The sequence below is a fragment of the Thalassomonas sp. RHCl1 genome, from assembly GCF_947387555.1.
Classification (GTDB): domain Bacteria; phylum Pseudomonadota; class Gammaproteobacteria; order Enterobacterales; family Alteromonadaceae; genus Thalassomonas.
Genome location: NZ_CANDNZ010000001.1, coordinates 629,901 through 687,571 on the forward strand (window position 1 = coordinate 629,901; position 57,671 = coordinate 687,571).

A 57,671-nucleotide genomic window follows, 5' to 3' on the forward strand; every position below is an offset into this window, starting at 1 on the left:
ATTGTTCAAATGCTGTTATCCCCAGATTTAAGTCAACCAGGAGTTGTTGCCAGTTTTCTGCTTTTTTACTGACGGCAAAATAAAGGTGGTTGTATTGCAGTGAAGGTAAGACATTGGTGGTTTTCTGTAAAATCAGCTCTTTGTCCTGTTGGGATAAGCTTGAGTGTTTTATCGTGTGACGCAAGACTAAAGGGTCGCCTATGATCAGGTTCACCCGTTTGGCGGCCAGCATTTTCATTAACTGCAAATCATCGACGGTTTCAATAATATCGAATAAGCCGGCATCCATCATGGCGTCGAATTCAGGGGTATTTTGATAACCCCTTACTACGCCTATTTTTTCGCCGATCAGGTTTTTTAATTTACCCTGGAACTTGTCTTGTTCAGCCTTACGTTTTAAAAAGCTGATTTCGCCGCCCGGATATGGTTTGCTGAGCTCAAGCAGATCTCGCCTGCTTGTGCCTTTGATATTGTCTGAGGGTGCGTTGTTTTCAATAAAATATTCGGGAAATAAAATATCCATGGCGCCAAGCTCAACCAGCCTGACCGCCCGCGCCCAGGGATAAAAGTGGACATTGACCTGATAACCTTTTTGCACCAGTAAAGCCACGGCGTACTGAAATACCCAGCCTTTGTTGCACAGGTTCTCCCCTATATAGGGGGGCCATTGTAAAGTGGCTAAATGAACCGTTTTCTTTGACCGGGCGTTAAAGCGGTAACCGTCGGTTGTTATTTCTCCCGTGATATTGACCACTGCGCCGTCTTCAACATAGCTGACAAGTGGCGGAGGGAGGTTTTCCTCTGCCAAAACTGCAAATTGAGATGTGCCAAGCACTAGGGTAATAATCAATAACAGAGGAATTAATGACAAATAGAGAACCTGCTTAGCTAAGTTATCTTGATATCATAGTAAAGAAAAAGGACAAAGAATTAAAATAAATAATCTACACCAGCCGTTTTCCGGCATTGCGGTTATTTACCCTGTATCGTTTTTGCAGGGGGAAAGTGGATAAGTTAAGATGCAGGATATCTTTATTACTCTGGTGCAAAGCCTTGAATAACTACAAATTATTACCGGCATTAATTTCTTTGTTGCAAACCCGGAACCTGACCGAGTCGGCAAAAGCCTTACATGTGACTCAGTCGGCCATGAGTAAAACCTTAAGTCAGATCCGCTTGGCTTTTCATGACAATATCCTGATCCGGGAAGCAAATCAGTTTGTGCTGACCAGGCGGGGGGAAGAGCTTAAGCAGCAATTACCGTTATTACTGCAACAACTCGATGAACTTTATCGGCCGGCAGTGATGGACTTTGCCCAATGCCAGCGTAATTTCTCACTGGCTTCCAGTGATTATGTCGCCCAGTTTATCCTGCCCGGTATTTTTAAAACCCTGGCATCACAGGCTCCTAATGCTTCGGTTGAATACCAGTTATGGCAAAAGGACTGGTTAAGCCAGTTATCGCAGCGTCCGCTTGATTTGGTTTCCACCATTACCGAAACCATTCCGGAAAATCTATACGGGAAAAAAATGGCGGAAGACAGCCTGGTGATGTTGATGAGCCGAAGTTATGCCGGTAAAAATAAATTAACCACGCTTGATGATTATGTGGCTGCCAGGCATATCATCATCACCGGGGGAGGGGATAAGGATAGTCCGGTTGATTTGGCGTTACTTGCCCTGGGCAAACAAAGAAAAATATATGCCAAGGTGCCTTTCTTTCAGTCGGCGATTGAATTGCTGCTTACCACAGATACTGTGTTGACTATACCTTTGCATATTGCCGCCGATTTCGTCGGCCTTTACGATTTACAGCTGGCGGCTTTGCCGTTTGAAAGTAAAGCTCACCAGTATTATTTGTTATGGCATGCCAGGCATCATCAGGATCCCGAGCATAAGTGGTTTCGGGAATTATGTTATCCGCTGTTGAAAAACCATCTGTTAAAAACCAAAGCACAGGGTATGAAATTACTTCATGGTAACTAGGATAAACTTTGATTTTATTTCATGGCTTGGGCGGATTACACTAGTGATTAATTATCAGGTGTAACACTTATACGCCGCCAACAGCATCAACAAGGGGATTTTAATGGAGTTTACTGCCTGGCTTTCTTTAGCCGCAATTTGTTTAATGGGGGCCATGTCTCCCGGGCCTAGCCTGGCGATGGTATTAAAGCATACCGTATCTGGTGGCCGGGTAAACGGCATGATCACGGCAGTCGCACACGGTGTCGGCGTGGCTTTATATGCGGTATTTACTGTGATGGGGCTGGCGCTTATTATCAAACAGACCCCCTGGTTATTTGAATTGATCCGTTATGCCGGCGCTGCTTATCTGGTATGGCAGGCCATTAAAGCGTTAACGGCTAATTCATCATCCGCCAAGCTTGATTATCAGCAAACTCGGGTGACAAAAATGCAAAGCGCCAATGAAGGCTTTATGATCGCTTTTTTAAACCCTAAGCTGGCAATATTCTTTCTTGCTTTATTCAGCCAGTTTATTGATGTTAATGCCAACCTGGTGCAGAAGATCATCATGGTGGCTACCGTCGGCGGCATAGACGGCCTGTGGTATGTGCTTATTGCCCTGATCCTGTCCCAGTCGGCGCTGCTGACTAAGCTGAAAAATAACGTTAATGTTGTTGAGAAAATTACCGGGGTTGCCTTTTTACTGGTGGCGGCACGGATTGTTTTATAAGGTATTGCAGTAAGGAGCTGTTATAAGAGAGTGTAACAAGGAAGTGTAAAAGAGGAGTTGTCGCGGTTAAGCAGCTAACCGCGACATTATATCAGTGAAGCTTATTTGCTTAAGCTTTCCCCAAGGTGAGGTCTGATATCTTTTAAAATTTCTTTTAATAATCGGGTGCTACTGGCAACGATATTGCCTGACTGCATATGGTTGTGGCCACCGGTAAAATCAGTCACCAGGCCGCCGGCTTCAATCACCAATAATTCACCTGCTGCGGTATCCCAAGGTTTTAAACCGATCTCAAAGAAACCGTCAACCCGGCCGGAAGCAACATAAGCCAAATCTAATGCGGCTGAACCTGCGCGGCGCATATCCGAGGTTTTAACGAATAAGGTCTTAACGATATTAAAGTAAGCATCGATATGTTGCTTCTTCTTGAACGGGAAACCTGTGGCTAAAATAGCACCGGTTAATTCTTTCGGTTGTTTTACCCGGATACGGAAGCCGTTTAACTGGGCGCCTTTACCACGGCTGGCAGTAAATAAGTCGCCGCGGATAGGATCAAAAACAACCGCCTGATCCAGTTTACCTTTTACTTTTAAGGCAATAGAGACGGCAAAATGAGGAATGCCTTTTACAAAGTTGGTGGTACCATCAAGCGGGTCGATGATCCACTGGTAGTCATCATCTTCACCTTTTAACACGCCAGCTTCTTCACTGATAATCGTGTGTTTCGGATAAGACTTACGAATTGTCTCGATGATCGCCTGTTCTGCAGCAACATCAACATTTGTTACTACATCGTTTGTGCCTTTTAATTCGACTTCAACTTTATCGTGTTGTTCAAACGCACGAGAAATTACCTTGCCAGCGGCACGTGAAGCGCGCACAGCAATATTAAGCATTGGATGCATATTTTGACTACCCTAATTTTGTAAAAGAACGTGCTTGAAAACCATCGCTGAAAATCAAGCGGCGCGCAGTATAACAAAGATACAGTGACAGATCGAGTTATTTACCTTTTTTAGCCGGTTTAAGTTGTTGCTTTGTCCGCCAGCATTAACTTAGCTCTCTGAATATAAGAGAATTAATGGTTAAATATTTTCAGGTTTTGCCTGCTTATAAATAATTAAACTATTAAAGATTGAATAACCATAGCCTAAATGATGCAAAGATGTGTTTTTTTAACAGCATTGCCGGCAACTTTTGTGGTAGAATTACCGCCATTTTTTTAGTTAGACGTCCAGAATAGCAATCATGTCAGGTACCCAAGAAACTTCTTTATCAGGCTCTTTATCAGGTTCTTTATTAGATAAGGTCCGCATTGTTTTAGTTAATACATCAGATTGCCGGAATATCGGCTCTGCCGCCCGGGCAATGAAAACCATGGGATTATCCCAGTTGATCCTGGTGGATCCTCTGGAAATGCCCAATGGTCAGGCCCAGGCGCTGGCGGCTGGTGCGACCGATGTCTTGGCCAATGCCAAAGTTGTCAGTACTTTGGAAGAAGCCATCAATGATTGCGGCCTGGTAGTCGGTACCAGTGCCCGTTCACGTACTTTGCCCTGGCCTATGCTGGATCCTCGCGGTTGTGGTGAAAAACTTATCAGTGAAGCGAATGAATATCCGGTGGCTTTGGTTTTTGGTCGCGAGAGCAGCGGTTTAACCAATGACGAATTGCAATTGTGTCATTTCCATGTGCAAATTCCGGCAAACCCAGAGTACAGCTCGTTGAACCTGGCGATGGCAGTACAAACGTTAAGTTATGAAGTACGCATGAGTTTCCTGGCGCAAGAGCAGCAAGCTTATGCCGGTGCTAGCAGCGAAGATGATGAAGTTTACCCTGTGGTGGAAGAAACCGAGCGTTTATACCAGCACTTTGAACAGGCACTGACGGCCACCGGTTTTATTGTACCCAGTCACCCGGGACTGGTAATGACCAAGCTGCGCCGGTTATTTAACCGGGCGCGTCCGGATATGAAAGAAGTAAAAATGTTACGGGGCATGTTGGCATCGGTTGAACGTGCCGCCAAAGAAAATAAGTAAGGAATTATTATGTTTAGCCGTATCAAAGAAGATATTAATAGTGTCTTTGATCGTGATCCTGCAGCGCGTACTGTATTTGAGGTACTGACTAATTACCCGGGCATGCATGCTATCTGGGGCCACCGTTTGGCAAAATTTTTCTGGAAGAAAAATTTCAAATGGCTCGCCAGAAGTATTTCTACCTTTGTCCGCTGGTTAACCGGGGTGGAAATACATCCGGGGGCGACCTTGGGAAAACGATTTTTTATTGATCACGGCATGGGCATAGTTATTGGTGAAACCGCTGAAATTGGCGACGACTGCACTCTGTATCATGGCGTGACCTTAGGGGGCACCAGCTGGAAAGCGGGTAAACGTCACCCGACCTTAGGTAATAATGTGGTTATCGGTGCCGGTGCCAAGGTATTGGGGCCGCTGAATATCGGTGAAAATGCCCGTATCGGCTCAAATGCCGTGGTGGTTAAAGATGTTCCTGAAGGGGCTACTGTGGTCGGTATACCGGGGCGCGTGGTTAAAGATACCAATGGCAACGCCGATCCCAGTGAAGAAAAACGTGCCGAAGTGGCGAAAAAATATGGTTTTGATGCTTATGCGGTATCAACCAATAATCCGGATCCAGTGGCAAAAGCCATAGGCAGAATGCTTGATCATATGCACCTGATGGACAATAAAGTTATTTCTTTATGTAAAGAAGTTAATGACTTGGGTGGTAATGTTTGCGGCGAAGCCCTGCCTGAACTTAGGGTGGGCGAGTTCGATGAAGACGAGAAAGCCGCCGCCAAACGGCGTGAACAAGCGGTAGAGTCATTTGATCCCGGGATTTAACTGAAATTGCTGTTATTCTCTTCTATAATACCTGAGTATTTTACTCGGGTATTGTTTGACACTTAGCTGGCCTCATGTAAAATACTTGAGTAAAAGAGTCAGGTATTTATTTGACTAATTTACTGGGTTATGTAAAATTGCGCGGCTATTTATCCTTAGCCTTAATAAAAGCAGTATTAAAGGGCAGACAATGAAACTGACTTCAAAAGGGCGTTATGCCGTAACAGCAATGCTTGACGTGGCTATTCATGCGGTTTCAGGTCCGGTGCCTTTAGCTGATATTTCCGAGCGGCAAGGGATCTCCCTGTCGTATCTGGAGCAATTATTCTCCCGCTTACGTAAAAGTGGTTTAGTTACCAGCGTAAGAGGTCCCGGCGGCGGATACCGTCTGGGAAAATGTTCGGCGCAAATTGCCGTAGCGCACATTATCAGTGCTGTCGATGAAAGTGTTGATGCCACTAAATGTTTGGGACAGGGAAATTGCCAGGGCGGCAGCCAGTGTTTAACCCATAGTTTATGGGCTGACTTGAGTCAGCGCATAGAAGATTTTTTACAAAGCATTTCTTTAGCCGAACTTATCGAGCAAAGAGATGTGAAATCAGTGTCGAAACGACAAGACAGTGAGCATAAAAAAACTGCTGCTAACTCTTCGTTAGAAACATTGATCACAACCAGAAATATTATTCACGACTGGCAATAGCCAGGGTGCCTATTAAAAGTTGGAGTACGTTAGCCCATGAAGCTTCCTATTTATTTTGATTACTCAGCCACTACTCCGGTAGATAAGCGTGTTGCAGAAAAAATGATGCAATATCTGACCACAGACGGGATTTATGGTAATCCGGCGTCACGCTCGCATAAGTTTGGCTGGCAGGCGGAAGAAGCGGTAGATATTGCCCGCAATCAGGTTGCTGATTTGATCAATGCCGATCCGCGTGAAATTGTTTTTACTTCCGGGGCAACCGAATCCAATAACCTGGCGATTAAAGGGGCGGCTAACTTCTACGGTAAAAAAGGTAAGCATATCATTACCTGTAAAACCGAGCATAAAGCCGTGTTAGATACCTGTCGTGAAATGGAGCGTCAGGGATTTGAAGTCACTTACCTGGATCCGGAAAGCAATGGCTTGCTTGATTTAAACAAGCTTAGTGAAGCCATGCGTGACGACACGGTTTTAGTGAGCATTATGCATGTAAACAATGAAATTGGTGTGATCCAGGATATTGCCGAGATCGGTGAGATGTGCCGTGCCCGTAAAATCGTGTTCCATGTCGATGCCGCGCAAAGTGCCGGTAAACTGCCGATTGATCTGCAGCACCTGAAAGTGGATTTAATGTCCTTTTCCGCCCATAAAATTTATGGTCCTAAAGGCATGGGCGCCTTATATGTTCGCCGTAAGCCGCGTATCCGCTTAGAAGCGCAAATGCACGGCGGCGGACACGAGCGCGGTATGCGTTCAGGCACCTTGCCAACCCATCAGATTGTCGGTATGGGTGAAGCGTTCAGAATCGCCAAGGAAGAAATGGAGCAAGACTTTGCCCATGTTACCGCGATGCGTGACCGTTTATGGAAAGGCATCAGCTCTATGGAGCAGGTCTTTATTAACGGCGACCCAGACAAACGTTATACTGGTAATTTAAATGTCAGCTTCAACTTTGTTGAAGGTGAGTCATTAATTATGGCGTTAAAAGATTTAGCGGTTTCTTCAGGCTCAGCTTGTACCTCGGCCAGTTTAGAGCCTTCTTATGTGTTACGTGCACTGGGCTTAAACGATGAAATGGCGCATAGCTCTATTCGCTTTAGTTTTGGCCGTTTCACCACGGAAGAAGAAGTCGATTATGCCATCGAGTTGATTCAAAAATCGATTGGCCACCTGCGTGATATGTCACCGCTTTGGGAAATGTTCAAAGACGGTATTGATTTAGATTCTATTGAATGGGCGGCTCACTAGAGTACTCAGGAGAAATATTATGGCTTATAGCGAAAAAGTAATTGATCATTATGAAAATCCACGCAACGTAGGTTCGATGGATAAAAGCGACCCTCAGGTAGCTACCGGTATGGTGGGTGCGCCTGCTTGTGGTGACGTGATGAAATTACAGTTAAAAATATCTGACAGCGGCATTATCGAAGATGCCAAGTTTAAAACTTACGGTTGTGGCTCTGCCATCGCCTCTAGCTCTTTGGTTACCGAATGGGTAAAAGGTAAATCTGTCGACGAAGCCGCGGAAATTAAAAATACCGCCATCGCCGAAGAGTTAGCTTTACCTCCGGTAAAAATTCATTGCTCTATCCTGGCGGAAGATGCGATCAAAGCGGCTCTGGAAGATTATCGTAGCAAGCACGGCGAATAAGGCGGAAGTTAACCATGTCAGTTACCATGACGCCAGCGGCGTCCGAACGGGTAAAAAGCTTTCTGGCAAACCGGGGCAAAGGCCTGGGTCTGCGTTTGGGCATTAAAACCACCGGCTGTTCGGGCCTGGCTTATGTGCTCGAATTTGTCGATGATCTTAATGAAGATGATCAGATGTTTACCATAGATGATGTCAATGTCATTATCGACGGTAAAAGCCTGGTTTATCTTGACGGTATTGAGCTGGATTTTGTTAAAGAAGGCTTAAACGAAGGCTTTAAATTCACCAACCCGAATGCCAAAGGCGAATGTGGTTGCGGTGAAAGCTTTAATGTTTAGCTAATACCTGGTTCTGCCGGCTGTGCTGTCTTTTTGAGACGGCGCAGCTTTGTTTTATATTTGTTGTATAAAGGCGGCTTTAAGCCGTTTTTATATGAATTCACGGGGTTGTTTTGAATTACTTTCAGCTTTTTGGCCTGGATAGCGGTTTTGAGGTCGATACTCTTAAACTCAGCGAATTATATCAGGCACTACAAAAGTCGGTTCACCCGGATCGTTTCGCCCATGCCTCCACTCAGGAGCAGGCCATGGCGGTACAAAAGTCAGCCATGATCAATGATGCCTATCAGATCTTAAAAAATCCCCTGCAACGCGCTGAATATCTGCTGAAAATACGCGGTACTGAAATGCCTTCGGAGCAGAGTTCATTTCGCGATACCGGCTTTTTAATGCAGCAAATGGAACTGAGGGAACTGATCGCCGAGGTGAAATTCTCCGATGATCCCGAAAGCGCCTATAGCGATGCCGAGCAGACGCTTAATAGCCAATATCAGCAGTTGTTTGACCAGTTGAAACAGCAGCTGGCACAAGATAACAGCGAGTCTGATACACTCGCCTGTGATAACCTGCGCAAATTAAAATTTTATCAGAAACTTCATCTGGAGCTCGATCGTCTCGAAGAGCAGATATTTGAAGATTAAACTTTTCTTTTTCTTATAAAGGAAATCGTTCCAACCATGGCCTTATTACAAATTGCTGAGCCCGGACAGAGCACAGTACCTCACGAGCACAGACTCGCTGCCGGCATTGACTTAGGGACAACTAACTCTTTAGTTGCCAGCGTCAAAAGCGGTTTAACCGAAACCTTAGCCGATGAAAATGGCGATGATATCCTGCCATCAGTGGTCAGCTACCAGGCTCAGGAAATCCTGGTGGGCAAGGCGGCAGAAGCTTTTGCCGTCAGTGATGCCGAAAATACTATTGTTTCGGCCAAACGCCTGATCGGCCGTTCTTTAGAGGATATACGGGGCAAATATCCGTCCCTGCCTTATAGTTTTAGCGGTGATGAAAATCATCCCGATATCCAGACTCGCCAAGGCACGGTAAACCCGGTGCAGGTATCGTCAGAAATATTAAAAAACTTGTCGCAGCGTGCCGAAAAAGCCCTCGGCGGGGAGTTAACCGGTGTGGTGATCACAGTACCCGCCTACTTTGACGATGCCCAAAGACAAAGCACTAAAGACGCCGCTAAGCTTGCCGGATTAAATGTCTTACGTCTGCTAAACGAGCCGACGGCCGCTGCCGTGGCCTACGGTCTTGATAGCGGCCAGGAAGGGGTGATAGCGGTTTACGACCTTGGCGGCGGTACCTTTGATATTTCCATTTTAAGGTTAAACAAAGGGGTGTTTGAAGTTCTGGCTACCGGCGGGGATTCGGCCCTGGGCGGTGATGACTTTGATGTCAGCCTGGTTGATCACCTTATTGCAGAGGCTGGACTGGCACGTCCGCTGTCTGCTTCCATGGAGCGCCAGCTATTGCAACAGGCGCGCTTTGCCAAAGAGCAGTTAAGCGCACAGGATACGGTGGAAATCAGTCTTTCACTTGATGATGAAAACACCTGGAATACCCAGCTGAGCAAAGCGACGTTTGAACAGCTTATTTCATCTTTGGTGGCAAAAACCTTAAGGGCTTGTAAGCGCAGCTTAAAAGATGCCGGTATCAGCGTGGATGAGGTTCATGAAGTGGTCATGGTTGGCGGCTCTACCCGGGTGCCTCTGGTCCGCAGTGAAGTGGAAAAATATTTCCAGCGCACGCCGCTGACCTCGATAGACCCCGATAAGGTGGTTGCCATGGGCGCAGCCATTCAGGCAGACGTATTGGCGGGCAACAAACCCGACAGCGATATGTTATTGCTTGATGTTATTCCTTTGTCGCTGGGACTGGAAACCATGGGCGGCCTGGTGGAAAAAGTGATCCCGAGAAATACCACTATCCCTGTGGCCAAAGCACAGGAGTTCACCACCTTTAAAGACGGACAGACGGCGATGGCCATCCATGTCTTGCAGGGGGAGCGTGAACTGGTGGATGCCTGTCGCTCGCTGGCGCGTTTCGAATTAAGAGGCATCCCGGCGATGACCGCGGGCGCCGCCCATATCCGGGTCACCTTTAGAGTTGATGCCGATGGCCTGTTACATGTTTCGGCGATGGAGAAATCCACCGGGGTTGAAGCCAGTATCGAAGTCAAACCTTCATTTGGTCTGGACGACAGCCAAATTGCCAATATGATCAAAGATTCCATGAGTCATGCCAAGGAAGACATAGAGGCGCGGATGCTCAAAGAGCAGCAGGTTGAAGCCAAGCGGGTGATAGAGTCGGTACAGTCGGCCCTGCTGGAAGACGGCAAATTGCTTAGCGATGAAGAGCGCCAGCTGATTGATGCCAATATTAAAGATTTACATGAAATCAGCCAAAAAACAGATGTTGCCGATATTGAAGCGGCAATTGAGAAATTAAATCAGAGTACCGCGACTTTTGCAGAACGCCGCATGGATGCTTCCATACGCACTGCATTAGCCGGTCATTCGGTAGACGAGGTTTAAATTATGCCTAAGATTATTTTTCTTCCACATGAAGAATTATGCCCTGACGGGGCCGTGGTTGAAGCTAAGACGGGTGACAGCGTGTTAAACACCGCCCTGGAAAACGATATCGGTATTGAGCACGCCTGTGAGAAGGTCTGCGCCTGTACTACTTGCCATGTCATTATCCGTGAAGGTTTTGACTCTTTAGAAGAAAGCGATGAACTTGAAGATGACTTGCTGGATAAAGCCTGGGGCTTGGAGCCTGAATCCCGTTTAGGCTGCCAGGCAATCGTCGCCGATGAAGACTTAGTGGTGGAAATTCCCAAATATACCATCAATATGGTGTCTGAAAACCATTAAAATGAGTTAGGCGACAATTTAGAAAGGGTGATAATACTTGATGTTATTACCCTTTTTTAATGTCTGTAGTTTTTAAAGTCAAAACAGTTAAATCGTTTGTAGAGGTTAAGTGAATATTTTTCAAAGTAGACACTATACAAAAGACACTAATCAAGAAAGTTCACTTGACAATGGCAACTAACAAGAAAGAACTAGTATGGATTTATAACATTATGTCTTCGGCTTTTTCACCATTTTTAAATGGAAGTATTGTTTAAAAAACGGTTTTAAGTTGAGTCGTGGTGTAGTTAACTTTTTCACAAAGTTTAACATTGAAAGAGCAGAATGTCCTAAGAGCTTGACAGCATATAAACCCATTATATAATTGTATAAAAAACAACCGCTCTAAACATTTTGGGGTATTGACCAATAGGCGAGTAAAGTGTTGCTACCAATGGAGTGAGCAATGACTGAAGAATCGACCCTAACTTCTGAAACAACCAAACCCAATAATACAAAAAATAGCGCCAGTAAAAAGCAAGCCGTAGTCGTAATTCATGGCATGGGTGAGCAACGCCCTATGGCAACAATACGTGAATTTGTACACCATGTATGGAAAATAGATCCAGCTATTGAGAAGCAACACTTTTGGAATAAACCAAGTTCTGTGAGTGAATCGTTTGAACAACGCAGGCTTACCACCAACAGTCCGAAGATAAAAACTAAGAATAAAAAAGTACAACGAGTAGATTTTTATGAATATTATTGGGCTCATCACACCGTTAATACCAAATGGGAACATTTTATCGGCTGGTTTACTACTCTTCTTTGGTGCCCTCGCAGTAAATATGAGCGGCACGAAAATACACTTCGCCGCTTATGGCTTGTATTATGGGGGGGAGTTTTAGCAGCATTATTAAGTGTAGTTATCTGGAGTTGCGGCGTTGAATATATAGCTACAAATTGTGAAGGATTGACGGCCACTTTGTTAAAAGCACTCATTTCAGGAGTCGAATTAGCTGTTCTGTTTGGTCTAAATAAACTCAAGTGTTTTGCCACAAAATATTTTGGTGATGTTGCCCGTTACGTTAAGGCTCAACCCGCTAATATCCATATTAGACAGCAAATTCGTCAAGGCGGCATAGAATTACTCGAAAGAATTCATCAAACAGGGGATTATGAACGCATAGTTTTAGTAGGACATAGTTTGGGCTCGATCATAGCTTACGACATAATCAACCATTTATGGGCGCGGCACAACAAGTTTAAATACACCAAAGGCAGTAAAACACATACCTCTCCTTTATCTCAGAAATCACAGGAATTAATTGAGGCACTTGAAGGCTTATCCAAAGACTGTGGTACTGATGAGTTTGATAAAGAAAGCTATAGAGAAAAACAGTTTGCTTTGTTTAACTCTCTCAAAGAATCAGGTAAAAACAATTGGCTGATTTCTGACTTTATTACATTAGGCAGTCCGCTTACTTATGCAGACATTCTGCTATTTGATAGCAATAAAGAATTTATCAAGCGTAAGCTAGATAGAGAATACCCGACTTCTCCCCCCATACCAGAGAACAAGTACTGGACTTATCAGGTAAATGATCAGAAATACTTACACCATGGCGCCGTTTTTGCGCCAGTCAGGTGGACTAATATTTATATGACCTATGAATGTTTGATCAAAGGCGACCTAATATCAGGTCCCGTCAGCAGTAATTTTAGCTATTCAGAACTAAATATTGATAAGTCCACCCTAAGTCCACCTAAAAATAACGAACACACACCCATTAAAGAAATTAAAATTTCTTATGAATATGTTAAGGACGGGTTTACCCATACTGAATACTGGAAGTCGACTATAGCTGACGATAAGCATTTAAAAGCATTACGTAGCGCCTTACAACTCTATTAGTTAGTGTACTAAATAACAGGAAGATAGTAATGACAATAGTAAAAACAAAAATTAAGCCCCGCCTATTATTGACCAGTATAGCAAGTGTTGTTTTTCTTGTAAGTTGCTCAGTTGCTCCTGAACATCACGTAAGAACAGGTGAAGATCCAAGATATCAAGATACCGATGTTGCATTTCGAACTACTTATTACTTTAGAGTCTTTGACTATTGCCAGTCATCAAATGAACCTACTGCGCAGCACTACCCTAAAACAAGCGGCTTATATCGATTTAAAATGACAGGTAAATCCAGTACATTTAAAAATAAAGTAAAATTTGAATCAGGTATATTAAAGAGTTGGGAACTAGATCCTCTTGGCGCATCAGTTCTTTATGACAAGGAGATAGGTAGGCACAGGTTTGTCTCAGAAAATGAAACTCAAAATGAAGCTAAACAAAAGAAGGCATGGCAAGATTATAAAGAACTTCAAAAAGAGTATCTTGCGTTATCGGGCGACAATAAGAATTCACAAGAACTTGACCTTAATAACAACTTAACCGCTGCACTGAATGCTACAATAAATCCCACTTCTGCCATCGATAATGGTAGTTTAACCTCTAATATGGATATGGCTTTTGCAAAAAATAAAACTGAAGTACTGGATAAACTAAATGAAAATTTAATAACTACAATCAAAACTGCAATTACGCAAAAGCAAACAGAGCTGCTTAGCGAAAATTCACAAAAAGCACAGGATACATTAAATTCCGTAAGCAGGTTATGGCTTTTAAATAGCATCAAAACCAAATTAAAACACAATATTAATACAAAGGTAAACAGCACCAGCCTACCAGAAAACATCTTTGACAATAAAGATAATGCTAAAGAAGCTTGGGATAATATGATTAAAAGCTTAACCACTAAGGTTAAGTTTGGAGATGCAGAAAAACACCTGCATACCGCAGAGCTTATAGAAAAATATAAAGCAATAAATAGCCTGGGTAATATTCAAACAGAAACTGTCACTATCGACAATAAAGATAAACTAATTGCTCAACTACTTGCAGAAGGCTATTACTCACAACTTAACAACATGGCTCTTAAGCACTTGACAGGTGAGTTCGAAAGTTTATTTATCGAGCTAAACAATCAATTTAAACTAAAAGAAATCAATGGTGAAGAAAAAACAACGCCTATCAATGATGAGATTAGAACAAAAATAAAAGAACAACTCACACTAGAAATTGAATCACTGTTTGCATTTAGCAGTATGCTTGCTACTAGAGCCGAAAATACTCCTCTAGACGTAAACTTTGAAGCATTGCCTGAAGCTACTGGCGTTTACGCCAAAATAAATAAAAAAAATATTGCTAAACAATTAGAAGAATCTACAAAAATATTAATAGCTAGTGCAGTTCAACATGTGCACTATCCTGAGTCTGGGCCATTATCGGCGACACTAACGTCACTTAAAAATGCCATGAATAACAAACTTGCCATTGCTACGGGCACATCAGTAATGAGCAATGCATCTGGTGACACCAAAATACTATCACAGAATGAAGAAATCAGATGTGGTAAAGCAAATAAAAGAAAAGGCTTTCAAATACTTGGTCCTGAAGGATGGCGTACCTTTAATCAAGACGAACGCCTTGTTATGGCAATGTATTCCGATAACTCTCCTATTACCAATGTTTTAAAAGAGTTATCACAACAAGTACTCAATGCACACCAATCAAATGAACCGAATCTATTGCCTATCGTTAAAGCGGAGTTACGACTGAGTAAGGCACAGCAGCAACTCACTACTGAAAAAAATAATTTACTTACCGCCAAACCTGAGGAAAAACTCAACGCATTATGCGAACTTGTAGACAAAGTTACAGAAAAACTACAAACAGAAAACGAAAGCACGCCAATTAAGCTGTCAAATTGCAAGGGAGATTAAGGATGAAAAAGTTATATCAAATTATTTTATTAAGTCTTCTCTTCATTACTAAAGTCAGTGCTGATGGCTCTATGCGTATCGAAGTTGAAGTATACAATGGCCCTTTAAGTAAAAGCATAGAAGTACAAAAAACAGAATTAGTTAGCACAGTAAATATAACCTCACATGTATTGGGCAACTTAACCAGAGCCATACATATCAGCCAATGCCGATTAGGCTGCTTCGGCTCTAAGGTAGAGTTAGACGATGATAAAAGTACGGGAGATACATTTGAGCGTTGCTCAAAAGATACGGTAAACTCAAATTTCCCCTATAGCAGTAGAACAGATATTGATGAAAAGTTAAAAAATCTGGCTGTGTCGGATATGTTTCCAAGCGAAACAAGAAAACTCCTACCTGAAATTTTTCCAATAAAAAACTACAAGCAGCTATCGCCTCACAGAAGTGGAACTAAGTACGCAGAGTTAAACCGAGATTATTACGAAAAAAATGGCATGACCCAGTTTTACTGGACGAAAGACATGGCCGCTATCCCAACAAAAAATAATGATGCCAAACACCAAGTATGCCCTCTGCTTAGCGATGTAAAGTTTAATACCTTACACGTCTTAAACTATATTAAACGGACTGGTATCGTGGGTTGCCGTGAGGATTTAGTCGAAAACGTATCGAATAATGGTCAAATGAATAAAGAGTCAATGGAATGTTTAACGCAAATAGCCAATGTCGGCAAGCTGCTCTCTGAGGGGGCTGAACATTGGGCGGCAACGCAAGTTGCTGTTATGCCTACCTCTAAACGAACCCGCATTTCTATTGCAAGAGCAGCCGTTACAGCAGCTGAACTTGGCAACGAATTAACCGCAAGAGCTGACGCTATAATCAAACAAGAGAAAGGAGCGGACTTAGCCGAGCTTTTACCTACAAGTGTTTTTTTACGCGATTCAGAAGGAACAGATTACCTAAACATGTTCGAGTGGTTAAATGCAACACCAAGAAAAAACAGGCAATGGTCAACTCAAAGCCGAACTCGTATGATTGAACGACTCATTAATGATAACAATTGGTCAAAAATAAATACCGCATTTGCTCAAGGGAAAGGCAAAGTCAATATGGTCTTCGCAAAAGATGATATAGGTAACTGGAATCTTAAAAATTACGACAACGATCCATCAGAAATGCTTGACGCTTATAAAATTATCGGCACTAATTTGTTTACCAGTGCAGCAAAATTAGCAAAAAAAATGACTTCTGTTGACAACGTTATTGACAATATTGCTGGCGTACAACAGTCAGTACAACAAGGCCAAAACCTAGTCTTTGGAGCTAATGCAAATATTGATGACAATATTGCTAACACCATGGAGTCACGTATAAAGCAGCGCATAGAATCAACGTATAGAGAATATGAAGGTCAAATAAAGCTGCTTAATACAAAAATTACAGAGCTAGAAGATTTACTCAAAACAAAGCAAAAACAAATAGATAATACTGATAAAAAGTTCAGCGATATAGATAAAGAATTTACTGCTAAGAAAAGCAAAATAACTAAATTAGAAATTAAATTAGAAGAGTCGCAGGAAAAATATAAAACGGCAAACGAACAAGTTAATACTCAACAACCTACAAATGAGCAATATGATACATTTGTCACTGCCAGTAATGACTTGGCAAATATTCAAGCCGAGTTAAGCATTGCAAAAACAGAGCTTGCAAACTTTGAAGAACAAAACAAAGCCAGTATCGAAGAACAGCAAAAATTAATTGCTGAAGTCACAACTATAAAAACTGAATTAACAGCCAAACAAGACAAGCTTGTACAGTTACCGAATCAAGCCGTTTTAGTTATCGAAGAAATACTCAATAACTATCATTCAAGTTTAACCGCGCTGCAAGAGAGTATGGTGGAGAATTTAGCTCCAAATAAAAGTTAGCATATCACCAATATGGTGTCTGAAAACGATTAACAAGTAGTTAGGCTATAATTTAAAGAGAAAGGGTAATAATATTTGATGTTATTACCCTTTTTTTTAAAAGCAGCGATATGGATGAAATCGAAACCTTAGTAAATAAGTTATATAAAACTCAGTCATCCAGGCTGCTTGCGGTACTGACACGTATTTTTGGTCCCCATAACTTATCTTTGGCTGAAGACGTGCTTCAGGAAGCTTTCAGTAAGGCTTTAATCCATTGGCGGAAGAAGTCATTACCGGATAATCCGCAAGCCTGGCTGATGCGCACGGCAAAAAACCAGGCACTCGATGTTATCAGGTCAAACAAAACTCGGTTGAAGTTTTCTGAAGAGTTATCGTTTTATCTGTCCAGTGAATGGACCTTGGACAATACCCTGGAGCAGGAATTTCAGGAAGAGAAAATAAAAGATGATCAGTTGCGTATGATTTTTATGTGCTGTCATGAAGATATCAAGCCGGAAAACCGCCTGCCTTTTATTTTAAAAACCTTATGTGGCTTCAGTATTCCTGCCGTCGCCAGGGCGTTAGTTTTGCCGGTAGCGACCGTGAAAAAGCGTTTATTGCGCACCCGTGAAAAATTAAAGAGCCATAGCTTTACCTTTCCCGAGCCGGAAAAATTAGCCCAGGCCATGGATACTGTGCATACCGTTTTATATTTATTTTTTAATGAAGGCTTTCACAGCTCTGACGGCAAACAAGCGATCAATATTGACTTTTGTCATGAAGCTATCGCTTTAGTCAATTTACTGGCTGACGAAGCTGATATGGTTAATCAGGATACCTTAGGTTTGCTGGCTCTGATGCATTTCCATCTTGCCCGGGCCGAATCTCGTCTGGATGTCGATGGAAATAATATTTCTATTGATTTACAAGACAGGAGCCTGTGGGAGCAAAAACGCATTGCCCTTGCCAGTGGAATTTTATCTGCGGCATCTGCTGTCAGGGGCGGTGCTTCAGGCCGCTTTCTTATCGAAGCTCAAATTGCCCGTGAGCATTGCCTGTGCACTGACTTTAGTGAGACTGACTGGCCGGTGATTATTCGTTATTATCAGCAACTGATTGACATCACAGCTTCTCCTGTCGCCGAACTTAATCAGGCGGTTGCTATCGGTTATGCGGGCGACCTTAGTCAGGCGATAGAAAAGGTAGAAAAGCTGCAGCAGAACAAAATATTAAAACATTCGCACCTGCCGCCGGCGATACTGGCACATTTTAATGCCAAGGCGGGGAATGCCCAACAAGCCTATATCTTTGCTGAGCAGTCGATAAGTTTAGGCGGCACGCCACATGAGCAGCAACTAATGATGGCTCAGGTGGAGCGCCTGTTAAATGAAAGTAGCCAGTAAACGCTACTCGCCGATTTCCATCACTTCCCTGATTTCTATCGTGATATCCGGATAGTTGAAAATCGGGCATTCTTTGGCAAGGGCGATGGCTTCGGTTATATCCCCGGCTTTAACTATGGAGTAACCTGAAACCAGTTCTTTGATTTCGGCAGTGGAAAGGTCGGTGACAACGCCGTCTTTGGTTAATGTCTTGCCACAGTAGTGCAGCGGCGAACCTCCGGAAACTAACTGGTCTTTTTGTTGCAGCATGCCCATCCAGGCACCCCAGCGCTCCATAGAAGCGGCCATTTCTTCCTGACTGGTGTTTTCCAGCCACTTAGGATCACCGCCTTTGTATATCAGCATAAAATCTTTCATTCTTTATCTCCTTTGTAAGTTTAATTATCGATAAATTGCTACCGATACCCTGATGACGGATGAAGAAGAAAAAAGGAGACAATTATTACAATAAATTTTTTATTGGCTAAAAATGGCTGGGGTAGCAAAGTCTTTTTACACAGGAGTTATTGTTCTGTTGAAGGTATTAATGCCCTGTGTTGCCTATAGGAACCGGCTACTGCTCAGGTCCGGGGCGCAATAGCCGGTTTTATTCGTTAAGAAGTAGTTGCCTGACTGGGAGAGGCCAGGCTTGGCGTTATCCTTAGTCCGTCTTGATTAACAGTCACAGTGAGCTTTTGTCCTACGGTGAAACCGGCCTGAGTGAGCCACTTGCCTCTTAAGACGATATAAGGTTCAAGCACTACAGGCACATAGTTAAGGCCAACTCCGCGGGTTTTAGCGGCGGTCTCACAGATGGTTTCCAATACCGTAAGTTGGCGTGAGGCGGGATATTTTACTTTTGCCGAGCCTGGCTCTGGCGTATGATTAAAATCAGCCATGATGAACTCCTTTAAAGTTCTTTATGGTTAGCAATCTCTGGGTGTGTTGTCACTCAGGGATTGCGGCTATTGTTACGGCGCTTTACGGGCGCGAATGGATAAAAATACTGGTGAAGGGGCCCTCCTTTGTTGCTCAGAGGCACCTTTAATGAAAGACCAACTTACTGGATAAAGCAACAGTAAGTTGGTTGTTTTTTAGATTAATACCTGCAATAAACGAGGCTGGATATGTTATTTGTGAGTAATGGCAGGCCAGCACTGATAGCGGCCTGATTTCTGTGTTTAACTTCGGTTAAAAATGGGAGGGTTACCACCTGATAAAAGTGAGATTTTTTGTTTAAGGAAACGGGTAAGCGCTGAAGTATGGCAGTGGCGGGTGAAATCCCCGGCTTATGTAAAAACCGTGTTGGTTCTTGTTTAATTAAATCATCGGTTATCTCTTGTGGTTATAAGCTTTACTCTTCGTGTAAAGGGCTCTTATTTTGGGCCTTAGTCATCTTGATATCGACATCATGTAAGGCATAGAGCCTGTTTTTGATATTTACTTGTACATCATTGGCTTACATTTTTATGCTGCTATGGTCCCAACTCAACTGGTGGCCAATTCATGGGTTTTTTTCTAATTCTTTAACATTCAATACGATCAAGCGCTTTAATGGCATGCAGCTCATTCGCCATAGCAGTTAATTACACGGCATATCTGTTAAATGATGTGGTATATAACAGCGATTGCTACAGGCAGTATTTCAGGTTTGGTGAAAGATTTATTTGCCCGTCTTTATATTAGCGAAAAACAAAAAAGCAACAGGGCTTTATTACCAGCAATAAAGCTCAGAAGTTTAGTCAATTTTTATGCCAATAAGACACCCGCAGCTACCCCGGATGGGGAGGTCTTAATTCCGGAAAATTATAGTATAAAGGATGAGTTAATGATGGCGACAGACCTGAATCAAAGCGGTGAAAGTCAATATTAATACCGGATTTAAGAACATAACGATAATTTACGTCACACAAGGGGAAATAATGAAATTCAAATACGTAAAATCAACTGCTGCGGCATTAGCATTGATACTGAGCAATATTGCCAATGCCGGTATTATTGTGCATACAGATGATTATATTGATGACACCAGCAGAGCTCACTTTAACGGATTTGAGTCAATGGTGATTGATAGTAGTGGACTTTTTACCGGGATCAATGGCCCTTATGTAGAAGATTTAATTCAGGTGGAGCAAATCAATGGCGAAAGTGGAGCTTATGGCGGGATTTGGGCAAACCATGACTGGGCCGGAGCGCAGGGGGATAGCAGCTGGTACCCTAGTGGTGGAGACTACGGTTATACCTCAATAACCTTAAGCGATAGCTCTGATTTTGGCAGTGTCGGTTTCAATTTTGGTACCGGTGGTGTTTCCACCACGGAAATATTATTTGAGATCTATAATGACGGGTTATTAATCTTAAAAGGCAGCTCTGCCTTGTTCAAAGATTCGATAAATTACCTGGGTTTTAGTGGCGACAGCTTCGATGAAATCAGGGTAAAAGATAATTTTGGCGGTGCAAACTTTTATTCCGGCCGGCAAACCTTAGCTATTGATAATATTGAAATTGCCGGGAACCTGGCTGATGTACCTGAACCTTCTTCCCTTGCTATATTTGCATTAGGCGTTATGGGGTTATTGTCACGCAGAGCCATAAAACAATAAAATTGCAGTACAGCGTTCCACAGGGCTGATTTTTCTCGTTTAAATTGAGCATTTTTTGCCTTCCGTTGTTGTTTAACATAACAGGTGGTGTCTGCTAATCATAGTTTTCATTTAACCATCGATTGTTGGAAAAGGGGATAGCCTTTGATGTGAGTGCCCCTTTTTATCTCCCTGGCGCGATATTATTTCCACGACATTTATTGTCATGCTGTTTTATTTCGCAATAGCGTTGCTTTCTCAGGGGGAACGAAGCGGATTCCAAGGGTGAAAAATAGCTTAAAGTCAATAAGATAAGCTGGTGTCATGGAGTAATTCATGACGGATATGGTATAGGGGCTGAATTGTGCTAATTTTAGGTTAAGTCAGTGCGTATGTTATCGGGCAGCAATGAGAAACAAGGGCTTCACCTTTATATTGAGCGTTGCCGGTATGTGCTGTTCTATGCTTGTTGCCGGGCAGCAAAACACCGTTGATTTGGATAATAAATCCCTTTATTCATTATCGCTGGCACAGTTAATGGACATTAAGGTGACCACGGCCTCGAAGTTTGAAGAATCATTACACGACGCCCATGCCAGCGTATCCATTATCACCAGTGCGCAAATCGAGCAGTTTGGCGGACAAAATTTATATGAAATCCTTGAAAGGATTGTCTCCGTTAACAGTAACTTTGGCGTCTTGACCAGTATCAGTACCAGGGGCAGCAGACCCTGGATTTCCCTTTCTCAGCATTTAGGCCTGATTAACGGCCGCCCGTTTGGCAACATGAGCGGCGCCCATAGTTTATATACTTCCATGCCCCTTAGTGCTGTCGAGCGGATTGAATATATCAGGGGACCGGGCTCGGTACTTTATGGCAGTAATGCCTACCAGGGGGTGTTTAATATTATTACTAAAAAAGCCAGGCGGGATGGCTGGCAGGCCTTGCAGAAATTAACCCTCGGCAGTTTTGATACTAAATTACTCGACGGCAGTTACCAGTACCGGCAGGATAACTTTGAGTTTGCTTTGAATATCTTATTCAATGATACCGGGGGCTGGTATGCAAAAATGTTTGATCCGGTTCAGTTGCAGACATATAGCCGAAAAGCCTTCCAGGAAGAGCAAACCTTTCATGTGCAGTTGGCGTATAAAGACCTGTCCTTCAGTTACTACGATAGCCGGCAAGAGCGCTTTGGCAATTACTGGGACGCGCCTGAGGAAAATTATATTCCCTGGTCAAAAGTGCATCCGGCACAATTTTTTAACCTGAGCTATCACCATGAATTTAATAAACACTGGCGCCTGGAAAGCCATATCACTCATATCGAAAAAACCATGGAGTGGAGCAGCGACGGCGTAGCCGATGAGTTCGTCAGGATCAAATCCCCGTTTAGCCTGAGTTTGTATGAAGTTAATGTCTTTGCCGAGCTGGCAAACAGTGCCAGCCTTATATCGGGGTTAAGCTATGAAAAGCGGAAGATCTTTGATGCAGCGACCATTCCCGACAGCAGCGAGGATTATGCCAGCCTCTATTTTCAATTTCAGCAACCATTTTACCATGCTTTTTCCTACAGCATTGCCGGTCAATATGTGACCTCACTTGATCTGCTGGGAGGGGCAGGCAATAAGTCAGATTTTGTGCCCAGGTTTGGTTTATTGTATGACTTTGATGATAAGTGGGCGGTGAAATTCTTATATGGCCAGGCTTATCGTCAGCCGACTGCCGGGGAGCGCTCTATTGAAACCCCGGGGATACAAATGGGCAGCCCGGATCTCGACTCGGAGACAATTACCACCAAAGAAGTACAGCTATTTTACCGCGGGATAGACAGGTTGTTTACCCTGACTTACTACCACAGTGAAGAAAAGGATCTGATTTCACTGGTGCCGACCGGCGATCCTGCCTTTCCCCTGGCAAATAAAAATCAGGGACGCATGACTTCCCGGGGAGTCGAGCTGGAATTTAAATATGAAATCGATAATAACTGGTATCTGGAGTTTGCCGGGGCATGGCAAACAAATAAAGACGGCAACGGCGTTAACAATACCAACCTTGCCCCAAACTATTCATGGAAGCTGGGTTTAGGTTATAACCTCAATACCTGGTCTTTCGGTTTGTACAACCTGCATTATTCCAATTACCACGATTCGATTCTCTTTGATGCTAACCGCGAACTGGTCAACCCGCCTGCCGAAGGTTTTGACTGGCTTACCTTAAAGGCGAGCAAGGAGCTGGCGCTATTTAACAACGGCTCCGCTTTGCGCTTGTCTTTGGAGCTGAAAAATATCCTGGATCAAGAGGTTTACCAGCCTAACGATACCCCGGTTTTTTACCCTATCAATACCTTGCCCGGCCGTGAGAGCAGCAGCGCATTTTTGAGCCTGAGTTATCAATATTAACCCGGTATAAATACCGGGCGTAGAAAGTAACTCAATAGCAGATGCTTGTGCTGATAAGGTTATCTTCTTTGGTAGCCTTATACGTAATCCGGTGCATCTAAAGTTTTGCCGTGCATGCTGCCGGTAATTGCGGCAACATAGGCTTTGGCGGTATCTTGTGCCGACAGGCCGCCGTCGGTATCCATGCCCATCATCGCCATGGTCTCTTTGACAAATATCGGGGCAACGACATTAAAACGTATATTATCAAGCTCCAGTGCCGCCGCTTTTACATAGCTTTCCAGTGCGCCGTTCGCCATGCTGATAACAGCGCTGCCCGGCATAGGCTCGCGTGATAATACCCCGGAAGTCAAAGTGACTGAGCCGCCTTCGTTAAGATATTCTTTGCCTAAACGTATCAGGTTGATTTGCCCCATTAGTTTATTGTTAAGGGCAAGTTCATAGTCGGCATTGGTTAACTCGGTCAGCGGGGCAAAGTTTGCTAAACCTGCGCTGGAGACAATGGCGTCAACTTTGCCAACCTGTTCAAGCAGGGCGCTGATAGATGCCTGATTGCCGATATCGACAGTAAAACCTTCGCCGGAATAATTGGCGGCGATAACTTCATGCTCCGAGCTAAGGGCTTTGCTGATTGCCTGGCCGATAGTACCGCTGGCGCCGATTAATAAAATTTTCATATTTTTCTCCAAGTAAGAGGATTGTTTAACTTGAAATCAGTTTATTTAATCACTCTAATAAGAAAAATAACCTAAATGTGAAATGATTATTCTCATGAAGAGAAAGATAGATCTGTTAAAGGCGATGAAAACCTTTGTGCTGGTATTAGAAAAAGGCAGTTTCAGTGCGGCGTCACGCGAGTTAAATATAGTGGCCTCGGCAATCAGCAGGCAGGTTTCTGATTTGGAAGAGCATTTTTCCTGTCAGCTGTTATATCGCACCACCCGGGCAATGCAGTTAACGGCCGAGGGGCGCTACTACCTGGAACAGTTTAAAGATGTGCTCGCCCGTATGGAGAATCTTGAAGATCTTAGCCACCAGAGGCAGCAAAAAGTGGCGGGCAATATCAGGATTTCTGCTCCCCGTGGCTCAGCGGGTTTAGGTTTTTTAAAAGCCGCCAGTGACTTTATGAAGTTACATCCACAAGTAAAAATCTCCTGGTTGTTTGTCAATCGCTTCGTCAATATGGTGGAAGAAGGCGTAGATCTTGCCATCCGGGTAGGGGAGTTGGCTGATTCGAGCTTTATTGCCCGGCGCTATGGCCAGGTGAAGGTGAATTTTGTCGCCAGTGAGCAGTATTTAAAAAATCGGGGCAGCCCGGGGTATCCGAAAGAGCTGCAACAGCATCAATGCATTGTTGACAGTTCCAACCGCCTGCCCGGGCGCTGGCGCTACCGGGAAGGCGGTAAAGAAGAGCTGGTTGCGGTCCACGCCTTTGTCGAGGCTAATGACGGCGATATCGTTGCCCGCCTGGCGGCAGACGGGCATGGTATTGCCTATCTGCCGAGCTTTTTAACCCAAGACTACCTGGATGCGGGCCAGCTGGTGCCCGTACTGCAAGACTATGCATTTGATGCTGCGCCTGTTTCCCTGGTATATCCGGCGAACCGCCTGATGAACCCCGCCTTAAATGCCCTGGTCAGTTATTTGCTCGAACATAAACCGGTTTAACCGCTTGCGGCAATTTATCTGTGTTGCTGTCTGCTTTATCAGCCCTTTTTACGCCGATATCGCTAAAGATGCTCAACACCACAGGTACGGCTATCAGGGTTATCGCAGTAGCAAATAACTCGCCATAGGCCAGAGAAACCGCAGCAGGGATCAGGTATTGCGCCTGCTCTGAGGTTTCAAACAGCAGCGGCATTAATCCGGCGACCGTGGTGACTGTGGTCAGGAAAATGGCGCGAAAACGGCTGGATCCTGCGGCAATCAGTGCCTCTCTGGCAGGCATGCCCTGCTCAAGCATCTGGTTATAGCGGGTCAGCATCACCAGGGAGTCATTAACCACTATCCCTGCCAGGGCGAGCATACCGAAAAATGACAACAGACTGATTTCGATCCCTGCGATCAGGTGCCCTATGGCGGCACCGGCGAAACCAAAGGGGATCACGCTCATGATCACCAGGGGTTGCCAGTAGCTTTTTAGCGGTACCGCCAATAAGGCGTATATCAATACCAGGGTGAGGATGAGCGCTTTTACCAGGCCCGAGCGGATTTCGCCTTCTTCTTCCAATTCCCCGGCACCGGCTATTTCAATACCGGCAAATTGTTGCTCCAGTTGCTGCTGTACCCCGGATTTAATATGGTTCAACACTTCCATGGCATTGACCTGGCTTTTATCTATATTGGCAGAGATCAGGGTCGAACGTTTGCCGTTACGGCGCCATAGTACTGCCGGGGTATATTTAGACTCCAGCTCTGCCACGGCAATCAGCGGCACCCAGTTCCCATTTGCACTCTGGATACGGCTGAATCTTAAGGCATCGACGGAATTGCGTGCCTGGTCGTCAAATTTAACCTTAACCTTGACTTCATTGCTGCCGCGCTGCAGCCTTTGTACTTCCAGGCCGCCATAGCCGTCGCCTATCTGGCTGGCAACCATAGCTGTGGTGAGGCCAAGCGCCCTGGCGCCGGGTTTTAGCCTGATAAAGATTTCGGCTGCACCGCCTTTTAGATCATCGCGCACGTCATTGACGCCGTTAATGCTCCTTAATGACTGGCTGATTTGCGCCACCGCCTGCTCAAGTTCATCCTGGTAGGGGGAGGAAACACGAATGGCAAAACCGCCGCCGGTTGACTCCGAGCCGGTGAAATTAAGCAGATCTGTGCCTTCGAGCTGGCCGGTTAACGCCCGCCAGCGGTTGACTATTTCCACCGTACCGGCTCCCCGCTGTGCCTCGGGCAGTAGCTCGGCATATATTTCCATCGAGCTGCTGTCGTTAATCGCCGTCATCACCCGGGCGATGGGGGGGAGGGCTAAATCATATTCCGCCATTAATTGCTGGTTAAGCACATCCGCCTGTTGCTCGATAATAGCGGCATTTTTTACCGTCAAGCGATAGGGGCTGCGTTGATCCATTTCCATGGAGACAGTGATCAGGCTGCCGGGAATATCCGGGAAAAATGCGGTTTTAATGCTGCCGTTGCTGATCATGCCGATAGCAAACAGCGCAAAGGTGAAAAAGCCGATCAAAGTGGCATAACGGTAATGCAACAGCTTGGCCAGCAGCGGTTTATATAAGCTGAGGTTGACATAATCCAGCCCTTGGTTGAACCGGTTTTGCAGGCGGTGCCATAACCGGGCAATGATATGTTCGCCACCGTTTTGTACCGACACCTGGGCTAAATGGGCGGGCAGGATAAGTTTGCTTTCCACCAGGGAAAACAGCAGGGCGATAATCACAACACCGGCGAAACTTGCCAGTACCTTGCCCAGGGCATTGTCAATCAGCAGCATGGGATAAAAAGCGGCGATTGTGGTCATCACCCCGAATACCGTGGCGGTAGAGACTTTGGCAACCCCTTGTTGGGTGCCGCGAATGGCGGCCTGGCGGGAGCTGTCTTTGATTTTTTCCCGTTCGCTGTAGACGCTTTCGCCGACGACCACGGCATCGTCTACCAAAATACCCAGTACGATGATCATACCGAAGGTAGTAATATCATTGACTGAATAATCTATAGCATCCAGCCCCATCAGGGCAAAGGTGCCGGCCACGGCCACCGGGATGCCGGCAGCGACCCAGAAGGCGAGTTTGACGTTTAAAAATAACGCCAACAGGATAAAGACCAGCATCAGCCCCTGGATGGCATTGGTTTTTAGCAGGCTTAACCTGTCTGAAATATAGTTGCTCTGGTTGGCCCAGATATCAAGTTTGACATTGGCAGGCAATTCCCGCCTGATTTGGGCAACGACCTTTTTTGCCACTTTGCTTACCGTCAACAAATTGCCTTTACGGTCGATAATCAGCTCCATGCCGATAGCGGGCTGTCCCTGGTAACGTACCTGGCCGTCGCCTTCAACAAAACCGTCTTCTATGGTGGCGATATCTTTTAACAGCAAACGTGAGCCGTCGGGTAAATCTTTGAGCGGCAGCTGGGCATAATCCTGGAAATTAACCGCCAGTTGATCTCCCCTGACGCGGATATTACCTCCCTGGGTACGCAATATCCCGCCGGGATAGAGCAGGGAGTGCTGGTTGATTTTTTCGCCAACCTGGCTCAGGGATAAGCCGAAACGCTGCAACTGGGCGGGAGAGATCTTGATACTGATTTCCCGGTTGCGTTGCCCCCATTGCCTGAGCTTAGTGATCTCGGGCTGGGCCAGCAGTTCGTCTTTTACCCTGCGGCTGATTTTTTGCAGTACATCAATATCTGTCTCGCCGTATACCTGGACAATCAAGGCGGGAAAATCAAATTCGTCCCGGGAGATCAAAGGTTTTTCGGCGAGCTTTGGCAGTGAATGTATGGTGTCTATCCGGGTTTTAATGTCTTCGACAAAACGGTTAAAGTCATAGCCGGACTCTTTTTGTACCTGGACAAAGCCGTATGAGTCACTGGAAAAACTGGCGCTGCGCTTGATGCCGGGCAAACCTTCCAGCGCCTGTTCTATTTTTCTGGAAACCCCGATATCAAACTGTTCCGGGCTTGCCCCCGGATAGGCGACGGAAATTGTCACCGAATTGGGCGCGATTTTCGGAAAGCCTTCGATGCGCAGACCTGAGAAGCTCAGGTAACCGGCAATTAAAATTAATGCCATCAGCAAGTTGGCGGCTACCGGGTTCTTAGTGAACCAGTTGGTTAAAAAATGCATGCCCTACCTCTTGGCCGTTAAAGTGTGATCTTTCTGCTGCACCGGGCTGATATGGCTACCCGGCAGAAAACTCAACAATGGCATCACTGCCACCTGATATAAAACCTGCCCCTTAAGGGTTTCTGCAGCAAAGCGGCTATCGGGTTTACGGATAAAATTAAAACCATCCTTAGTGAAGAGCTGGTTTGCCCGGATGCGCTGCAGCCGGTTGCTTTTGTCCACCAGCCAGAGATAGCCGTCACGGGTGATGGCGCTTTGCGGTACCTTAAGCAGTTGCTCGAAGGTTTTTCCCGGCAACTGCGCTTCCACCATACGCCCGGACACCAGCTCATGGTCTGCCGATGCGGTTAAGATGATGGTGCGCTGGCGGTTTTGCGGATCGATAACCCCGGTGCTGCGGGACAGGGTTGCCTGCCAGCTTAAATCAGATGCCAGAGAATTAAGGCTGGCACTAAGGCCCTGCCAGTTTTCAGGCAAGAGCTGCCATTGCTGCTGGGTTAACGGCACGGGAATATCTAGGATGTCGCTGCGGATCAATTCCGCCAGCGTCTGGCCAACTTCCAGGGTTTCATTGGGGTTGACCGAGCGGCTGATAATGGTGGCGTCAAAAGGGGCGACCACCTGGGTATAGCTGAACTGTTTTTCGGCGGCGGCGACCGCGGCCTGTGCCGCCTGCCATTCATCCTTGGCCACTTTTAACTGCGGCTGGTGTAAGATCAGCTCTGAATCCGGCTTGGTCTTAACCCCGGATAATCTCCAGTTGCTCTTGGCCTGCTTCATCTGCCTTTGGGCTTCGAGCAGGTTAACCCGGGCGTTGGACAACCGGCTTTTGGCCTCGGCCAGTTGTACCCGGTAACTGCTGTTTTCTATGCTCAGCAATAGCTGGCCTTTTTTAACCCGGTTACCGGCTAAAAATTCCGGACTAAGCTCAATCACCTCACCACGGACAAAAGATCGTAGCTGGCTTTGCCACCTGGCCCGGACTTCTCCCAGGGCCGTGATTGTTGCCTGATACGATTGTGGGTTGACACTTATGGTTGAAACTAGCGGTGGTTTTAATGTATCAGGATCTCTGGCGACAGCGCTTTGCTGAGGTTCAAACAGAAACAGCACAGCAAAAACCAGGACCACAAGTGCTACACCCGCCGTCAGCCATTGCCGCCTTTTATTTGCTTTTAACTTTGCGGTACTCATTAATTCATCTCTATCAAGGTTAGGGTTTTGCTTTGCTCTTTTTCGCTGACAATAAAGCTGGCTTCGATAAATTTAAGTTCCTGGTCGAGGGAGGACATACCGGAAAAAGCAAAGGCTTCTTCGGGAATGCCGAGCCAGTCTTCGTCGAGTTGCTGATTATTGTTGGCATCGAAAAAGGCAAACAGGGCATAGCGGCCTGCAGGCAAGCGGGTGAAGGTATGGTTAAGTTCAATGCTGTTCGCGGGCAGCCGGATGACTTTAAAAGGGGGCTGATCTAATTGCCACTGTGCGGCATTTGCCAGCAGGGAGATTTCAACTTCAGCAGTGTTTTTATTGTCTTTAAGCTGGGGAATATTTTTTATGCTAATGCTCAGGTTTACCAATTCTTCTTGCTGAAAAGGTTTGGCAAAGGCGGCAGATGACAATAAAGCGGATAAAGTAATAATACAATAAAGAGAGGTTTTCACGGCAAGCTCCTACCTGGTTTGAGTTGCCGTCATTATCCGGGAAAAAGCCGGGGGGATCGTTAGCAGTTGTGTCTGAGTTTTGTCAGCGATTGTCAGCTAAATAATATAATCCTTTGTTTTTTAATTGTTACCTTCTTCTGAAGAATAAGGAAAGCTCAGCACGAAGCGTGCACCGCCAAGCGCACTGGACTCTACCGCTACTTTGCCGCCGTGGCGCAGCACAATGCTCTCGACTATCGCCAGCCCCAGGCCGTAACCTTTGCCGGTGATATCCGTCTGCTGCTCCTTACCGCTTTCCAGGCGTTTAAAGGGCATGAAGATGTCTTGCCTGTCTTTTGGGGCTATGCCTTTGCCGTCATCATCTATGGCAATGTGACACCAGGGGGGAGCAAGTGTTAATTCCATGTAGATGTGTTTTTGGGCATAACGCTGGGCATTGGTCAACACATTGGTGAGTGCCCGGGTGATATCGCTTTTTGAGCCCGTTAACGGTCTGTTTTGCTTAACCGGGGTTTTCTCAAGCAGTTCGATATGAATGCCGGGGAGTAATTTATTGCGTTTATCCTGTAGGTTCTTTAATAGCACAGAGATATCAATGTCTTCGCTTATAACCGGCTGCGGGGAGCTGTTTAACCTGGCATAAGTGAGCAGTTCATCAATTAACTGCCCCATATCATCTATGTCCTGATCCATGTCAGTTAAATGCTGTTGCAGTGCCTTGATGTCTTTGAGGGAATGGGTCATGTCCAGGGCAAAACGCAGGTTGGCCAGGGGAGCACGTAATTCATGGGCAACGGCGCCGGTCATAATTTCCTGTTGCTTCAGTAATTGTTCTATTTTCCTGGCCATGTTGTTCATGGTGGCGGCAAGTTCATTTAAGGGGTAGGGGGCCCGGGTATCGGCGCGTACCTGCAACTGGCCTTCGCCGATTTTTTGGCTGACAGATACAAGCTGGTTGATATGGCGTGAAACCGGTTTTGCCAGCCAATAAACGGCAAAGGCCAGCATTAACATCAACAGCAGCATAGAAGCGACAAACAGCCAGTCATATTCCGGATTGGTAGCATTTTTGGCGACATAACGCAGCACCTGGTCAGTGCCCGCTACCGGGTAATATAAGGTGGCGTCATCGCTTACTATGCCGGTGCTGATAGTAATGGCAATGCCTTTGCTTTGCAGCTGGGCTTTTTGCTCTGCCGTTAACTTATCCCGGGGGATAAAGGTTAATTGATAGGGATATTTTTGCTGCAAAAGATTAAGCTGGGTTTGCCACTGCTCAACCGGGTATTGCTTTAAGGTGATATTGACCAGGTCATTGACGGCGCGTGAATGCATCCGGTGATCCTGGGCCAAGGTTTGCTGATATTGGCTGTCAAGGAAGATGGAACCTGCCGTTAATGCGGCGACAACTGCCAGTGTTATGCCGATATAAAAGCGGATAAAAAGTTTGATCACGTCAGCTGTTCCGGTTTTGGGTAATAAACAGATAACCTTTGCCGCGCACCGATTTTATATATTTATGGGGAGCTTTAAGGTCATTTAATTGCTTACGCAAACTTGATATCCGCATATCCAGCGACCTGTCCAGGCCGTCATATTCAATGCCGCGCACCGCATAAAATAATTGCGAGCGGCTTAATATCTGCCCGGCGTTTTCCATTAAAACCGCCAGTACGTCGAATTCGGCATCACTGAGGGTAACGGCTTGCTGCCCCTGCATGACTTGCCGGTTTTGTTTATCCAGCATGATATCTTGCACCTTGAGTTGATGCTCAGGCTCCGCTGTAATGTTTTGCTGGCTGCGCCTGAACAGGGCATTGATGCGTGCGAGCAGGACATGGGGGCGGATAGGTTTGGCAATAAAGTCGTCGACGCCAAAATTTAATGCCGAGACTTCCGTTAATTCATCGTCGTTGGCGGTAACCATGATCACTGCACCCCGGTAGCTACGGCGGATCTCTTTGCACACTTCCAGGCCGTTTAACCCCGGAAGATTCATGTCCAAAATCACTAAATCAGGTTTGCTGTCAGTGATCAGAGCGACGGCATTATCTCCCCGGACTTCGTGGCTGACAGCGAAACCTTCACTGGTCAGGAAAGTGCAGATCAGGTTTGCCAGTCTCAGGTCATCTTCAACGAGAATGATATTGGTCTGTGTCATTTCTTGTTTTTAAAAGTTTCTAAAGGCTTAACCATACCGCCCGGAGAGGTGAGAGACAAGTCGCTCCATAACAAAGCTGAGCTTAAATTATCGCCTGTCTATTAGAAATATCTTCGGCGAAAGGGTAGAATTGCCCATCTCAATATTGATGCTTTGCTTTTTGCGGCAGTTTTTCATAACACTATACCTTATGCAGTCCCCCGAATCTTGTTTTACCCCATTTAACCAACCGATAGATGACATTGCTTTACCGCAGCGTTTTACCTTTCCCTTTTATTATGAGCCTCACCCCTTGTGTTTGCTTGCGGCGAAAGAGCTGCAACAGCACCTGGCAACACAAAAGCTGTGGCAGCATAACTTTGGCCTCAATGGCGATCCCGAGATGGTGATCGGCAAAATGTTCGGGGTCTTAGTAGTGGAAAATGCCGATGGGAAGCTGGGCTATTTATCGGCTTTTTCCGGTAAGCTGGCCAATCAAAATTTGTTGCCGGGTTTTGTGCCGCCGGTGTTTGATATGTTGGCTGAAGATAGTTTTTTCCATCAGGGACAGCTAGTGATCAATGATATTAATGATCAGCTGGAACTGCTGGAAGCCAATCCGGCAATTGCCGAACTAAATCTTGCCCTATCCGGTGAGTTACAAGCGGAAAATGATGCCATTGAGCTTTACCGGCAAGAAATGATCGCCGGGCGTAAAAGCAGGAAAGCGCAAAGGACTGAGGCAGCAAATAATCTGAATGAGGCTGACTTTAGCATTTTGCAGGAAAAGCTTAGCCGTGAAAGTGTCAGGGATAAAAACCGTTTAAGAGATTTAAAATTTTATTGGCAAGAAAGAGTCAATCTTATCCGGCAGCAGTTAGCTGTGCTGACGGATGAAATCGGGCAATTAAAAGATAAACGCAAAGTGTTATCTGCGCAGCTGCAGCAAAAATTATTTCAACAGTATCGTTTTTTAAATAAAGACGGGGCTGAGAAAAATCTGGCCGATATGTTCCGTGATACCGCCTACCAGACTCCCCCGGCAGGGGCCGGAGAATGTGCTGCTCCCAAGCTGTTGCAGTATTGCTTTAAATGGCAAATGAAACCTGTAGCCATGGCGGAGTTTTGGTGGGGACAGTCGCCAAAATCAGAGATCAGAAAACATAAAAACTTCTACGGCGCCTGTTTGGGGAAATGCCAGCCGATCCTCGGCCATATGCTGGAAGGTATCGAGATGGATGAAAATCCGCTGCTGAACAATCCTGCGATAGATAAAGCCATAGATATCCTGTTTCAGGATGACGATATGCTGGTGATCAATAAGCCGGCAGACTTGTTGTCGGTACCGGGTAAGAGCATAACCGATTCTGTTTATAGCCGGATGAAACAGCTGTTTCCCGCTGCTACCGGCCCCTTGATTGTTCATCGCCTGGACATGTCTACTTCCGGGCTTATGGTGATTGCCTTAAATAAGCGCGCCCATAAAAACCTGCAAAAACAATTTATTGAGCGCAGTGTGAAAAAGCGTTATCAAGCCCTGTTACAAGGAGAATTAGCACAAGGGGAGCTGCAACAGGAAAGCGGCACCATTAGCTTGCCGCTGCGCACCGATTTTGATGACAGGCCAAGGCAGCTGGTTTGCCAGCAATACGGTAAACCGGCAGAGACTTTCTGGGAGGTGAAAGAGCGGGCGAATAACAGGACCAAGGTTTATCTTTATCCGAAAACCGGTCGTACTCACCAACTGCGGGTACATTGTGCCCACCCTCTGGGATTAAACCTGCCGATTTTAGGGGATGATCTTTATGGCGATAAAGGTGAGCGCTTGCACCTGCATGCGCAGTTGCTGGAGTTGCAGCATCCGAGAAGCAAACAAGTGATGTCTTTTACTGCTGAAGCACAATTCTAATTCCGTTTTTATTTCCCATTCCTGAATTTTTCCATAACACAGGCAGCCGATTTACTGGCTGCCTGATGATGACTTTTTCAATACCTGTTTAACGTTATATTGTTTAGTAAAGCTTTCACCGGCAGGTAACTCCCTGTGCTTGCTCAAAAATTATCCGTACTGACATTAATATGATCTAAGTAAATAAAACTACGAAAAAGATCGTAAAAAATAAAAATAATAATTGATAATCTTATTGAGAATTATTATCATTCGCGCCAATTGAATGGCTAACCCAGAAGTATCAATCAAATCATGTTATTAAAACCCGCTTTTACCGTTAAAATGCTTTCCTTGTCTTTATCGCTGGCCATTGCCGGTGGTTTTTCCGGCGCTGTATCAGCACAGCAAAATATCAACTTTCAGCCCAAGTCGGTCGCTGGCGGTTTATTACAGCTTGCTAAAGAAACCGGCGTGCAGATCTATGTAGCTAAAGATATCCTGGCAAAGACAAAACAGGCGGCAAGTGTCATTAATGCAGCCTCGCCGGTTCTGGCTCTTGAGCAGTTACTGGCTGACAGTGAATTACAGGCACATTGGCTCGACAAGAACCAGCTGGTGATTAAACATAAAGGTGATACGACTCCTGTGGCGAGCCTGGTTAACCCTGAAAATAATATATTGGCAACTGGTCAATTTGAAAGGATCAGCGTTTATGGGCGACATAACCAGTTGATCCTGGATTCGGGCACTGCCACCAAATCGGATATGTCGTTATTGGAAACTCCGGCTGCCATTGTTGTGGTCGATAAACTCTTGCTTGATGAACAGGCAATTTCTACCTTGCAGGAAAGTATCCGTAATATCAGCGGCGTGACGCAAGCGGGTAATAACTATGGTATAGGGGATAATTTAGTTATCCGCGGCTTAGGGGCCAACTACACCTTTGACGGTATGTATGCCGGCGCCAGCTTAGGTAACTCATACAATCCCACCCGCTCTTTAACCAATATTGAAAGTGTTGAGGTACTGAAAGGGCCGGCAACCGGTTTATATGGCATGGGGGCCGCCGGTGGTGTGATCAATATGATAGAGAAAAAACCCAAGGATAAGGAAAGCTATCAGATCGAAACAAGTCTGGGCCAGTGGGACAGCCATGCCTTGATGTTTGATGCCACAGCGCCTATCACCGACAAAACCGCCTATCGCCTGGTGACAAATTATGAGTCCAGCGATGGTTACAGAGGATTAAGCTCTGAGCGAAGTGAAGTTTATGCCACCTTGCGTCATTACTTAAATGAAAATAATGAATTTATTTTTTCATCAGCTTATATCGACGATGAAATTCAGGTGGACTCTGTTGGTCATCCGGTGCGGGTTTTTAATCCCGAGACTACCAATGCAAGCTCAGACACTATTGGTTGGCAGGATTTGGCTAATGACACTGACGCCGACGGTGACGGTATTTTCGGCATTGCCTTAACGCCGGAGCAGCGTCAGCAGCTGGCGGACTCGCTTGTTTCTACTGATGGCCTAGAGCCTTATGATCTGGGTGAGCAAGGTCTGATCTCACCTTTGTCTAAGCCCAATGAGGGAAAAGAACTGCGCTTTAAGTTACAGCATAAGATGGAGATCAATGATGATCTGTCTTTGCACCAGCAATTACTCTACCGTGATTATTCATCGGATTTCGCTCGCCAGACCGGTGCCTATAACTATGTTTACTGGAACCGCAATGGTGAAATCAATGCCGATCCCAGGGCGCCGCTGGTCATAGATGATGTGTTATATCCGTATGCGGCCCGTCGCCAGGAATACCGCCGCACTAAATCCAATGAAAAAACCTGGCAGTATTTTGCAGACCTGACCCATACCTGGTCTTTGGGGGCCATTGACGGCGAGCAGCTGCTAACGGTTAACTATGAAAACCGTGATATGACACTAAAATCCTGGTCGATATACGATGCTGACGGCACCAGCAGTGAAAACGCGCTGCCCTACATTCTTGATATCCGTAACCCTAACTGGGGCACAGGGTCTTTTGAGGACTATGATCCGGTACTTAAGAGTAATTATGATAAGTCGGTTTCCGCCTGGGGCATCAGCTTACAGGAAGTGCTTTATTTTGATGACATGCTGACCGGACGTTTTGGTGTGGCTTATAGCGGCACCGAGCAAAGCTATCAGCATAAAGGCACGGCTCGTACCCCGGAAAAAAGCCAGGAAGCCGATACCGATGATGCCGGCGCCACCTATAACCTGGGGCTGAATTACCGTCTAAATGACCAGGTGGCGACCTTTGTTAACTACTCCAAGGGACGTATGACCTACAGTATCTTAGGCTCGGTTACCGGCGAAGACGATCGCCCCGATTCTGAGTCGACTTCTTTTGATCTTGGTATCCGTTTTACCGCTTTTGACGAAGACTTGCTGGCCTCCCTGGTCTGGTTTCAAACCAAGCGTACTAACCTCAGATATAACAATGAGCAGTATGACGACAACCCTGAAAGCGACAGCTTTAATATCAGTGTGCCGCAATATTTTTACGACAATAACGATACCACCAGCGGCGTTGAGTTTGACCTTAACCTGGCCTTAAATGAGTTATGGTCAATGAACTTTAATGCTACTTATCAGGACGCCTACAGCATTATTAAGCACGAGCGAACCGAACAAACCAAAGGGGTGCCGAAAAGGTATGCCAGCTTATGGACCAGCTATAACCACCAGTTCCCGGTTTTATCTGAGCCGGTGAAATTCAGCCTGGGGGTGACTTATGAAGATGAACGCTCCATCAGTACCGGCTGGTCAGGGTTGCCACATTCAGTGGTTCCCTCTTATGTGTTATGGGATGCGGCGATGAGCTATCAGCTGGAAAAATGGAACATCCAGCTTAATCTGCGCAACCTGGCGGATACCACTTATTACAATAAAGCGTTATTTAACGGTGGCTTACCCGGCGACAGCCGTAATGTAAAATTAAGCGTCAGCTATAACTTCGATTAATTTTTACCAACCATCGCTAGCCAAATGCAGCCAGGCTGCATTTGGCTTTTTGCCGTTAACTTAAGCTTTGTCCCTAAAAACCATGAATCCAGCCTTAAGCCTCAGTGCCCGTTGTTTAGCCGCGATTGTCGGCGGCTATATCGTTGCCGCTTTATCCAGCCTGGCCTTAGTGCCGGTGCAAATGTCTTTATTTGATAACCGACTCGAAGATGCGATTTTAATTGCCACCATGTTCAGTTACCTGGTTTATATTGCCGTGATTATTGACTGCTTTTGTCGCAGCAGCGCATCAAGGGCCTGGCGCAATGTCCTGGTTTACAGCGGTATTTTCCTGACGGTTTGTTACTACGGTGGGGGACTGATATGAAACCGGATTTCAGACGTACTATGATCTGGCTGCATACCTATACCGGCTTGCTGCTGGGCTGGCTTTTGTTTGCCATTTTTTTAACCGGCACCCTGAGTTATTTTAATGATGAAATCAGTCAGTGGATGCAGCCGGAACTTAGTGCGCACCAGCAGCATGAAAACATGATCAATATCTCCCTTGCCCGGTTAAAAGCCCAAGGCACAGACGTTGATAAGTGGCGGATCGATTTACCGGGGCAACGCAATAATCAATGGCGCCTGCAATGGCAAAAAGGCAAAGAACGGCAATCCCTGTACCTGCAGGGGGAAAGCGGCGAGCAAGTCACGCCCAGAGCAACGCAGGGGGGCAACTTTTTCAGGACCTTTCATTATACCCTGGAGCTGAGAAACTACGGCGGGCGTTATATCGCCGGAATAGCCGCCATGTTTATGCTGTTGGCACTCTTTAGCGGTATTTTTACCCACAGGCGTTTTTTCCGTGACTTTTTTACCTTGCGTAAAAAGGCTGTGCTTAAAACCCTGACCGACTTTCATGCCCTGGCAGGCATAGTGACCATACCTTTTTGCCTGATGATTTGTGCCAGTGCCTTAATTATCTACATCGGCCTTTATATGCCCTGGAGCGCACAACATTATCTTGACGGCGGCACGCGTGAGCTTAATCAAAAAGTGACAACATACTTACCTAAGCTGGAGCCGGGCAGCGCTTACCGGGAGCCTATCTCCGATTTTAGCGTGATCGCCGGGCAAGTTGCCAAACTCTGGCCCGAAAATCCGAATATCAACCGTATCACGGTTGAGCAGCCCTTTGCCGCCAATGGCCGTATTATTGTTGAGCGCACCCGTAAATTATCCTTATCGAATAAGTCCGAGGTGCTGGTGTTCTCATCCCATAGCGGCGAGCCGTTAGCGGGTATGCCGCCAGAGCGTATTGCGAGAAAGATCAGGCGGATATTTTATGGCTTGCATGAAGGCCATTTTGCCCAGCCGGGGCTGCGCTGGTTGTTTTTTATCAGCGGATTGCTCTCCAGCGCCCTCATTGCCAGCGGACTGGTGATCTGGCTTTATAAAAGACTGGAAAAAGTAAAACAACGCCATGCCGGCCATTTTATTGTCGAACGCTTGAATATTGCCGGTATCGCCGGACTGCTACTGGCCATTATCGGGTATTTCTATGCCAACCGCTTATTGCCGGTTGATATTGATGAACGTGCGCGTCTGGAGATAGGGGCTTTCTTGTTTATCTGGCTGGTAAGCCTGCAACACAGTCTTTTTCGCCCGGCCAATAAAGCCTGGTTTGAACAGTTATCCCTGGCTTCGCTGGCATGCCTGTTATTGCCGGTGATTGATATAATCCAGGAGCCTTCCAGGCTAATGCGGGCGATTGAACAGCACAACCTTATCTATCTTGGCTTTGAGCTTGCTTTGCTGGTCACAGGTTTATTGTTGTATAAAACCGTTAAAGCCTTACTTGTTAAGCCAAAGCAGGTTAAACAAAAGCAGGTTAAACAAAAGCAGGTTAAACAAAAGCAGGTTAAACAAAAGCAGGGAAAAGAAGATAAGAAGGTAACATTAAAGCATAAGTTAAAGCGTATTAATGCCGGGAGTAAAGCAGATGTTGTTTAGCTTTTTGATACAAGTTATCGCAATCGCCATGCTTGCCCTGGGCATGAACAAGCACTTTAAAAATGTTTTTAATCGCCCTGTTAAACCGCTGCACTCAAAGGGGTTAAAGCTAACGGGCTGGTTGTTGTTGGTTTTTTCATATTATCTGGCGGTTTCAGTACTTGGGGCACCTATGGCGACCGTTTATTGGTTGCTATTGTTGCCGCTCAGTATTTTTTATATGGCGCTGTTGGCGAACTGAGAGTCGGGTGAAAGAATTAGTTCAATATAAAAAGGGCAATAACATACTGCTGTTATTGCCCTTTACCTTCAAGGGAAAACTAATTTAAATTTAAGAGCCGCTTATAAATTACCGGCATCAAGGAAGTCTTCGGTGTGCGGGTCGCCTGAAGTATTGCTGAAGCTGGAAGTATCTTCAGCTGACTGCAATAAGGCTGCGCGGGTATTTAAAAAGGCATCGCCATTGGCTTGCTGCGGATGGCTGGCAAGGTAAAGAGCCGCTGCACCTGCTACGTGAGGAGAAGCCATGGAAGTACCGCTCATGGTGGTGGTACCGCCGCCGACTCTCAGTGACAATACGCTGCCGCCCGGCGCCGCGATAGCTACAGGCGCTGAGTTATTATTGGTCCAGCTGGCGCTTTGGTTGCCCCAGTTAGAGAAGCTGTTCCAGTCATCGCCTTCTTTGGCTGAGCTCACGGTAATAACAGTATCTGAATATCCGGCAGGAGTGTAGTTGGCAGCATTATCGCTGTCGTTACCGGCAGCTACTACCACAACGATACCGGCGTTGCGGGCATTACACAGGGCTTCATGGTAGGCATCATTACCGGTAAAACCGCTATTGGTACAAGAGCCGGTAACGCTGCCGCCACCGCCGATAGACATGTTAATGACTGCAGCTTCTCCGCGGGCCTGCACCTCTGAAGTGACCCAGTCAACGGCGGCAATTGTGCTGGAATTTGGGCATGAACCGCGGCTGGTACAAATTTTTGCGCCATGCAGGGTTACCTCGGTAGCCATACCGACAACATCAATACCGTTATCAATGGCTGCAATGGTACCGCCAACATGGGTGCCGTGACCGTGATCATCGTCCCAGTCGTAAGTGCAGCTTCTGCCTTTACAGTTTTCAAAAGCCATGCTGTTGCCGATATTAGCGGCAAGGTCGGCATGATCCGAGTCCAGTCCGGTATCTAAGACATAAACATGGACCCCTGCACCTTCATTGCTGTTGCTGTCGGCGCCTGTGCGGGCAATGCCCCAGGGCATTACTTGCGGTGATGAGCTGCCGCCGGAGCCCGGTTTAGCATTGATATATTTTTCACCGTCAAATTCTACCGATTCAACATTGGGGTTATTACGTAATGCTTCTAAACGTCCTTCACTTACCGAGGCGGCAAAGCCGAAAAATGCCGAGCCATAGGCGTACTTAACGGCGCCTACTCCCATACCGGCCGCCAGATTTTTTGCCTTGCCTTTATTGTTTTCATGGCCTGCTACCGCATGCTCTGCTTTTAATTTAACAATAACATCGAATTTTGCATCAGGATTACCGGCATAAGCGGCTGTTGTTGTTAATGCCAATAAGGTTGCTGCTGTAATTGATTTTATTCTGAATTGCATGTCCTTTCCTTTTATAGTTCTTATAATTTTTATCGTTTTTATTAGTGAAAGTTTTCTACATCTATTCGTCGTAAAAGACCTATCTACCATGGTGGAAAATAAGAAGGTGGACTAGTAAATAAACGACAATTATTAGACGAAAAACGACAGTTTTTTGAACTTGCTGGATGTGTTTTCTCATTCAGTATCAAGGGGGGAATCATAGGGTTGGTGTTTAATTTTCTTTAATAACAATGGTTTGTGTTTCTTTGTTTTTTGTGTTTTTTCTCTGTGGAAGAAAAATATCAATCATAAAGTGCTTGGGTTGTTTTTACTATTGACTTATCGGTTTGTTGTTTTATTTGTTGGTTTTTGGTTAATGGAATGTGTTGTTTATGGAGTGATTTTCCACAAGATCCTAAGCTCATGCAACATTGCCTTGATCACAGGTTCGTTTATCCGTGCTTTAGCTACGGAAAAATGCAGATCAAGGGTAAAATCCAGTTGCGGTAATAACGTTATTTCCCTTTTTTGTGCATGCAACTGTGCCTGTTCTTTTTCTAAAAAGCTTAAGCCGTGTCCCATTTTGACCAGCTCCAGGCGGGAGCCGTCGTCGCTGCTTTTGACATTGGCGATAACATCTGAGCTTAGCTTTTGTTGCAGGAAGTGATCAAACGGGCAGTTATTACCCATAGTGATCCAGGGTTGTGAGCACAAGGCTGTGACCGGGGCGCTGGCATTTAGTGTTGAGTTTGCTGGGGCTATGGTGGTGATTTGTTGCTGTTTGACTGTAATTGCCGATAAATCTTTCGGTATTTCGCCATAGAGATAGCCGCCATCAAGTGTACCTGCCGATAAGGCGCTGGTGATTTCTCCGCTGCTTTTGCTCTGGATATCTAGCGAGATGCCGGGACAATTCTCCTCCAGGTTGTCCAACAGTTGGTTTATCTGTAAAGGTCCCGGGGGCTGGTTAATGCCTAAACGAAAATTGGCGATTATTTCATTTTGATGTTCGGCCGCCAAATTTACCATTTCCAGGGCGCTATCCAGGGTTTTTTCGGCTTTAGTTAACAGCAGCCGGCCTTTTTCCGTCAGTTGCATGCCTTTACTGGTGCGGGTAAATAGCGCTGTTTTTAACTCCTGCTCCAGAGCCTTGATATGGGCGCTGACTGCCGGCGGTGTCGTGTACAAGTGTTTTGCCGCCAGGGTTAAGTTCCCTGTTTTGGCAACCAGGACAAAAGATCTCAGGTGGTAAAATTCCATGGTGCTTCAAGCCTTATGGCAATGTTATCTGTTTAAGTTAAACTCCCGGGGTATTTTATGGGCTTTATTGAAAAAAGCGTATTCATAATTTCTGAACAGGGCCTTCAGAAAAGATGAATTTATTCTCCTGTTTGCCGTGCCTATAGTACAAGTCGAACTTGTCTTGGGCTGTCATTTGCAGCCTGTACTGAAAACTCACCCAGGAGATAAATTATGACAGCATCCTCAAAGGTACTTGCTTTTGCCCCGGCAGATAGTGATTCCGCTCACCGTTTTTTTAGTCGTAAACTGGCATTGGAGACCGATTGTTCAGATGTTTATGCCGATATCCAGGCGGGTAACCAGGCTTTTGTCTTACTTGATGTCCGCTCTGGGCAAGCTTTCGAAAAAAGTCATGCCATTACCGCTGTGAGTATGCCACATGCCGACATCAACCGTCAGTGCTTGTCAAAGTATGCTGATGATACCGTTTTTGTGGTTTATTGCTGGGGGCCGGGCTGTAATGGCGCCACGAAAGCCGCCGCTAAAATCTCAGCTTTGGGGTATGGCGTAAAAGAAATGATCGGCGGTATCCATTATTGGGAAGACTTTGAACGTTATCCGGTTAACCGGCGCTTAGCTCAGGCACAGGTTTAAAAGACCGGAAGAATATCTGCAATTGCTAAAGCCATAGGTGTTGATAAGGTGGTGCCGAAATAGAGCATCACAGGTAAACGTAAGGTTTCTACGGCCAGGTAGCCGAGTTTGTTTTCCAATAGTGCGTTAGCGCTTACCAACCCTGTAACGATAAGAACGGTCGCGAGTAATATTGATAGCGCGGGTAACGTTGGCGATAACAAGATAAAGCTACAAGATAAATAAAAAATCATCAGCATGGAAAGCGCAACGTAGCATTTGATCGGCAATGAGGTTTGCGGATCATATTTCTCACGCCGGGCGCAGCCTGTTTTTTGTAAGGGCACCGGGTTTGTTGTTTCTTTATTTCTGCAATCTTTTGGCCGCCAGCCGGTTGGTTTAAACCAGAGCCTGAGTTTATCCCGCCAGGATTGGGTGGTGGCGGTGTCTTTTGCCAGCATCCACCAGTGTTGCAGATTCGCCTTGATCGGGTTTAAAGTCTTTAACGGGTGGCTGGTGCCGTAATGACATGGCTCGGAGGTTAACTCTGCCTGCCAGCTGCCAAACATCCTGTCCCAGATCACTAGGGTACCGCCGTAATTTTTGTCGATATAAAGCGGGTTTTTGGCATGATGGACCCTGTGGCTTGACGGGGTCGATAAAATACCTTCGATATAGGGAATTTTGTTTATCAGTTGGTTGTGCAGCCAGAATTGGTAAAGTTTTAACAAGATAAATAACACCAGGAATACCTGCGGCGGGCAACCTAGCAGGGCTAACGGTAAATAAAAGACCCAGGAAAAGGCATATTGGAAGGCGCTTTGCCTCAATGCCGTGGTGAGATTATATTCTTCACTTTGATGATGACCGACATGGGCGCCCCAGAGAAAATTAAACTGGTGGGCGCAGCGGTGAAACCAGTAATAACAAAAATCAACGGCGAAGAAGAAAATCAGCCAGGTGGCTGCACCGGCGGGGGAAAATTCAAATAACCTGTGTTGGTCGAACAGGTAAATATATACGGCAAAGGTATAGGCCTTGAGCAGGGCATCTGAAATGAGCAACAGCATGCCCATAGACAAGCTGGCGACACTGTCGTTGAACCTGTGCAGCTTTTGTCCTTTGAGCCGCAGCAGTACATATTCAAGGAGCATAAACATTAGGAATAACGGAATAGCCAGTCCGTTGATATTGTAATCCTGCATGCAATGCCTCCTTTTTCGGGTGTTTTTCAACCATGATAAACCTCAATCCTGTTCAGGGAAAGTGGTTTTACGGCTGATAGAGTCCAATCGATATCTTCAGTCGTTTAAAAGGTTTGATTTGATCCAGCACAGCGACAACTTGTTCGTAGCTGGTGTCTTTATGGGGCCTTAGCAGGATATGCTCTGTCGGGTTGTTGGCAATAAAATATTCTATCCGGGCGGGCAGGCGGATGATGTCGACCGCTTTGTTGTTGAAATAGACGATGCCATGCTGGTCTATATGGACCATGATAGTAGTGGCTTTTTTATTGCTGGGTTTATCTGTGGTGGATTTTTTTACTAAAAAACCGCTTTCCTTGACGAATGAGGTGGTGACAATAAAAAAGATCAACATGATAAAGATGATGTCCAGCAAGGAAGTGACATCTACCTTGGCTTCTTCTTCCTGCTGTGCTCTTTTTTTTCTGCGGCGCATAATCTTTCCCTTGAGGAGACTTTCTCGGGAAACAGATGAAATGGCTTGATAAAGTCAGCCATACCTTTGTTAAGTATAGGATAGTTAGCAGCCAAACCATAAAGCTTGCCTTGTAGCTTTCAGGAGGCGCAGGTATTTTTCAATCTTGTCCGGCCTTTGAGTCAATTGGTGAAGGTTAAGCGTTTTTCTTGTTGCTCCCAACAAGGTATATCTTGTTCCCTGGCATGGCTACAGGCTGTTATTTGTCTTTAACTTGTCCTTGTTTTTTGGGTTTTTGACCTGGCGGGTAATATTGCTGGTAAATATTCTCCGGGCAAAAGTGAAAAAACGGGAAATTTAGCTAGGCTTATATAATCACCGACTTAGGTTGACTGATATCCTGCCGCCGGGAAGAGTCGCAGTTATCATTTTCTGATATGCACTCATAAAAGTGATTGAATTTCCTGTCTTTTATAAAGGATTAAACACAAGTTTAATAGCAACTAGGGAAAGAGCTAAAATGAAGACAAAAACTACCCGTGATAAACTGCCCCTCAGTCTGCAAGGGGCATTAGAACAGTTAACCAGTCCGGTTATACTGATTGATAGTGAACTTAGTATCAGTTATCTCAACCAGGCGGCAATAGCCTTATTCAAATCCCATGAAAGCATTTTGCAAAAGAAATGGCCGCGTTTTCAGGCAAATAAAAAATTAATCTTAGGGACAGACATAGGCGGCCTTTATCAGGAGTTTATTCCCGAAGGCCAGGATTTTAATCTCACTGAACCAACATCCCGCTCTGTAGAAGTGAATCTGGAACAGTTATTTTTCAAAGTGACGGCTAACCCCCTTTATGATCCTGAAAAGGAATATCTGGGGCATTGCCTGGAAATCCAGGATATTACCCTGCAGCGGGAGCAGGAATTGCAGCTGTTGGATACATCGGCACAAATTGCCGCCATCAGTAAAGCCCAGGCGGTGATCGAATTTAATATGGACGGTACCATCATTACCGCCAATGAGAACTTTTTACAGACGTTAGGTTATCGCCTGGAGGAAATACAGGGTAAGCATCACAGCATGTTTGTCGAGCCTGGGGTTGAAAGCAGCGCCGAATACCTGGAGTTCTGGGAAAAGCTCAATGCCGGGGAATTTGAGTCCAGGGAGTATAAGCGCCTGGGCAAAGGGGGCAAGGAGATATGGATTCAGGCTTCTTATAATCCTGTTTTTGATTTAGCCGGCAAGCCGGTGAAAGTGGTCAAGTTTGCCACCGATGTCACTGAGCAGAAACAGCGTAATGCCGATTTCTGCGGGCAGATTGCCGCGATAAGCAAGTCTCAGGCGGTGATCGAATTTAACATGGACGGTATTATCCTCAATGCCAACGAAAACTTCCTGCAAACGGTCGGCTATTCCCTGGAAGAAATCCAGGGGCGACATCACAGCATGTTTGTCGAACCCGGTTTTGAAAGCAGCATCGAATATAAGGAATTCTGGGCCAAACTCAAGCGCGGCGAATATGAGTCAAAAGAATATAAACGTATCGGCAAGGCAGGGCGGGAAATATGGATACAGGCCTCTTATAATCCTATTTTTGATCTCAACGGCAACCCTTTCAAGGTGGTGAAATTTGCCACCGATGTCACCCAGCAAAAACTCAACAATGCCGACTTTTCCGGGCAAATTGCGGCCATCAGTAAAGCCCAGGCGGTGATCGAATTTAATATGGACGGCACCATTATTACTGCCAATGATAATTTCCTGCAAACGGTAGGTTACAGCCTGGAAGAGATCCAGGGCAAACACCACAGCATGTTTGTCGAGTCCGGCTATAAAACCAGCAACGAATATAAGGAATTCTGGGCCAAGCTTAACCGCGGTGAGTATGAGGCCAGTGAATATAAACGCCTGGGTAAGGGAGGCAAGGAGATCTGGATCCAGGCTTCCTATAACCCGATTTTTGACCTTAACGGCAAAGCATTTAAAGTGGTGAAATTTGCCAGCGATGTAACCGGGCAAAAACTGGCCAATGCCGATGTTTCCGGGCAAATTTCCGCGATAAGCAAGGCGCAGGCAGTGATCGAATTTAATATGGACGGCACTATCATCACAGCTAACGATAACTTCCTCAATGCTATGGGTTATGAACTGGCTGAGATAAAAGGCCAGCATCACAGTATGTTTGTTGACCCCATGTACAAAACCAGCGAAGAGTACCGGTTGTTTTGGCACAAGCTTAATCTGGGGGAATATGACGCCAATGAATATATGCGTTTAGGCAAAGGCGGCAAAGAGGTTTGGATTCAGGCCTCTTATAATCCGGTGCTTGATCTAAACGGCAAGCCATTTAAGGTGGTGAAGTATGCTACGGATATTACGGCGCGCAAAAAGGCCATCGCGCAAATTAAAAAAGTGCTCCTGTCCATGTCCCGGGGTAACCTGACCGACTTTATCGAAGGTGAGTTGGTGGGAGAGTTTGGCGTGATCGGCGAGGCCATGAATGAACTGATCACTATCCTCAATAAAATGGTCGGCGATATCCACAATACTTCAACCAGGGTTTATGAGGCTGTTACCGACATAGCCAAAGGCAATGACGAACTGAGCCACCGCACGGAAACACAGGCCTCCAGCCTGGAAGAAACTGCTTCTGCTATGGAAGAACTGGCCAGTACCGTGCAACAAAATGCGGAAAACTCAACCGAAGCCAGTAAGTTATCCAAATCTGTAATGGTCAAAGCCAATAATGGCGGTGAAGTAGTAAGAAATGCCATCACTGCCATGAGTGATATTAACAAGTCCAGTAAGAAAATTGCCGATATCATCAGTGTTATCGATGAAATTGCCTTTCAAACCAATTTACTGGCATTAAATGCTGCGGTCGAAGCTGCACGTGCCGGTGAGCAGGGACGTGGTTTTGCCGTGGTGGCCGCCGAAGTGCGTAATCTGGCGCAACGCTCTGCCGGGGCTGCCAAGGAAATCAAGGGCTTGATTAATGACAGCGTAGAAGCCGTCGGTCAGGGTACGAAATTAGTGGATGAAACCGGGCAAACTTTTGATGAACTGGTTAAGGCCATAGGTGAAGTGGGCAAAATGATCGATGATATTGACGGTGCCGGTAAAGAGCAGAACGCCGGTATCGGCGAGGTCAGTGCCGCGGTAACTCAGATGGATGAAATGACCCAGCAAAACGCCGCCCTGGTGGAAGAGTCGGCTGCCGGCAGCAAGGCCATGGAAACACTCGTGCAATCCTTGCTGGAGCAGGTAGACTTCTTCAATAATGAAAGCAGTGAAGGGGCATAAAAGAGCAAGAGCCTGGGAGCTGAATAGTTGGCTTGTGTGTTTGTAGGCTAATTTTCTAGTACAGTTGCTTTTATTAAAAAGGCCAGCATTTGCTGGCCTTTTAAGGTAATGGCAATCAGCAGGAGTTAGAAAATAAAATCTATGCCCATGGTCAGGGTGCGGGAGTCGCCGTGGTAGGCCCAACCTGTTGCTTTATTCCCCTGTTCTTCAAACTTATCATATTGTATTTTGAATGAGGCGCTGGGATGGAAGTTATAGCGTACCCCGTAGCCCAAAATATAATGCTCTTCTAAATCCTTGGTAGCCGCTTCGGTTTTGGTGTTTTCATGATCGGCTTTTGAATAGGCGATATAAGGCTGGAAGTCGCCAATATTGTATACCAGGGATACCAGATAAGTGGGGTATTCTGTGCCGACCACATCATCATATTCAACGTGGTTCCAGTCAAACAAAAAGGTGAACTGGTTAAAATTGTAATAACCACCAAAACCTAAAAACTGCTGATCGAAGGGAACACTATCTGTTTCAGTACCGTCCTGGGCGGTTGTGGTACGGTCTCTGTCATTTTGGAAATAGACAAATCTGACTTCAAAATCATCCCCGGCAATATTCCAGTTAAAGCCTAGAATATCGCTCCAGAATTCATCGACAGAGCGTGCGTTACCGCCAAAGAGTTCGTCATAAAACAGCATTTCTTTGTTGTCGTAGGAATTCTCATTACCGTAAAAGAAGGTTAAATTGTTGGAGTAATCTCCCCATTCAAAATCATAGCTGGCCTGGAAACTGTTGAATTGAGTGATTTGCCACCAGTAAAGGTTGGATGGCGGCCGCATCCAGGGGTAGGCATAACCGACTTCTGAAAATTCGGAGTAATAATACATGGGGATATTACGCCGTCCGGCCATCACCGACCAGCTGTCATTGACTTGATAGGTCAGATAATACCAGTCAAATTCCGGCTCAAAATCATCTGTACCTTTGGCTACCAGCTGGGCGGTAAATTTCAGGTCGTCGCCTAAATCGACCAAAGCCTGCAGGGCAAAGACACTTTCCGGGGTGAATTTAATATCATTATCATACTGACCGACATCGTAGAAATCTGCGGTCAGGATCTCATCCCGTGTTTCTCCGGGGTTTAGCGGGTCATCGACACTGCCGAAGGTTTTCCCCGCAACAATTGAACCGTAGCCACTAAATGCCACATCCGCGAGGGCTGAATGGGGCAAAATGATAGTAGCAATCAACATAGTTAAGACTTTAAATAGCTTCATGTTAAATACTTCCTAATAGGTGGCGATAACTTTAACGGCATCGGTAACGGCAGAGGCATCAACATAGCTGATGGCGTCTTTGTTGGCCGATACTGTGGCAATAATTTCAGCATCTGACGATAACTCTCTGGGCATGGTTCCTTTGCCGGTAAAAACGAGTTTTGACCAGTAGGCATTAACCTGGGTAGTGGTGCGGCCGATCACCAGCTTGTTGAAATTATCCCGTGAAGCCGCGCCTTTGCTGGCATTCATAGGCAAGATAACATTGCCGTTATCGAACTTTTTAACCTTGCCCATAAATATTTTCTTGATGGTTTTTTTATCCAGTGACGCACTGTTATCCGGGTGAACGATCACGGCTATTTCAGCAAAGGCGATATTGCTGATAAAGATGAATAAACTGGCAAAAATTAATCCTATTAATTTTTCTGGTTTATTTCTTTTAGGTTGGAGTTTCTCCATGAAAGAATACCTCTTAGTGATTAATGGTTGTAAGTCATTTGCTTGTTATGGTTTTCCTGCGCTTTAGCGCAGCGGGTTGTCATAGAATATTGATTGCGGTTTGCACTAGTAACAGCTTGAGTTGCTGTCTGGGATAGCAAGAGGGTGGCGTAATGAATGTTATTGTCTGAAAAGGCATGCGCTACTGCCCGGGGAGTTTGGTCACTGAGCCCTTGATATTTTTTATTAACGCAGGCCAGGCATATTAAGCTTAACCGTTGGCGAAGAGCCTTAGTCATAGAGAATACCTCTTGATAAATGCCGGTTATCCTGTGATCTGTGGGTAACGCGTTTATTTACTTCGGGGCATCCCTGCGGGCTACTAAATATTTAGACCAGTTTTCGTAGAAAAGCCAATAAGGCGTTAATAATCCTCTATCTCTTGTGCCGTATAGCGGAGATTTTAAGCGGCTTTTTTCAGTTTTGGGAGGCGGAAGTTGAGCAGGCATGTTCGGCAGGCATCAGCTTGGGCCATTGTGCCAACTGACAGATAAGTTGTTGTTGCCAATACTTATCTTGCCAGATAGCCCCGTGCTGTAAGTCTTGTGCTATCCATAAACGTTTTACGCCTCCTGCCTGAGCATAAAGGCTTTCACTGTGTTTTTTATTGATCACTGTGTCGGCATCGCTGTGTACGATCAATAGCGGAGTATGGCTTAAGGCAGCGATAAAGTTTTGCGGGGCGTAATCATCGGAAATGCTCCAGCTCAAAGGTATTTGCAAGCCCCAGAAAAGCCAGGATTTTCCGAGAATATCCCTGAAAATTTCCCGGTGGGAGGCAAAGGTGCTGTCAAGAATAAGGCCGGAAACCCGGATGTCTTGATTCAGACCTAACATGCCTGTGGCTATGGCGCCGCCCAGACTTTGCCCTATGACGATGATATTTTCCTCTCCCCGGTCACGGAGCCATTGATAACCCGAACTGGCATCCTGGATCACCGATTGAAAGTCAGGCTCCCCTTCAGAGCGGCCATAACCCCGGTAGTCGATAATAAAAACATTCCAGCCATATTCAGTTAACCAGTACAAATTGGCGATATGATAACTGAGGTTAGTGGCATTGCCATGGAGAAAATAAACGGTGCCCCGGCTGTTTTCTCCGCTTAATGTTGAGGATAGATACCAGCCGTGTAACCGGGTTTGATCGCTGGATTGAAACTCGACATTTTCATAGCTAAAGCCAAAGCGCTTGGGTGAATCGACCAGCTCAGGTGTCGGCCAGAAAAACAGGCTTTGGCACCCTGACAGGTTCAGCATCAGGGCAAAAAAGCATATCAGCCGTGTGAGTATAGAAAACCTTATCAAAATGAAGCTGTCCTTATAAAACTTTAAAGCTATTAAAACCTTAGTTAACAGTTTAAAAAAATGACAGGCGTGGCAGGGGAGAAAACTTGTTGAAATAAAGTTAAATGAATAGTAATTAGCCGTTACAGGGGTTATAGTAGCGCCCGACAAATCTGTCTACAGTTAAATTTTATGTTCGAGGAAGTAACGAAGTATGAACAAAACTATTCTATCAGCCCTTATGGTTGGAACTCTTGCTGCCAGTGCAGCTATGCCAGCAGCAGCCGCTAACGACAAATCTTTAAACGCATGGCAAGATTGTGGTATCGGCGCAATCATTTTCCCTGCTAACGGTACTGCGGCCGCGATTTCCAACATTATCTGGGATTTAGGTACTACGGCTGTTACTTCTAATGCTTCTTCACAGAATTCATGTTCTGGCGAGAAAGCAAAAACTGCTATGTTCATCCAGGCAACTATGCCGGTACTTGAGCAGGAAGTTGCTGTTGGTGAAGGTGAATATGTAACAGCTATGCTTGAATTGCGTGGTTGTGAAGCCGCCAGCCATTCAGCTATTATCAATGCTGTGCGCGAAGACTTCGCTCAAAAAGAAAATGATAATGCACAAGCCTTATATGAGACTTTAGAAGAGCGTGTTGAAACAAGCTTTTCTGCTTCTTGTGCAAGCGTTTAAACGGCATTTTTTAAATACCGTTAAAAATGGACCTTCAGGGTCCATTTTTACTTTTAGCGGCTGGAAAACTTCTTTTTTATAAAGTATTGGCTTATTTTGAGATGAGTTGAGTGAAACAAATTTTTTCGTATCTAATATCTTTGCTGTTCTTTTTTGTGCTTTTTGCTACTCCAGTTCTGGCCGGCGCTCAATCACCTCAAAGCTTTGCCGAAAATAAGCAGTGGCGAAAATTACTCCATTACCCGGCAGATGCCGCCAAGCCCGGTTATATTACCAGCGAAAGCTTTTATTTAAGTGCAAACGGCCGCCGGGATCCCCTGGCAGAACTAAGGGCCACCATTAAGGCATTTTACCAGGAAAAAGATCCTGTCAATCCCCGGGAGCAGCATGGCCAATGTCGTTTCCCCGCCCGGTTTAAGCTCATTACCGAGCATGTAGACCTCAGTCCTTTTGGCAAGTTACCCGCGGTAAATTGCCAGGATTATCAGCATTGGCGTCAACAGGCCGATATTCACTCCCTCAGTGTGGTTTTTGCTTCCGGTTATATGGGCAATCCCGCTTCCATGTATGGGCATCTGTTTCTAAAGTTGAATCGCGGTGGTTCAGGGAAAAGCGATTTGCTCAATACCAGCCTCAATTATGGCGCGATAGTACCGGAGCAGGAAAACCCTGTGGTTTATGTGTTGCGCGGGATTTTTGGCGGTTATGACGCCGGATATTCAGATCAGCAATTTTACCGCCATCACCACAATTATGGCGATGTTGAATTGCGGGATATGTGGGAGTATAAACTGAACCTGAGCAGCGACGATGTTGATCTGCTTACCGCACATATCTGGGAAGTGCTGGGCAATAAGTTTGACTATTATTTTATCGATGAAAACTGTGCCTTTCATATAGCCAAATTGCTTGAGCTGGTATTAACCGAGCCGCTTATCGCTAACGACAGCTTATGGGTGATCCCCTCGGCGGTGGCGAAAGGGCTGGAGCAGGCCAGCTACCGGGATAAACCTTTACTGGAAAAGATCAGCTTTATCCCGTCCCGGGAATCTGTATTGCATGATTATTACCGCCAGCTTACCCCTAAGCAAAAGGCGATCGCCGGTGAGCTGATCAACAACGAGTTTAACTTTGCCAATGAAGACTACCGGCAGTTGGCGGTCAACGAGCAAAAAATCATCGTTGAAACCCTGTTTCAGTATCAGAATGTGATCAAGCAAAAACAGACCGATGCCAGCCTTTTAAAAGCTAACACCCGAAAATTGATGCGTGAACGGCTAAAACTGCCGCCTGGTCGGGCAATTGCCAAAGGAGAGCATAGCGAGAAGAAAGCCCCGCACCTGGGCATGAAACCGTCAAAATATTCATTTGGCCTGGCAGACATAGGCAGATCAAAACAGTATCTGACAGCGGGTTTTAGAATGACCTATTTTGATGACTTGTCTTCTTCGGTAGCCCGAAACCCGTTTGCCAACCTGGAAATGCTTGATGTTGAATTTATTACAGATGATAACAAAACCCGTTTGCTTAAGCTGGACTTGCTCGATCTCGATTCCTTGCATACCCCGGGCGTGCCCTGGCGCGATGAAAATCCCTATGCCTGGTCGGTTCGGGCAGGGTATGAAGCATTAAATTATGCCTGCCTTGATTGTGGTATTTACTTTATTGAAGGGGATATTGGAAAGTCGTATCGTTTTGGCAAAAATACTCTGGGCTATGGCATGCTCGGCGGCAAGGCATTTGCCGGTGATCAGGATGATGTTTTGGTTTCAGCCAAACTCGGGCTGTTAACGTCCTTAGGCAGCAAGGCAAAAATGAAACTTGAACTGCAGCAAGCGGCGCGCCTTAACTTGAGTCAATCATACCGTCACCGCTTTTATACAGAAATTAACTATCAGCTTGCTCCCGACTGGGAACTGAGGTTTTTATTGGAGAGAAGCGCAAGTACCCTGGTCGGATTGAAAATGAATTATTATTGGGGCTTCTAAAGGGGTGATCGGCAACAGCTCCCCGTACGGCTGGAAAAAGCTGTGTGCAGGAAAAGAAACGGGCAATGACAGCATTTGTCATTGCCCGCGAGCTTTGCTGAATTTAGCTATTATCAGACTATTCAAGCAAGATTTTATTTAAACAAATCTGTAATTTTGTCTTTTATCTTATCTGTGATTTTATCTTTAATTTTTTGTTTTTGCTCTTCTTTTGCTGCCTTGCTGATTTTTTTCAATACCTGCTTGATAATTTCACCGCCTAACTGGCTTGCTGGTAAACCCTGCTCGCCGCCAACCTTGGTCAGGCTGATTTCCGGTAAGGTGACCTGGTGAGCTTTATTGCCAAGCTGGCTCAGGTCTAAGGTCAGGGCAACCCCGGCAACCGTGATTTTTTCTACCCTGACTTTTGGCTCCGGCTGTTTTGCTTGTGTCGGCTCTTCGCTGGCAGGTTGCGAAGACTTATCTGATTTAGACAGGTTACGCTCCAGCGCATCTAAAATTTCGTTAAAGTTGGAAGTGCCGGCTTTTGATATCTCGACAAAGGCCTGGGGGGCAATAATACGGATTTCATCAATGACAATCGGCTCTTCGGTCAGGCTTTTGACATTAATATCTAAAGTAACATCTTCCATGGAGAAGGCATTTTTTTGCTGGTAGCTCGCAGGGTTGGCTAAGGTCAGCCCCTTAATGCTGCCGGCCCCCTGGGTCAGCTTAATATCCACCTCACCGACCGTGACTTGTTGCTCGGTATAGGCTTTGCCCTGCTGCTCTATCTGCTCTTTGATAAAGAGGTTGAGGGAGCCGCTGGCAAAAAACCAGAGGGCGCCGCCACAAAGTAATAATATGATAATTGCTATGCTTGCTAATTTGTTCACTGTCACCGCCTGTTTAAATGTATTAATGAAATGATTATATCTTAATTATCACCGGGTTATATTTATTTTGTCTCATTAGCGGCAATTTCTGTGTTTTTTGCCCGTTCCCGTATTTTTTGATGTACAAACTCTTGCGTAAATTTCGGTAAATTGCCATTTTTTTGGGTTAACTTGCCTCGAAGCATGGCTTTATCTAAGGTATAGTTGTTCAGTTAACAACCTGACTATAAAGAGATTATGTCCAATTCCATTACCAGGCGCCTGCCGTTATTGCTACTTTTATCCCTGTTAATTGCTTTGGTGGCCTACTTAAGCTGGCCATCGGTAAAAGCAAATAAACAACAAAAACCCCGGGTGATTGCCGTGAAAACCGCCGTTATCGCCCAGTCGGAATTTAAAGATGTGGTAGAGGCGCTGGGGACTGCCCGGGCCAACGAGCAGGTATTGATCACCTCTAAATATTCTGACTTGGTGGATGAAATCTCTTTTGATGACGGTCAGCAGGTGAAAAAAGGCGAGGTCCTGGTCAGGTTAAACCGTCAGGAAGAAGTGGCAAAAGTACGGGAGCTGGAAGCCAACCTGGCTGAATCCGTGGCCCAGCTTAACCGCTTCCAGGATTTGTTAAAGAAAAAAGCCACCTCAAAATCCGAACTGGATCAACAGGACGCCCAAACCAAGGCAATATCGGCGCAGCTGATGAGTGCCCGTACCAAGCTCAGTGATCTCACCATTAAAGCGCCTTTTGACGGTGTGCTCGGTTTTAGAGAGATCAGTGTCGGCGCCTATATCGACTCGGGTGATGTGATCACCAGTTTGGATGACTTAAGTGTGATCAAGGTAGATTTTACCGTGCCGGAGCGTTTTTTACCCACAGTAGCCGTAGGGCAGAAGATCACCGCCACTAACGTTGCCTACCAGGAGCAGGTGTTTACCGGGGAAATTGCCACTATAGACAGCCGCATCGACCCGCAAACCCGTACCTTAAAAATACGTGGAAAAATCCCCAACCCCGGCCTGAAACTGCGTCCCGGCATGTTGCTCAATATCACCATAGAGCGCCATACCGATATGGTATTGCAGGTGCCGGAAAGTGCGGTTATCCCGATTGAAGACAAACATTTTGTTTTTGTGGTCAGCGACAACAAAGCATTAAGAAAAGCTATCCGCATCGGCCGCCGTCAGCCGGGCAAAGTGGAGGTGCTGTCAGGGCTTGAGGAGCAGGATGCCGTGGTGATAGAAGGGGCGCTGAAACTCAGGGAAGGCACGCAGGTATCCGTGCTGGAGGATAAGGAGTGATCTTATCTGATATCTCGGTTAAACGTCCGGTTTTTGCTACCGTTATCAACCTACTTTTTGTGACTTTCGGCGTGGTCGCCTTTATGCTGCTGCCGCTGAGAGAATATCCGGATATAGACCCGCCTGTGGTCAGTATCAATACCAACTATACCGGCGCTTCGGCGGCGATTGTCGAAACCAAGATCACCCAGGTACTTGAAGACAGGATCTCCGGGGTGGAAGGGATCAAGAATATCACCTCCAGCAGCCGGGTGGGGCGCTCGAGTATCTCCATCGAATTTGAACTGGACCGGGATATAGACTCTGCCACCAATGACGTCAGGGACCGTATTTCCAGGGCGCTGAACAACCTGCCGGAGCAGGCGGATCCGCCGGAAGTGTTTAAAGCCAATGACGATGAAAATGTTATCGCCTGGTTTGTGCTGCAAAGTGAAACCATGTCTACCCTGCAGCTCACCGATTACGCCGAGCGATATATTGTTGACCGCTTTGCCGTGGTTGACGGTGTCGCCCGGGTCAGGGTCGGCGGCGGCCGTACCTATGCCATGAAAATCTTTTTAGACCGTATCGAAATGGCGGCGCGCAAGATCACGGTAAGTGATATCGAGTCGACCTTGCGGGCGGAAAACATTGAATTACCGGCGGGGGAAATTGAATCGATTGAGCGCGACTTTTCTATCCGGGTTGAACGCAGTTACCTGACGGAGCAAGACTTTGCCGCCATGGTGATCTCCCGCGGAGAAGACAATGCCCTGGTACGCCTGGGGGATGTTGCCCGGGTGGAAATAGCCGCTGAAGACGATGAAAACATGTTCCGCGGCAACGGCAAAAACATGGTGGGGCTTGGCATTATCAAGCAGTCTACCGCCAATACCCTGGATGTGGTTAAAGCCGGCCGCGAGGAAATGGTTGCGGTACGCGATACCTTGCCTCAGGGCACGACTATCACCAACAGTTACGACAGCTCGGTCTTTATCCAGGGCTCTATAGATGAAGTGTATAATACCCTGTTTATCGCCATGATGCTGGTGATCCTGGTTATTTTCCTGTTCCTGGGTAATATCCGCGTCACCCTGATCCCGGCGGTGACTGTGCCGGTGGCGCTTATCGGCTCTATGATGGTGTTATCCTGGTTGGGCTTTTCCATTAACCTGTTAACTTTGCTGGCCCTGGTGCTGGCAATCGGCCTGGTGGTGGACGATGCCATCGTGGTGCTGGAAAACATCTACCGCCGTATCGAAAACGGCCAGACCCCTTTAATGGCCGCTTATGAAGGCGGCCGCGAAGTTGCCTTTGCCGTTATTGCCACTACTTTAGTGCTGGTGGCGGTTTTTGTGCCCCTGGTGTTTTTATCCGGCAATATCGGCCGGCTGTTTACCGAGTTTGCCCTGGCCATAGCCGCAGCCGTGGTGTTCTCCAGTATTACCGCTTTGTCGCTTACCCCTATGATGTGCTCGAAAATGCTTAAGCACAGGGAGCGCAGTTCTTCGTTTGGCCAGATTTTGGATAAAGGTTTTGCGAAAATAGAAGCCGCTTATGGCCGGGCGTTAAGCCAAAGTATCCACCAGCCGCTGATATTGCTGTCTGTGGTTGGCCTTTCCCTGTTTGCCACTTATTTGCTGTTTGGACAATTGCCCCAGGAATATACCCCGAAAGAAGACCGGGGAGATCTCTTTATCCGCATGCAGGGGGTAGAAGGGGCCAGCTACGAAAGCAATGTGAAAAACATGCAGCAGATTGAAGAAAAGCTGCTGGTCTATAAGCAAAGAGATGAACTGGACCGGGTGATCGTCCGGGTACCGGGCTTTGGCGGCACCGGCGGTGTGGCTATAGTCGGTTTGCCGAAATGGGATCAGCGCAGCTTCTCTACCTTTGAATTTGCCGACCGCTTTAATAAAGAGCTTAAAGATATCACCGATGTTCGCGCCTTTACCATTATCCGCCGCGGCATAGGCGGTGGCGGCTCCAGCCGTCCGGTAGAGTTTGTGCTGCAGGGCAATACCTATGAAGAGCTGGCGAAATGGCGCGACATAGTGATCGCCAAAGCCCAGGAAAACCCTAACCTGACCGCCATAGACAGTGATTATAAGGAAACCTATCCTCAGCTTCTGGTGGAAATTGCCCATGAGCGGGCTTACGACCTCGGTGTGCCGGTTGGGGATATTGCCAAAACCATGGAAACCATGCTTGGTCAGCGCCGGGTGACGACTTTTGTCGACCGCGGGGAAGAATATGATGTGATTGTCGAAGGGGATGAAACCGACTTTAGCAGCCCCGGTGATATCGACAATATTTATGTACGCTCGCGTACCACCAACGAACTGGTGCCGTTATCGAACCTGATCACTATTGCTGAAAATGCCACCTCGTCGCGGTTAAACCGTTATAACCGCCTGCGTAGCGTGACCATTACCGCCAATTTAAGCCAGGGATATGCTTTGGGGGATGCCCTGGATTTTCTCAACCAGATAGTGGATGAACAATTGCCGGATGAAGCCCTGGTGGACTACAAGGGTCAGTCGCTGCTATTAAAAGACTCGGGCCAGTCTATCCTGTTTATTTTTGTCCTGGCGCTGCTGATCACTT

At 46.0% G+C, this 57,671-nt stretch carries 48 protein-coding genes (2 of these 48 cut by a window edge); 30 read left to right on the top strand and 18 right to left on the bottom strand.

Features of this window, described 5'->3' with window-relative positions:
* On the bottom strand, positions 1-871 hold the 5' portion of the coding sequence (locus QL234_RS02920; protein ID WP_281556351.1) for a transporter substrate-binding domain-containing protein. The gene continues 47 nt to the left of window position 1, outside the view; only the first 871 of its 918 coding nucleotides appear in the window; its start codon is at positions 869-871; its stop codon lies off the left edge, out of view.
* Positions 872-1,053: 182 nt separating this feature from the next.
* Here QL234_RS02920 and QL234_RS02925 point away from each other — a divergent pair, with 182 nt between their 5' ends.
* On the top strand, positions 1,054-1,986 hold the full coding sequence (locus QL234_RS02925; protein ID WP_281556352.1) for a LysR family transcriptional regulator: 933 nt from the start codon (positions 1,054-1,056) through the stop codon (positions 1,984-1,986).
* A 103-nt stretch (positions 1,987-2,089) separates the two neighbouring features.
* Positions 2,090-2,698, top strand: a complete 609-nt coding sequence (locus QL234_RS02930) for a LysE family translocator (RefSeq protein WP_281556353.1) — start codon at positions 2,090-2,092, stop codon at positions 2,696-2,698.
* A gap of 101 nt (positions 2,699-2,799) precedes the next feature.
* On the opposite strand, the gene suhB is transcribed toward QL234_RS02930, so the two are convergent.
* Complete coding sequence (gene suhB / locus QL234_RS02935) at positions 2,800-3,603, bottom strand: inositol-1-monophosphatase (RefSeq protein ID WP_281556354.1); 804 nt, start codon at positions 3,601-3,603, stop codon at positions 2,800-2,802.
* A 343-nt stretch (positions 3,604-3,946) separates the two neighbouring features.
* Here suhB and trmJ point away from each other — a divergent pair, with 343 nt between their 5' ends.
* From trmJ to QL234_RS03000, 13 genes are all read left to right on the top strand, one after another.
* Positions 3,947-4,735 (top strand): tRNA (cytosine(32)/uridine(32)-2'-O)-methyltransferase TrmJ, encoded by a 789-nt coding sequence (gene trmJ / locus QL234_RS02940; protein ID WP_281556355.1) that lies wholly within the window; start codon positions 3,947-3,949, stop codon positions 4,733-4,735.
* A 9-nt stretch (positions 4,736-4,744) separates the two neighbouring features.
* Positions 4,745-5,560: a serine O-acetyltransferase gene (cysE, locus tag QL234_RS02945; RefSeq protein ID WP_281556356.1), complete on the top strand. Its 816-nt coding sequence runs from the start codon at positions 4,745-4,747 to the stop codon at positions 5,558-5,560.
* Positions 5,561-5,750: 190 nt separating this feature from the next.
* On the top strand, positions 5,751-6,260 hold the full coding sequence (iscR, locus tag QL234_RS02950; RefSeq protein ID WP_044835367.1) for a Fe-S cluster assembly transcriptional regulator IscR: 510 nt from the start codon (positions 5,751-5,753) through the stop codon (positions 6,258-6,260).
* Positions 6,261-6,296: 36 nt separating this feature from the next.
* Positions 6,297-7,511, top strand: a complete 1,215-nt coding sequence (locus QL234_RS02955) for an IscS subfamily cysteine desulfurase (RefSeq protein ID WP_281556357.1) — start codon at positions 6,297-6,299, stop codon at positions 7,509-7,511.
* 19 nt (positions 7,512-7,530) lie between these two features.
* The gene (gene iscU / locus QL234_RS02960) at positions 7,531-7,914 is read left to right on the top strand and encodes a Fe-S cluster assembly scaffold IscU (RefSeq protein WP_044835369.1); all 384 of its coding nucleotides are present in this window, start codon (positions 7,531-7,533) and stop codon (positions 7,912-7,914) included.
* A gap of 14 nt (positions 7,915-7,928) precedes the next feature.
* Positions 7,929-8,252: an iron-sulfur cluster assembly protein IscA gene (gene iscA / locus QL234_RS02965; RefSeq protein WP_044835370.1), complete on the top strand. Its 324-nt coding sequence runs from the start codon at positions 7,929-7,931 to the stop codon at positions 8,250-8,252.
* 113 nt (positions 8,253-8,365) lie between these two features.
* A complete protein-coding gene (gene hscB / locus QL234_RS02970; RefSeq protein ID WP_281556358.1) occupies positions 8,366-8,893 on the top strand; it encodes a co-chaperone HscB in 528 nt (175 codons plus the stop codon).
* Positions 8,894-8,929: 36 nt separating this feature from the next.
* Positions 8,930-10,792 (top strand): Fe-S protein assembly chaperone HscA, encoded by a 1,863-nt coding sequence (gene hscA, locus QL234_RS02975; RefSeq protein WP_281556359.1) that lies wholly within the window; start codon positions 8,930-8,932, stop codon positions 10,790-10,792.
* Between the two features lie 3 nt (positions 10,793-10,795).
* Positions 10,796-11,134 carry an ISC system 2Fe-2S type ferredoxin gene (gene fdx / locus QL234_RS02980; RefSeq protein ID WP_281556360.1) on the top strand — a complete coding sequence of 113 codons (339 nt, stop codon included), beginning with the start codon at positions 10,796-10,798 and terminating at the stop codon, positions 11,132-11,134.
* Between the two features lie 445 nt (positions 11,135-11,579).
* A complete protein-coding gene (locus QL234_RS02985) occupies positions 11,580-13,028 on the top strand; it encodes a hypothetical protein (protein ID WP_281556361.1) in 1,449 nt (482 codons plus the stop codon).
* Between the two features lie 29 nt (positions 13,029-13,057).
* Positions 13,058-14,956: a hypothetical protein gene (locus tag QL234_RS02990; RefSeq protein ID WP_281556362.1), complete on the top strand. Its 1,899-nt coding sequence runs from the start codon at positions 13,058-13,060 to the stop codon at positions 14,954-14,956.
* Between the two features lie 2 nt (positions 14,957-14,958).
* Positions 14,959-16,887: a hypothetical protein gene (locus tag QL234_RS02995; RefSeq protein WP_281556363.1), complete on the top strand. Its 1,929-nt coding sequence runs from the start codon at positions 14,959-14,961 to the stop codon at positions 16,885-16,887.
* A 110-nt stretch (positions 16,888-16,997) separates the two neighbouring features.
* A complete protein-coding gene (locus QL234_RS03000) occupies positions 16,998-18,272 on the top strand; it encodes a sigma-70 family RNA polymerase sigma factor (protein WP_281556364.1) in 1,275 nt (424 codons plus the stop codon).
* Positions 18,273-18,275: 3 nt separating this feature from the next.
* Here QL234_RS03000 and QL234_RS03005 read toward each other — a convergent pair whose 3' ends face one another.
* Positions 18,276-18,629: a YciI family protein gene (locus QL234_RS03005; RefSeq protein ID WP_281556365.1), complete on the bottom strand. Its 354-nt coding sequence runs from the start codon at positions 18,627-18,629 to the stop codon at positions 18,276-18,278.
* Positions 18,630-18,865: 236 nt separating this feature from the next.
* Positions 18,866-19,150, bottom strand: a complete 285-nt coding sequence (locus QL234_RS03010; RefSeq protein ID WP_281556366.1) for a SymE family type I addiction module toxin — start codon at positions 19,148-19,150, stop codon at positions 18,866-18,868.
* A 707-nt stretch (positions 19,151-19,857) separates the two neighbouring features.
* Between QL234_RS03010 and QL234_RS03015 the strand changes: the two genes are divergently transcribed.
* From QL234_RS03015 to QL234_RS03025, 3 genes are all read left to right on the top strand, one after another.
* A complete protein-coding gene (locus QL234_RS03015) occupies positions 19,858-20,124 on the top strand; it encodes a hypothetical protein (RefSeq protein ID WP_281556367.1) in 267 nt (88 codons plus the stop codon).
* 49 nt (positions 20,125-20,173) lie between these two features.
* Complete coding sequence (locus QL234_RS03020; RefSeq protein ID WP_281556368.1) at positions 20,174-20,854, top strand: PEP-CTERM sorting domain-containing protein; 681 nt, start codon at positions 20,174-20,176, stop codon at positions 20,852-20,854.
* Positions 20,855-21,241: 387 nt separating this feature from the next.
* Complete coding sequence (locus tag QL234_RS03025) at positions 21,242-23,236, top strand: TonB-dependent receptor (RefSeq protein WP_281556369.1); 1,995 nt, start codon at positions 21,242-21,244, stop codon at positions 23,234-23,236.
* A gap of 77 nt (positions 23,237-23,313) precedes the next feature.
* On the opposite strand, the gene QL234_RS03030 is transcribed toward QL234_RS03025, so the two are convergent.
* Complete coding sequence (locus QL234_RS03030; RefSeq protein ID WP_281556370.1) at positions 23,314-23,913, bottom strand: short chain dehydrogenase; 600 nt, start codon at positions 23,911-23,913, stop codon at positions 23,314-23,316.
* Positions 23,914-24,007: 94 nt separating this feature from the next.
* Here QL234_RS03030 and QL234_RS03035 point away from each other — a divergent pair, with 94 nt between their 5' ends.
* Entirely contained in the window at positions 24,008-24,904 is an 897-nt protein-coding gene (locus tag QL234_RS03035; RefSeq protein ID WP_281556371.1) for a LysR family transcriptional regulator, read from the top strand.
* On the opposite strand, the gene QL234_RS03040 is transcribed toward QL234_RS03035, so the two are convergent.
* The 5 genes from QL234_RS03040 to QL234_RS03060 all read right to left on the bottom strand — a co-directional run bounded on the left by QL234_RS03040 (position 24,873) and on the right by QL234_RS03060 (position 31,865).
* Positions 24,873-28,043 (bottom strand): efflux RND transporter permease subunit, encoded by a 3,171-nt coding sequence (locus QL234_RS03040; RefSeq protein WP_281556372.1) that lies wholly within the window; start codon positions 28,041-28,043, stop codon positions 24,873-24,875. The genes QL234_RS03035 and QL234_RS03040 overlap by 32 nt on opposite strands.
* A gap of 3 nt (positions 28,044-28,046) precedes the next feature.
* Complete coding sequence (locus QL234_RS03045; protein WP_281556373.1) at positions 28,047-29,237, bottom strand: efflux RND transporter periplasmic adaptor subunit; 1,191 nt, start codon at positions 29,235-29,237, stop codon at positions 28,047-28,049.
* The gene (locus QL234_RS03050; RefSeq protein ID WP_281556374.1) at positions 29,237-29,704 is read right to left on the bottom strand and encodes a DUF2141 domain-containing protein; all 468 of its coding nucleotides are present in this window, start codon (positions 29,702-29,704) and stop codon (positions 29,237-29,239) included. The genes QL234_RS03045 and QL234_RS03050 overlap by 1 nt, the downstream gene beginning before the upstream one ends.
* A gap of 120 nt (positions 29,705-29,824) precedes the next feature.
* Entirely contained in the window at positions 29,825-31,159 is a 1,335-nt protein-coding gene (locus QL234_RS03055; protein WP_281556375.1) for an ATP-binding protein, read from the bottom strand.
* 1 nt (position 31,160) lies between these two features.
* A complete protein-coding gene (locus QL234_RS03060; RefSeq protein ID WP_281556376.1) occupies positions 31,161-31,865 on the bottom strand; it encodes a response regulator transcription factor in 705 nt (234 codons plus the stop codon).
* A 190-nt stretch (positions 31,866-32,055) separates the two neighbouring features.
* Here QL234_RS03060 and QL234_RS03065 point away from each other — a divergent pair, with 190 nt between their 5' ends.
* From QL234_RS03065 to QL234_RS03085, 5 genes are all read left to right on the top strand, one after another.
* Positions 32,056-33,753, top strand: coding sequence for an RluA family pseudouridine synthase (locus QL234_RS03065; protein ID WP_281556377.1), 1,698 nt, complete (start codon positions 32,056-32,058; stop codon positions 33,751-33,753).
* Between the two features lie 294 nt (positions 33,754-34,047).
* Entirely contained in the window at positions 34,048-36,738 is a 2,691-nt protein-coding gene (locus tag QL234_RS03070) for a TonB-dependent receptor (protein ID WP_281556378.1), read from the top strand.
* Between the two features lie 82 nt (positions 36,739-36,820).
* Complete coding sequence (locus QL234_RS03075; RefSeq protein ID WP_281556379.1) at positions 36,821-37,105, top strand: hypothetical protein; 285 nt, start codon at positions 36,821-36,823, stop codon at positions 37,103-37,105.
* Positions 37,102-38,733, top strand: a complete 1,632-nt coding sequence (locus QL234_RS03080) for a PepSY-associated TM helix domain-containing protein (protein WP_281556380.1) — start codon at positions 37,102-37,104, stop codon at positions 38,731-38,733. The genes QL234_RS03075 and QL234_RS03080 overlap by 4 nt, the downstream gene beginning before the upstream one ends.
* Complete coding sequence (locus QL234_RS03085) at positions 38,723-38,974, top strand: DUF3325 domain-containing protein (RefSeq protein ID WP_281556381.1); 252 nt, start codon at positions 38,723-38,725, stop codon at positions 38,972-38,974. The genes QL234_RS03080 and QL234_RS03085 overlap by 11 nt, the downstream gene beginning before the upstream one ends.
* Before the next feature lie 101 nt (positions 38,975-39,075).
* Here QL234_RS03085 and QL234_RS03090 read toward each other — a convergent pair whose 3' ends face one another.
* Both QL234_RS03090 and QL234_RS03095 read right to left on the bottom strand, forming a co-directional pair.
* Positions 39,076-40,356 (bottom strand): S8 family serine peptidase, encoded by a 1,281-nt coding sequence (locus QL234_RS03090; RefSeq protein ID WP_281556382.1) that lies wholly within the window; start codon positions 40,354-40,356, stop codon positions 39,076-39,078.
* A 372-nt stretch (positions 40,357-40,728) separates the two neighbouring features.
* Positions 40,729-41,598 carry a LysR family transcriptional regulator gene (locus QL234_RS03095; protein ID WP_281556383.1) on the bottom strand — a complete coding sequence of 290 codons (870 nt, stop codon included), beginning with the start codon at positions 41,596-41,598 and terminating at the stop codon, positions 40,729-40,731.
* 213 nt (positions 41,599-41,811) lie between these two features.
* Here QL234_RS03095 and QL234_RS03100 point away from each other — a divergent pair, with 213 nt between their 5' ends.
* A complete protein-coding gene (locus tag QL234_RS03100; protein WP_281556384.1) occupies positions 41,812-42,234 on the top strand; it encodes a rhodanese-like domain-containing protein in 423 nt (140 codons plus the stop codon).
* Here QL234_RS03100 and QL234_RS03105 read toward each other — a convergent pair.
* Together QL234_RS03105 and QL234_RS03110 are read right to left on the bottom strand one after the other, a co-directional pair.
* Positions 42,231-43,418, bottom strand: a complete 1,188-nt coding sequence (locus tag QL234_RS03105) for a sterol desaturase family protein (protein ID WP_281556385.1) — start codon at positions 43,416-43,418, stop codon at positions 42,231-42,233. The two genes, QL234_RS03100 and QL234_RS03105, sit on opposite strands and share 4 nt — an antisense overlap.
* 67 nt (positions 43,419-43,485) lie before the next feature.
* Entirely contained in the window at positions 43,486-43,893 is a 408-nt protein-coding gene (locus QL234_RS03110; protein WP_281556386.1) for a biopolymer transporter ExbD, read from the bottom strand.
* A 499-nt stretch (positions 43,894-44,392) separates the two neighbouring features.
* On the opposite strand from QL234_RS03110, the gene QL234_RS03115 reads away from it, so the two are divergent.
* The gene (locus QL234_RS03115; RefSeq protein WP_281556387.1) at positions 44,393-47,176 is read left to right on the top strand and encodes a methyl-accepting chemotaxis protein; all 2,784 of its coding nucleotides are present in this window, start codon (positions 44,393-44,395) and stop codon (positions 47,174-47,176) included.
* 125 nt (positions 47,177-47,301) lie between these two features.
* Here QL234_RS03115 and QL234_RS03120 read toward each other — a convergent pair whose 3' ends face one another.
* The 3 genes from QL234_RS03120 to QL234_RS03130 form a co-directional block, all read right to left on the bottom strand.
* On the bottom strand, positions 47,302-48,447 hold the full coding sequence (locus tag QL234_RS03120) for a porin (protein ID WP_281556388.1): 1,146 nt from the start codon (positions 48,445-48,447) through the stop codon (positions 47,302-47,304).
* 12 nt (positions 48,448-48,459) lie between these two features.
* Positions 48,460-48,909, bottom strand: a complete 450-nt coding sequence (locus QL234_RS03125) for a substrate-binding domain-containing protein (RefSeq protein WP_281556389.1) — start codon at positions 48,907-48,909, stop codon at positions 48,460-48,462.
* Between the two features lie 456 nt (positions 48,910-49,365).
* Positions 49,366-50,253, bottom strand: a complete 888-nt coding sequence (locus tag QL234_RS03130; RefSeq protein WP_281556390.1) for an alpha/beta hydrolase — start codon at positions 50,251-50,253, stop codon at positions 49,366-49,368.
* Between the two features lie 193 nt (positions 50,254-50,446).
* Here QL234_RS03130 and QL234_RS03135 point away from each other — a divergent pair, with 193 nt between their 5' ends.
* On the top strand, positions 50,447-50,926 hold the full coding sequence (locus QL234_RS03135; protein ID WP_281556391.1) for a DUF3015 family protein: 480 nt from the start codon (positions 50,447-50,449) through the stop codon (positions 50,924-50,926).
* 110 nt (positions 50,927-51,036) lie between these two features.
* The gene (locus tag QL234_RS03140) at positions 51,037-52,914 is read left to right on the top strand and encodes a DUF4105 domain-containing protein (RefSeq protein ID WP_281556392.1); all 1,878 of its coding nucleotides are present in this window, start codon (positions 51,037-51,039) and stop codon (positions 52,912-52,914) included.
* A gap of 134 nt (positions 52,915-53,048) precedes the next feature.
* Here the strand turns inward: QL234_RS03140 and QL234_RS03145 are convergent, their stop codons facing one another.
* Positions 53,049-53,789 (bottom strand): AsmA family protein, encoded by a 741-nt coding sequence (locus QL234_RS03145; RefSeq protein ID WP_281556393.1) that lies wholly within the window; start codon positions 53,787-53,789, stop codon positions 53,049-53,051.
* 237 nt (positions 53,790-54,026) lie between these two features.
* On the opposite strand from QL234_RS03145, the gene QL234_RS03150 reads away from it, so the two are divergent.
* Together QL234_RS03150 and QL234_RS03155 are read left to right on the top strand one after the other, a co-directional pair.
* Positions 54,027-55,085 (top strand): efflux RND transporter periplasmic adaptor subunit, encoded by a 1,059-nt coding sequence (locus QL234_RS03150; protein ID WP_281556394.1) that lies wholly within the window; start codon positions 54,027-54,029, stop codon positions 55,083-55,085.
* Positions 55,082-57,671, top strand: partial view of an efflux RND transporter permease subunit gene (locus QL234_RS03155; RefSeq protein WP_281556395.1) — the 5' portion only. The gene runs 545 nt beyond the window's last position; 2,590 of the gene's 3,135 nt are visible here — the first part of the coding sequence; it begins with the start codon at positions 55,082-55,084; the stop codon falls past the right edge of the window. Before QL234_RS03150 ends, QL234_RS03155 begins: the two co-directional genes overlap by 4 nt.

Excerpts from the sequence above, each read along its gene's own strand:
- QL234_RS02930 (WP_281556353.1), top strand. The coding sequence starts at position 2,090 with ATGGAGTTTACTGCCTGGCTTTCTTTAGCCGCAATTTGTTTAATGGGG.
- suhB (WP_281556354.1), bottom strand. The coding sequence starts at position 3,603 with ATGCATCCAATGCTTAATATTGCTGTGCGCGCTTCACGTGCCGCTGGC.
- trmJ (WP_281556355.1), top strand. The coding sequence starts at position 3,947 with ATGTCAGGTACCCAAGAAACTTCTTTATCAGGCTCTTTATCAGGTTCT.
- cysE (WP_281556356.1), top strand. The coding sequence starts at position 4,745 with ATGTTTAGCCGTATCAAAGAAGATATTAATAGTGTCTTTGATCGTGAT.
- iscR (WP_044835367.1), top strand. The coding sequence starts at position 5,751 with ATGAAACTGACTTCAAAAGGGCGTTATGCCGTAACAGCAATGCTTGAC.
- QL234_RS02955 (WP_281556357.1), top strand. The coding sequence starts at position 6,297 with ATGAAGCTTCCTATTTATTTTGATTACTCAGCCACTACTCCGGTAGAT.
- iscU (WP_044835369.1), top strand. The coding sequence starts at position 7,531 with ATGGCTTATAGCGAAAAAGTAATTGATCATTATGAAAATCCACGCAAC.
- iscA (WP_044835370.1), top strand. The coding sequence starts at position 7,929 with ATGTCAGTTACCATGACGCCAGCGGCGTCCGAACGGGTAAAAAGCTTT.
- hscA (WP_281556359.1), top strand. The coding sequence starts at position 8,930 with ATGGCCTTATTACAAATTGCTGAGCCCGGACAGAGCACAGTACCTCAC.
- fdx (WP_281556360.1), top strand. The coding sequence starts at position 10,796 with ATGCCTAAGATTATTTTTCTTCCACATGAAGAATTATGCCCTGACGGG.
- QL234_RS02985 (WP_281556361.1), top strand. The coding sequence starts at position 11,580 with ATGACTGAAGAATCGACCCTAACTTCTGAAACAACCAAACCCAATAAT.
- QL234_RS02990 (WP_281556362.1), top strand. The coding sequence starts at position 13,058 with ATGACAATAGTAAAAACAAAAATTAAGCCCCGCCTATTATTGACCAGT.
- QL234_RS02995 (WP_281556363.1), top strand. The coding sequence starts at position 14,959 with ATGAAAAAGTTATATCAAATTATTTTATTAAGTCTTCTCTTCATTACT.
- QL234_RS03000 (WP_281556364.1), top strand. The coding sequence starts at position 16,998 with ATGGATGAAATCGAAACCTTAGTAAATAAGTTATATAAAACTCAGTCA.
- QL234_RS03005 (WP_281556365.1), bottom strand. The coding sequence starts at position 18,629 with ATGAAAGATTTTATGCTGATATACAAAGGCGGTGATCCTAAGTGGCTG.
- QL234_RS03010 (WP_281556366.1), bottom strand. The coding sequence starts at position 19,150 with ATGGCTGATTTTAATCATACGCCAGAGCCAGGCTCGGCAAAAGTAAAA.
- QL234_RS03015 (WP_281556367.1), top strand. The coding sequence starts at position 19,858 with ATGATGTGGTATATAACAGCGATTGCTACAGGCAGTATTTCAGGTTTG.
- QL234_RS03020 (WP_281556368.1), top strand. The coding sequence starts at position 20,174 with ATGAAATTCAAATACGTAAAATCAACTGCTGCGGCATTAGCATTGATA.
- QL234_RS03025 (WP_281556369.1), top strand. The coding sequence starts at position 21,242 with ATGAGAAACAAGGGCTTCACCTTTATATTGAGCGTTGCCGGTATGTGC.
- QL234_RS03030 (WP_281556370.1), bottom strand. The coding sequence starts at position 23,913 with ATGAAAATTTTATTAATCGGCGCCAGCGGTACTATCGGCCAGGCAATC.
- QL234_RS03035 (WP_281556371.1), top strand. The coding sequence starts at position 24,008 with ATGAAGAGAAAGATAGATCTGTTAAAGGCGATGAAAACCTTTGTGCTG.
- QL234_RS03040 (WP_281556372.1), bottom strand. The coding sequence starts at position 28,043 with ATGCATTTTTTAACCAACTGGTTCACTAAGAACCCGGTAGCCGCCAAC.
- QL234_RS03045 (WP_281556373.1), bottom strand. The coding sequence starts at position 29,237 with ATGAGTACCGCAAAGTTAAAAGCAAATAAAAGGCGGCAATGGCTGACG.
- QL234_RS03060 (WP_281556376.1), bottom strand. The coding sequence starts at position 31,865 with ATGACACAGACCAATATCATTCTCGTTGAAGATGACCTGAGACTGGCA.
- QL234_RS03065 (WP_281556377.1), top strand. The coding sequence starts at position 32,056 with ATGCAGTCCCCCGAATCTTGTTTTACCCCATTTAACCAACCGATAGAT.
- QL234_RS03070 (WP_281556378.1), top strand. The coding sequence starts at position 34,048 with ATGTTATTAAAACCCGCTTTTACCGTTAAAATGCTTTCCTTGTCTTTA.
- QL234_RS03075 (WP_281556379.1), top strand. The coding sequence starts at position 36,821 with ATGAATCCAGCCTTAAGCCTCAGTGCCCGTTGTTTAGCCGCGATTGTC.
- QL234_RS03080 (WP_281556380.1), top strand. The coding sequence starts at position 37,102 with ATGAAACCGGATTTCAGACGTACTATGATCTGGCTGCATACCTATACC.
- QL234_RS03085 (WP_281556381.1), top strand. The coding sequence starts at position 38,723 with ATGTTGTTTAGCTTTTTGATACAAGTTATCGCAATCGCCATGCTTGCC.
- QL234_RS03090 (WP_281556382.1), bottom strand. The coding sequence starts at position 40,356 with ATGCAATTCAGAATAAAATCAATTACAGCAGCAACCTTATTGGCATTA.
- QL234_RS03095 (WP_281556383.1), bottom strand. The coding sequence starts at position 41,598 with ATGGAATTTTACCACCTGAGATCTTTTGTCCTGGTTGCCAAAACAGGG.
- QL234_RS03100 (WP_281556384.1), top strand. The coding sequence starts at position 41,812 with ATGACAGCATCCTCAAAGGTACTTGCTTTTGCCCCGGCAGATAGTGAT.
- QL234_RS03105 (WP_281556385.1), bottom strand. The coding sequence starts at position 43,418 with ATGCAGGATTACAATATCAACGGACTGGCTATTCCGTTATTCCTAATG.
- QL234_RS03110 (WP_281556386.1), bottom strand. The coding sequence starts at position 43,893 with ATGCGCCGCAGAAAAAAAAGAGCACAGCAGGAAGAAGAAGCCAAGGTA.
- QL234_RS03115 (WP_281556387.1), top strand. The coding sequence starts at position 44,393 with ATGAAGACAAAAACTACCCGTGATAAACTGCCCCTCAGTCTGCAAGGG.
- QL234_RS03120 (WP_281556388.1), bottom strand. The coding sequence starts at position 48,447 with ATGAAGCTATTTAAAGTCTTAACTATGTTGATTGCTACTATCATTTTG.
- QL234_RS03125 (WP_281556389.1), bottom strand. The coding sequence starts at position 48,909 with ATGGAGAAACTCCAACCTAAAAGAAATAAACCAGAAAAATTAATAGGA.
- QL234_RS03135 (WP_281556391.1), top strand. The coding sequence starts at position 50,447 with ATGAACAAAACTATTCTATCAGCCCTTATGGTTGGAACTCTTGCTGCC.
- QL234_RS03150 (WP_281556394.1), top strand. The coding sequence starts at position 54,027 with ATGTCCAATTCCATTACCAGGCGCCTGCCGTTATTGCTACTTTTATCC.